This is a genomic window from Streptomyces sp. NBC_00057, from assembly GCF_045041165.1.
In the GTDB taxonomy this organism is placed as follows: Bacteria; Actinomycetota; Actinomycetes; order Streptomycetales; family Streptomycetaceae; genus Streptomyces.
The window spans coordinates 7,904,813-7,960,009 of sequence record NZ_CP108256.1 but is presented as its reverse complement, the minus strand read 5'-3'; the positions used below and the strand labels follow the sequence as shown (position 1 = coordinate 7,960,009).

Genomic DNA, 55,197 nt, shown 5'->3' with positions numbered 1-55,197 from the left:
GCTGAAGGTCATCGGCTGGGTGGTGAACACCCAGGACCATCTGCGGCTGGTACGCGCCCTGCGGCTCGACGGCGCGACCACCGACTACCCCGAAATCCGCCGCGCCGGCCGCTTCACCGCTTGACGACCGGCCCGGTCAGACCAGGTCCTTGATCAGCAACTCGAACGCGAGATCGTCGCGTTGCGGGACGCCGAAGCGATCGTCGCCGTACGGGAACGGGCTGAGCTTTCCCGTACGGCGGTAGCCGCGGCGCTGGTACCAGGCGATCAGCTCCTCGCGCACCGAGATCACGGTCATGTGCATCTCGGTCACCCCCCAGCTCTTCCGGACGGTGCGCTCGGCCTCGGCGATGATCACCTTGCCGAGACCGGCTCCCTGCAGCTCGGGACGGACCGCGAACATCCCGAAGTAGGCGGCCTCACCGCGGTGTTCCAGCTGGCAGCAGGCGATGAGCGCACCGTCGCGCTCCACCACGAGCAGTCGACTGCCGGGCGCCTCGACGACCTCGCGGACGCCGTCCGGGTCGGTCCGCTGCCCCTGCAGGATGTCCGCCTCGGTGGTCCATCCGGCCCGGCTGGAGTCCCCGCGGTACGCCGACTCGATCAGCGTCACGAGTGCGGGCACATCGGCGTCGGCCGCGTCTCGGAAGGTCAGCTGTCCCGAGTCCTCGGCAGGGGCTATGTCCATGGTGGTGCCTCTCCGTTTCTCTGCTGTGGCCGTGCCGAAGCAGCGTAACCCGCGTGTTCCGGACCTAGAGTCTGGCGCATGGTTCATGTGCTGAGCAGCCGGATCCTGTTGCGTCCGGCCGATCCCGAGCGGTCACGAATCTTCTACGGCCAGTCCCTCGGGCTGCCCGTCTACCGGGAGTTCGGCACCGGCCCCGAGCGAGGCACGGTCTATTTCCTCGGCGGCGGCTTCCTGGAGGTCTCCGGACGCGCCACCGCACCGCCGGTGCCCGGCCTCGAACTGTGGCTGCAGGTCGCGAACGTCCGGGCGGCGCACGAGGAGGTGTCGGCCCGTGGCGTCGAGGTGCTGCGGCCGCCGGTGCGCGAGCCGTGGGGGCTCGTCGAGATGTGGATCCGCGATCCGGACGGGCACAGGATCGTCGTGGTGGAAGTACCGGAGGACCATCCACTGCGCTACCGCCCGTAGAAGTGCCGGTGCGCCGTCAGTGCGCGGCGCGGCTTCTCTCCGCGCAGTCGACGAGCACGGGCAGGGCCTTCTCCAGGCTGCCGTCGTGGTCCGCGAACGGGAGGCGCAGGTGGTGGCGGAAGCCGTCCACGGCGGAGAACGCGGGGCCGGGAATGATCAGTACGCCCGCGCGGCGGGCCAGCTGGGCGGTGGCCTCGGTGTCGGCGCCGGGGATCTCCACCCAGAGAGCGGAGCCACCCGCGGGCCGGTCCCATCGCCAGCCGGTCTGCTCGCGCAGGAGCCGTTCGGTCTCCGTCAGGCGTGCACGCAGCCGGGAGCGGCGTCGGGCGCGGGCCTCGGGCAGTTGCTGAAGCAGCTCAACGGCCAGCAACTGCTCCACCACCGGGCATGACAGGTCGACGGACTTCTTGATGTCGGCCAGGCGGCGGATGACAGTGGTTGAGGCGCGTATCCAGCCCAGTCGGAGGCCGCCCCAGAAGAGCTTTGAGAAGGTGCCGATGGTTGCGGTGGCTGCGGGCGGCAGCTGGGCGGCGAGAGAGACCGGTGCGGCATCGTGGTGCAGGGACAGTTCCGCGTAGGCGTTGTCCTCCACGGCGTACAGGCCCTGTTCGGCCAGCACGGCGGCCCAGGCACGGCGGGTGCGCTCATCCATGCTGCGTCCGGTGGGATTGTGGACGGAAGGCTGCAGATAGACAAGACGTGGGCGGATGCGGCCCCCCAGCCGTGCCAGCGCGGCGGCACTGTCGCCATGGGCGGTGTCCGCGGGCAGCGGGACCAGACGGGCGCCGCGGGCCCGCAGTGCTTCGAGAGCGCCGCGGTAGGTCGGGTCCTCCACGACCACGGTGTCACCGGGCTCGACCAGCCCCTGGGCGATCAGCCAGACGGCCTGCTGGGATCCGGCGGTCACCAGGATCTGCTCCGGCGAGGTCGGCAGGCCCGCCGAGCGGTGGTAATGGGCGATCCCCTCACGCAGCTCGGGCAGCCCGTACGGCCGGTATCCGTCACCGGCCAGCGCGGAGCCGAGGTCCCGGGCGGACAACGAGCTGAGCGCCGCCGCGACCGCGGGCAGGCCGTCCAGCGCGCCGCTGGACAGGTCGATGCCCCCGCCCCGTGTTCCGAAACTGGCCAGCCTCCCCTCGGTCGCGGGCTCGCCCATCGCCCCGGAACCCCGCAGCCGGGAGCCGCTGCCCTGTCGGCTCTCCAGCCACCCTTCCGCTTCCAGCAGCCCGTACGCGGCCGTCACCGTACTGCGGCTGACACCGATCACCGCAGCGAGAGCACGCTGCGAGGGCAGCACCGTGCCGGGAGCGACATCTCCGCGCTGCGCCAGCTCGCGCAGCGCCTGAGCCAGCAGCTGCGGCATCGCGCCCGTGCCGTCCTTGGACCATCCGGTCAGCAGACGCGACAGGCGGGTGGGAGGAATCCGGTCCATGCACCCATCATCTCCCGCCGCAGGCCAATTGCCGTCAAGTGGTCTTTGCCGCCCTTGGACGCCTCGCACATGATCGGGAGAACGCCGTTGCAAAGGAGCAGGAACATGGCGACCGTGGTGCTCGTCGGGACACTGGACACCAAGGGGGCGGAGTACGCATGGCTCTCGGCGCGGCTGCGCGAATCGGGATGCGATGTCGTGCTCGTCGACGCCGGGGTGTTGCCGCCGCCTGCGGGCACCCCCACGGCTGACATCGACGCCACCGCCGTCGCACACCGCGCCGGGCACGATCTGGGGGCGCTGCGCGGCGCCGGGGACCGCGGCGCGGCAGTGGCCGCCATGGCCGAAGGCGTCGAACTGGTCGTCGGCGATCTGCACCGGGAGGGCCGGCTGCACGCGGTCCTGGCGGTGGCCGGCAGCGGAGGGTCGTTCATCGCCGCCCGTGCCATGCGGGCGCTGCCCGTCGGCGTTCCGAAGCTGCTGGTGTCCACCATGGCCAGCGGGGATGTGTCGCCTTATGTGGGCAGCAGCGACATCACCATGATGTACAGCGTGGTCGATGTCGCGGGAATCAACTCCGTGTCGTCCCGGATCCTGGGGAACGCGGTGGCCGCGGCCGCCGGCATGGCCGCTCACCACGAGCAGAGCGTGAACCATCCGCGGCCCCATGGGCGGCCGTTGATCGGTGCCAGCATGTTCGGCGTCACCACGCCCGCGGTCGACGCCGCCCGGCAGCGTCTGGACGAGCTGGGTTACGAGGTCCTGGTCTTCCACGCCACAGGGGCGGGCGGACGGGCCCTGGAGAAACTCGCCGTCGGCGGGTTCCTCGCCGGTGTGCTGGACCTGACCACCACCGAACTCGCGGACGAGCTGGTCGGCGGGGTGCTGAGCGCCGGGTCCGACCGGCTCACTGCGGCAGGCCGGGCAGGCCTCGCCCAGGTCGTGGCCCCGGGCGCGCTGGACATGGTCAACTTCGGCGCCGGGGAGACCGTTCCGGAACGGTTCGCCGAACGCCGTCTCCTCGTGCACAACCCCACCGTCACCCTGATGCGCACCACGGCCGACGAGATGGCGGAACTCGGCACCCTCATGGGACGGAAGCTGGCCTCGGCACACGGCCCGGCAGCGGTCTTCTGGCCGCTGGGCGGCCTCTCCGCCGTGGACGCCCCGAACGGTCCCTTCCACGACCCGGAAGCCGACGCGGCCGGACTGGCGTCCCTGCGCGCGGCGCTGAAGGGCAGCGCTGTCGAACTGCGCGAGATCGACGCGCATCTGAACGACCCGTCCTTCGCCGTGGCCGCCGCCGACCACCTCCACCAGCTGATCACCGCTCATGGCCGTATCCACGCGAACGTCTGAGTCACACACCGACCAAACAGGAGCTCATCCGTGAACCGCAACCAAGCCCTGGCACGCCTGACCGACCAGGTCAGGGCCGGCAAGGCCGTCATCGGTGCGGGCGCAGGCACCGGCCTGTCCGCCAAGTGCGCGGAGGCCGGCGGCGTCGACCTGCTGATCATCTACAACTCCGGTCGCTACCGGATGGCCGGCCGGGGCTCGCTGGCGGGCCTGCTGCCCTACGGCGACGCCAACGCCATCGTGCTGGACATGGCCGGTGAGGTCCTCCCCGTGGTCCGGGACGTCCCCGTACTCGCCGGAGTGTGCGGCACCGACCCGTTCCGGATCATGGGCAACTTCCTCGACCAGCTGAAGGCCATCGGCTTCACCGGCGTACAGAATTTCCCCACGGTCGGTCTGTACGACGGCAAGTTCCGCGAGAACCTGGAGGAGACCGGCATGGGCTTCGGTCTGGAGATCGACATGATCCGCCAGGCACACGAGCGCGATCTGCTCACCGCTCCCTACGTCTTCGACCCCGAGCAGGCCGCCGAGATGGCGCGGGCCGGCGCGGACGTTCTCGTACCGCATGTCGGGCTGACCACCAAGGGGTCCATCGGCGCCTCCACCGCGCTCACCCTCGATCAGGCCGCCACCGCCGTGCAGGACATGCACGACGCGGCCAAGCGCGTCAATCCCGACATCATCGTGCTCTGCCACGGCGGGCCGATCGCCGAACCCGAGGACGCCCGCTACGTCCTGGACCACACCTCCGGAATCGCCGGTTTCTTCGGTGCCTCGTCCATGGAACGGCTCCCCACCGAGCGCGCCATCACCGACCAGGCACGCGCCTTCAAGGCCCTCACGCTCGGCTGACCCAGCCGGCGGGAGCACACGGCGCGGCAGGGAACACCCCCTTCGCGCGCTCCCCGTGTACCTCAGTGCGCCGCGTACGACGGCCCGGGCCCGGGCATCGACTAAGAGGGACCGACGTCGTACGTCCAGGGGGAGGTGCGCTGTGCACGGACCGGCGATGTCCGGCTGGCTGCTGATGGCGTTGTGCGGGGTGACGGGCGCGTACTGCCTGCTGCGCACGCGCAGAGAGACCGGGGAGGGGCGCAGGACGGCACGTGCGGAGGCGTTGATGGGCTTCGGCATGGCCGCCATGGCCGTGCCGGCCGCCGTCGTGACACCACCTGTGTGGGGGTGGGCGGTGTACGCGGTGCTGTTCGGCGCGGCCTCGTTGCGCGCGCTGTGGTTCTCCCGGCGCAGCACGCACCATCTGCACCATCTGGTCGGGTCGTCGGCGATGGTCTACATGGCGCTGGCGATGGCACCGGGCGGTGGAGGGGCGCACGGCGAGCACGGCGGACAGACGGGCCATGATGTCGCGGTGACGGCCGGGGGCATACCTCTGCTGACCGGACTGCTGCTGGCTTACTACGCGGTGTATGTGCTGCGTTCGGGAGCCCGGTTGATACCGGTGGCCACCACGGCGGGGGGCGGCGGTGGGCCGGTCGGGGGTGGCTGGGGTGCATGGCCCGAGCTGGCTCTCGCCTGTCGGCTGACGATGGGGATAGCCATGTTCGCGATGCTGCTCACTCTGTGAGACAGGGGGCAGGCCAAACCGTGGTGTGCGTCACTTGCTGTGCACAGCCATACCCGTGGCTGCCCCAGCGCTCATAGGCTGACGCCATGTTGGTCTCCCTCGCGCTGCTGCTGCTCGGTGCACTGGCCGCCGTCGTGACCCCACGTCTGATGGCGCGGGCGGATTGGCCGGAGCGTGAGCCCGTCGTTGCGCTGTGGGTCTGGCAGTGCGTGGTGGCCGGGGTGCTGCTCTCCTTCGCGCTCTCCATGACGTTCAGTGCGGCCGCGGCCTGGCAGGCGGTGCGCAGCCATGTGTTCGCGCCGGCGCCGCGTGCCGTGGTGGAGGCGTATGCACTGGGCGGGCACGGGCGGTGGTCTGCGGCCATGGCCGTGCTGCTGGCGCTCGGAGGGGTGTGGACCGCGGCGATGCTGACCCGGGAGATCCACCGAGCCCAGACGCGTCGCAGGCGACGGCGCGCCGAATTGCTGGTGCGTTCCCCGCTGATGCCCGGCGAGGAGCCCGGCAGCGGTCGGCTCGTCGTGCTGGAGGGAGAGCGTCCGGATGCCTGGTGGCTGCCGGGCGCTGCGCCTCAACTGGTCATCACCACGGGAGCGCTTGGCCGCCTGAAGGGCCGTCAGCTTGATGCGGTGCTGGCCCATGAGCAGGGACACGCGAGGGCCCGGCACGACTGGCTGCTGCACTGTTCCGGCGCACTCGCGATCGGGTTCCCGCAGGTGCCGGTGTTCGCGGCCTTCCGCGACGAGATGCACCGGCTGGTCGAACTGGCCGCGGACGATGTGGCATCCAGGCGCTTCGGAAGGCTGACGATCGCCCTGGCCCTGGTGGAACTCAACGAGGACCGTGGCGTGTTCGGCCCGTGCCCGGCGCCGGACGCTCAGCTGCCGCTGCGGGTGAACCGGCTGCTGACCCCCGTGGAGCGGCTCACCGCGGGCCGTCGGCTCCGGCTGACCGCGGCGGCCGCCCTGGTGCCGGTGGTTCCGCTTCTGGTGGCATTCATTCCGGGACTCAGCGCACTGGGATAGCTGAGTGTGCGGATCATCCGCGAAGATCACCCCATGCCATCCCCGCCGCTCGCCCCACCGGCCCGCACCCGTTCCGGCGTCACACCTTTCGGCACAGCCGTGGTATGCGCGTCTGCCGCCCTGGTCCTGCTGATCCTGGTCGCCGTGCGCTGGTCGCCGCTCATGACGCTGGACCGTACGATCGCGGTCGCCCTGCACCGAAGGGCGGTCACCGAACCCGGGCTCGTCCACGTGAACCGGATCCTGACCGACTGGGTGTGGGATCCATGGACCATGCGCGCCCTGATCGCGGTGGCCGTGGTGGTGCTGTGGTGGCGCGGGGCACGGGCGCTCGCGGTGTGGGTGGCAGCGACGAGCGCGCTGTCGACTCTCCTGCAGCAGGGACTGAAGTCCGCGGTCGGCCGGGAGCGGCCACAGTGGCCGGACCCAGTGGATTCCGCCCACTACGCGGCGTTCCCCTCCGGTCACGCGATGACGGCGATGGTGACCTGCGGTCTGCTGCTCTGGCTGCTGCGACGGCACGGTACGGAACCCCGGATGTGGCGGGCGGCGCTGGTGGCGGCATGCGTCTCGGTGGTCGGGGTGGGCGTCACCCGGCTCTACCTGGGGGTGCACTGGATGAGCGATGTCCTGGGCGGCTGGCTGCTGGGGGCGGCCCTGGTCGGGTTCTCCGTCGCCGGGTTCGCCGGGTACGAGGGGCGCAGCGGACCGGCCTTGCCGCGGCGCTCCTGAACCGGGAAGGATCGCGTCCATGCAGATCAAGGGTGTGCTCTTCGACTTCTCCGGGACCCTCTTCCGTATCGAATCGGTCCGGTCCTGGTTGCGTGCGGTCCTCGCCGAGCGGGAGGTGACGGTGAGAGCGGCCGATTTCGAGCGGTACGCGCGGGGGCTCGAGGCCGCCGGGGCGTTGCCCGGCGGCCCGCCTCCCCAGCACGTTCCTGCCCGCCTCGCCTCCGTGTGGGCCACCCGCGACGAGAGTGCGGAACTCCACCGGGAGGCGTACACGGGACTGGCCCGGCAGGTGGCCCTGCCGGATGCGGGGCTGTACGACGCGCTGTACGAGCGGCACAGATCACCTGCCGCTTGGCAGCCCTACCCGGACGCGGCGGAGGTGCTCGGTGCGCTGCGCGACAGCGGCATCCGTATCGGTGTGGTCAGCAACATCGGCTGGGACCTGCGGCCGGTCTTCCGGGCCCACGGCCTGGACGCCCTGATCGACGCCTACGTTCTGTCGTACGAGCACGGCGTCCAGAAGCCGGACACACGGCTCTTCCACACGGCCTGCACACTTATAGGGCAGGATCCGACCGATGTGGTGATGGTCGGCGACGAACGGCGCGCGGACGGCGGGGCGGCGGCGTTGGGCTGTGACGTGCGCTTTGTGCAGCATCTTCCGGTGGAGGAGCGACCCGATGGGCTGCGGATGCTGGGACTGACGCCGGACGTTGCCTGAGAGACATGTGAGAGATGTCCCTGACGCCCAATGGGTCGGATTGTCACATCGGGGCCTTAGCCTGTACGCATGTCCCGTTCTCCGTGCTCCTCCGATTCCGTGCGTACTGCCGCCGTGGTGAACAAAGAGATTCGTGACCTGTGGCAGCGCTCCGGCGGCTGCCTGTCCCCGGAGGACGAGGAGCAGTACCAGCTGCTGCTCGTGGAATGGGCCGCGGCGACCGGCGGGAGCGCCAGGACGGCCGCCTGACGCAGGCGTCGATCGCGGCGTCCCGCCGGGCGGGGGATCCGCCCGGCGGGACGCGCTCGGTGCACGATGGAGCAGGGTGGTGTCGGCTGATCGGATGAACCGGCCGGATCAGCGGTCGAAGTAGTCCGGCTGCGTCTGAACATTGAGCTCGTCCAGCCGCACCCGATTCGCCGGGTCGGTTCGCCGGTCGTCGAGCTTCAGGACGTCGAAGCCCTTGGCGATGTCGTTGGAGTAGATGTAGCCGTTGTAGTAGTACGCCGACCAGGGGCCGGCCGTGGTGACCGCGTCCGCGCTGACGGGGCCGCGCTCGAAGTAGCCGATCTCCTTCGGCTTCGAGGAGTCGGTGAAGTCCCACACCGAGACTCCGCCCTGGTACCAGGCCTGGACCATCAGGTCGCGGCCCTTGACCGGGATGATCGAGCCGTTGTGGGCGACACAGACCTCCGTGTCGGCCTGCGGACGGTCGATCTTGAAGTAGCTGCGGAAGACCAGCTTGCGGTGGTCTCCCCTGCCGACGATGTCGTAGATGCCGTCGGCGCCGCGCTTCGGGCCGATCTCCTCGTTGCAGGTGGCTGCGCCACCGCCACCGAGTTCATCGGTGAAGACGACCTTGTCGGCCTTCTGGTTGAACGTCGCGGAGTGCCAGAACGCGAAGTTCACGTTGTCCTGCACCCGGTCGATGATCCTCGGGTTCTCCGGGTCCTTGATGGAGAACAGCAGACCGTCGCCCATGCAGGCACCGGCTGCCAGGCCCTTCGAGGGCAGCACGGTGATGTCGTGGCAGCCGGTCGTCCTGGAGACGCCCGGGTTGGTCGGGGCGCCCGGGTTGCCACCGTCCGGGAAGAGCACCGGGAAGTTCACGACCGCGGCCTTCTCGGGTGCGTTGCGCGGCACCTTGATGACGGAGATCCCGTCGTGGGGCGGCCGGCAGTCCGGGAACGTGTCGCTCGGCGAGTACGAGGAGACGTACACGTATACGTTCTTGCGATCGGGGACCAGCGTGTGGGTGTGCGATCCACAGGCGGTCTCGACAGCGGCGACATACTTCGGGTTGCGCTTGTCGCTGATGTCGAAGACCTTCATGCCCTCCCAGGAGGACTTCTCCGTGGCGGGCTGGGTCGTGCTGGTGCAGGAGTTGTCGCTGCGCGAGGAGTCGGTGGACAGGAAGAGCAGGTTTCCCGAGACCGAGACGTCGTTCTGCGATCCGGGGCAGAGGACCTGGGCGACCGTCTTCGGGGACTTCGGATTGCTGATGTCGTAGATCCGGAAGCCGTCGTAGTTTCCTGCGAAGGCGTACTTCCCCTGGAAGGCCAGGTCCGTGTTCAGCCCCTTGAGTGCGTCCTTCGGGACGTTGGCCAGATGGGTGATGTTGCTGCTGTGGACGATCTCGTCCACGCCGGGTATCTCGCCGCTGCTGATGGCGGCCGCGGCTTCGGCCTCCTGGGCGGCGGAGACATCGGTACGGGCGGTGGCCGTATCACCGGGGTCGGGCGTCGCGGCCGCAGGGCCGGCCGTCAGCAGCGTGGCCAGCAGCCCGGCCGCTGCCACGGCCACACCCAGACGTCTGCGCCGCGCCGGGCTCGTGTGCAACGAAATCACTGCGTCCTCCCATGCATCCGTACGTAGTTGAACGGTTCACGGACACCGGCAGTATCGTCCTCCCCACGGGTATCCCAACAGATGGCAACAGAGACGTGATGAAAGTTTCTGATCGCTGTCGTGCGGAAGCGTGTTAGGACGGTTCGCAACCACCCCATATGGCAATGGAGGTCCACTTGTTGATCCGCCGTCGGACCATGTGTGTACGCAGATCTGTTCTCGCCGTGGCCGTCATGTCCGCCGTTCTCACCCTGGGTGCATGCGATGAGGGAGGCGGTGACAACCGTAAGAAGGCGCAGACGGGCGGGGGGCCTTCGGTTGTGGCGCCCGGGAAACCGGGAGAGCCCGCGCGGACCCTGTCCGCCGAGGAGGCCGCGAAGGCCGCCGGGGACGACACCCCCAACTCGGCCGACTTCCGATATGTGCAGATGATGATCCAACACCACGCCCAGGCACTGGAGTTGACCGGTCTCGTCCCCACCCGCTCCGACTCCGCCGCGGTCAAGCGGCTCGCCGAGCGAATCACCGCAGGCCAGAAGCCAGAGATCGGTGCCATGGAGGGATGGCTCACACACAATGGCGGAGAGAAGCGCAAGAGCGGCCACGATCACTCGGCGATGCCCGGAATGGCGACCCCGGCGCAGCTGGATCAGCTGCGGACGGCGGACGGCGCGGCCTTCGACAAGCTCTTCCTGAAGTTGATGATCACCCACCATCAGGGAGCGATCACGATGGCGACGGAGGTGCTCTCGCAGGGGAACAATGTGCAGGTCGAGGAGATGGCCGGGGACGTCGTCGCCCAGCAGACGGTGGAGATCGACAGAATGCGCGCGATGTCGTCCTGACCCCACCGGGCGCGCCTCTCCCCTGCCCCGGCCACCGGTGCCATGCTGGAGGCATCCTGCGGGAAGAGGTGCGCCGTGCTCCATGTCGCCGTCGTCGGCTCCGGGCCCAGCGGGGTCTACACCGCCCAGGCCCTGGTCGAGCAGGACCGAGTGCCCGATGTCCGGGTCCATGTGCTGGACCGGCTCCCCTGCCCGTACGGCCTGGTGCGCTACGGCGTCGCCCCCGACCACGAGAAGATCAAATCGCTGCAGAACAGTCTGCGGACCGTCCTGGAGCACGAGCGGATCACCTTCCTCGGCAATGTCGAGGTGGGCGGCGACGGGATCCCGTCCGAACGGATCGGCGAGCTCTACCAGGCGGTCGTGTACTGCGTCGGGGCGGCGACCGACCGTGGCCTCGCCGTCCCCGGCGAGGACCTGCCCGGCAGTTGCTCCGCGACCGAGTTCGTCTCCTGGTACAGCGCACACCCCGACGCCGCCGCCAACAGCTTTGCGCTGCAGGCCCGTTCGGTCGTGGTGATCGGGGTCGGCAATGTGGCGGTGGACGTGGCGCGGATTCTCGCCCGGAGTGCGGAGGAGCTGCGCCCCACCGACGTACCGCACGGGGCGCTCGGCGCGCTGACCGGAAGCCGGGTGCGCGAGGTCCACATGGCGGGCAGGCGCGGCCCCTCCCAGGCCCGGTTCACCACCAAGGAGCTGCGGGAGCTGGGCGCGCTGCCGCAGGCGCGGGTGGTGGTGGACGAGGCGGAGCTGGCCCTCGACCCGGCGTACGCCGATCCGTCCCCCCGGTCGGCGGCGGCCCTGTCCTCACCACCGAACGCACCGCCCCTGACGGCGGCGGCGCGGCGCAATGTCGAGGTGCTGCGCGGATGGGCCGCAGCCGGCGCCACAGGTGCGGGCGCGGAGGGAGACCCGCTGCGCACGATCCACCTGCGGTTCTTTCTGCGCCCCGTCGAACTGCTGGAGCGGGACGGGCGGGTGGCCGGGGTGCGGTTCGCCCGTACCGTGCCGGACGGCAGCGGGGGCGTGCGCGACGCCGGTACGTACGAGGACATCGACGCCCAACTCGTGCTGCGGGCCGTCGGCTACCGCGGGCTGCCGCTGCCCGGCCTGCCGTTCGACCCGACGCGTGGGACGGTGCCGCATCTGGCGGGGCGGGTGCTGCGGGACGGGGTGCCGTCGCCCGGGGACTATGTCGCCGGGTGGATCAAGCGGGGGCCGACCGGGGTGATCGGTTCGAACCGGTCGTGCGCGAAGGAGACGGTGACATCGTTGCTCGATGACGCCACGCTGCTCGCCGGGCGCCCGTCGGCACCCGATCCTGTGGCCGCGCTGCGGGCGTGGGGGCTGCGCCCGGTGCAGTGGGACGGCTGGCTGTCCATCGAGCGGGCGGAGGCGGCACTGGGCCGGTCACTGGGCCGGGGGCCGGTGAAGATCCCGGACTGGGCAGGGCTGCTGAGCGCCGCGGAGGGTGGCGACCGGGGCGGACCGTGAGGCTATCGGTCCTCGCCGATGCGCTGCACCTGCCGGTTCGCGGCGTCGAGGATGCTGTCCAGAAGCCCGGGGAACAGCGCCTCCAGATCGTCGCGGCGCAGCCCGTTCATCTTGGCTGTGCCGCGGTAGATCTGCTGGACGATCCCGCTCTCGCGCAACACCCGGAAGTGGTGCGTGGTCGTCGACTTGGACACCGGCAGGTCGAAGCGGGAGCAGGTGAGCTCGGCATCGGCGGCGGCCAGCTCGCGGACCACGCGCAGCCTCATCGGGTCGGAGAGTGCATGGAGCACTGCCTCGATGCGGATCTCGTTCCGCGTGGGGTGGTCGAGCGAACGGCCGCCGACCGCAGCGGCGCCGGCTGGGGTCACGATGGCTCCACTTCCTGGCTTGGTCCGGTCTCGATAATACGAGACTCATCGTAGTTTGAGATCCACCCTACGACGGGGCCGGCCCGCGCATCACCCGGCGCGATCGGCGCGCGATGCCGCTTCACGGGCGTCGATGACCTCTTCCATGTGGAGCTCCGCCCAGGCGCGCACCGTGTCCAGCAGCTCAAGGAGACTCCGGCCGAGCAAGGTCAGTTCGTACTGGACGTACCGTGCCGGTCCGGCCCGGGCAGTGCGGACGACGAAACCGTCACGCTCCAGCGACCGGAGTGACTGAGTGAGGACCTTCGGCGTGATCGTACGCAGCGGGATCCGTAGCTCGGAGAAACGTCGCGGGCCGCCCTCAAGGCACTGGACGATCATCCCGGCCCATTTGTCCCCCACGCGGATCGGCATCAGCCCGGACGGACAGACCGGGTCGAACATCTCCGGATCCAGCGGCTTGGTCACAGAGCCACATTAGCGAGGTACCCGGGAGGTAACCACGGGTCCGGCTACCTTGCCCGAGCACGTCGGCACAGAAATTCCAGGACGCGAGGCGAGGTAGGCACATGAGCAGGATCATCATCTTCGGCGCAGGTGGCAGCGCGGGACGGGCAGCCGTCGGCGAAGCCCTTCGCCGCGGGCATCATGTCACCGCGGTCGTACGGGAACCGGCCAAGTACCGAGAGCTCGAAGGTCCCGGCATCCGGCTCGTGGCCGGCGACGTCACCGAAGTCGGGGCTGTTGCCGACCTCGCGACCGGGCACGATGCCGCGATCTCGGCCGTCCACGACAGGGGCGCCCTGCCCGATGTCTTCTTCACGGCTGCCGCCCGCGCTCTCACCGACGGGCTGACGCGGGCCGGTGTGCCCCGGCTGATCTCCGTCGGCCTGTCGGCAACCATGGAGACCGCCGACGGAACCCCGCTGATGGACACCCCCGGTTTCCCTCAGGAGCACCGTCCCTTCAGCCACGGCCACGCAGCCGGAACGGCGGTGCTGCGTATCGCGGCCACCGCGCTGGACTGGCTGGTCGTCAGTCCGGCCGGGAACTTCGACCACGAGGGGACGCGCTCCGGCCGTTACACCAAGGCCACCGTCGACGCTGCCGCCCGTATTTCCTACAGCGACTTCGCCATCGCCCTGCTCGACGAGATCGACGCCCCTGGTCACCACCGCACGCACATCGGTGTCAAGGAGGCATGACCGAACCGGCCGGCCGCAGCAGGCCGGTCGGCCGAGGCCGTCAGCCCGCCAGCCGGGCGACGGCCAGTGCGCGGGCGCGGTCGAGGGCATCGGCGGCGGGGCAAAGGACATCCGGCTGCACGCCGGTGCCCTCCCAGTTGGTGCCGGAGACGGGGTTGACCGGGCGGCCGACCGGGATGGTGGCCTCCAGGTGCGGATGCACCGTCCACCCCTCCCGCGGGTGCGCCCCACCGCCGGTCGGCTCGCCGACAACAACGGCGCGGCCGAGCTGCTGCAGGTCGTACGTCAGCTCCTCGGCGCCCGAAAACGTACGGGCACCGGTCAGCACGTACAACGGTTTGTCGCCGCCGAAGCGCGCGCCGGGAACGTGCGGCAGGCTCCAGGACTGCTCGCGGCGCTCGCCGTCGCGCCAATGCATGGTGTTGAGATGGGTGCGTTGGTCCAGCAGGTAACTGCAGACGAAGGCAACCGTGTCCGGGTCGCCGCCCCCGTTGCCGCGAAGGTCCACGATCAGCGACCGGGCACCGGCGGCCAGGGTGAGCGCGGCACTCAGCGGTTCGGCGGCCCACTCCAGCGGAAACAGTGCCGGTGCCAACTCCACCACGGCCACCCCTCCTTCGAGCAGCTCCACCCTGGGTGCACCGCCCAGCGAGGTGTCGTAGTCCCGGCGCATGGCCGCCAGGGTCGCCGCCCCCTTCTCCGCGGGCACGGGTTCGGCGTGGTACTTCAGCCGCAGGTGCCGGTCGCCATTGACGGACTGCAGATCCTCGGTGACCAGCCGGCCGAGCTCCTCGGCACTGTCGACGGCGTAGGCGCCCTCGTCGAGGCGCCGTTGCAGCAGGCCGGCAAGCTGCTCGGCCGTCTCCGGGAAGACGTAGTGCTCATTCAGGAGCCGGGCTGTCTCATCGATGACAAGGGCGGGCCGAATGTGCGTGGGAGCGGTCATGGCACGGAGTAGAGCACCGCCCTTGCGAAAGCGTCAAGAGAGTTGGACACTTCAGGTATGCGTGATCAGCCGCCCTTTCCGCCACCCCCTGACGACATCCAGGAGATCGGCGCGCCCGAGCAGTTCGCGGCGCTCGCCCACCCGCTGCGCCAGCAGCTTCTCTTCGCCCTGAGTCACCGGCCCGCCACGATCAGCGGGCTCGCCGTGCAACTCGACACGAAGAAGGGCAACGTGGCCCACCACCTCAAGGTGCTGCGCGACGCCGGACTGGTCCACATCGCCGAGACGCGCCAGGTCCGCGGCGGCACCGAGCAGTACTACCGGCGCACGGCCCGCCGCATCGTCGTCGCCGAACCCCAAGAGGCAAGCACCGCTGCGACGTTCGCCGCGGTCACCCAGGAGCTGGACCGCTCCCCCGCCGAGACCCACCTGACGCTGCGCCACCTGCGACTCAACCCCGCGAAGGCACAACAACTCGGCGAGACCCTCGCCAGGCTGGTCGACGAGGCCGAGGAGGGCGCCGAAGATCAGCCCGTGCACGGCGTGCTGGTGACGCTGTATCAGCAGGCCGGCCCGACCAACGGCACCGCATAGCCACGGGGCGGCCGGTCAGCCGCTGAGCAGGTCCGGGTTCTCGGCCAGTGAGGCGAGATGTCCGGCCGGATCGGCAATCAGCTTGCGGGCCGTCAGGTCGAGCATCCCCGCCACGCCCGTGACCTGCGCCGCGACAGTGCCGTCCTCCTTGAGAATCTCCTGCGCGACCTCGAACGTCTTCCCCTCGCCGTATACGAACCGGCAGGTCACCCGCACCCGGTCGCCGCCGCGGAGCTCCCGCAGGAACTTCACCGTCGTCTCAAGGGCCACCGGCCCGACGCCGCTGGCCAGCAGCTTCTCCTGCGACAGGCCGGCAGCGCGCAGCAGTTCCCAGCGTGCGTGCTCGGCGTACTGGAGATAGACGGCCTGGTTCAGGTGGCCCTGTGTGTCGAGTTCGTAGCCCCGGACGGTCACGTTCACAGAGAAGGTCATGGACGTCCCAACATCACGGCGCATTCCGCCATTCCCCCACACCCGCACAACTGCCCACGCCGCAGCTTTTTACGCTCCTGTCGTGCCCATTTCGACGGCCGCCCGGAGTCCGCCGGTGCCTCCCTGGTTTCGGGCCGTCGCGGTGTCCGCAGGCGGAACAGCGGCCGGGCCTCCGCTGCCGGGTCTGTCGCCACGACGAAGCCGGCCCAGTGGTCGGCCGCCGATGCCCTGCGAACAGGCGCGCCTCTGCCGTTGCGCGGATGCTCAGGCCGGGTGCGGCTCGAGGTGGGGGAACCTGAACCCGGTCCGACTGCGGGCGACTTCGCCGGGGCGCAGATCGGTGCTGGGGTAGTCGGGACGGTTGGGCGAGTCGGGCAGGTGCTGGGTCTCCAGGCAGTTCGCGCTGTGGCGTGCGTGGCGCAGGCCCGCGGGGTCCGCGAAGGTGCCGTCGAGTCGGTTGGCGGTGTAGACCTGGAAGTCGGCGAGCGCTGTGAATGCCGACTCGGGCACGATCCGCTTCTTGAGCTTCGCGCTGGACCAGCACAGGAACGCACGACAACGGTCGTGCACACAGAGTTTTCAGCGATGGAAAGATACTTCCGGCAGACAGACTCGCTCGGCATGCTTGCCTGCTCGCCTGTCTGCCGGTCTGTTTACCGAGGACCGGAGTGTCCTCCGTCGCGCACTCCTACTGCGGCAGCCCCGAAGGCGCGGTGGCCCACCCGGTGTTGGGCTCCTCGGACAGCCGGTAGGCCATCGAGCCTCCTCGGGCGACCAGGTCCGCGTCCGTCCAGGACCTTTCGCTGGTACGGCCGTTGACCTTGACGGCATCGATGTACGGATGCGTGGCGTCGGCGCCCGGGGCGCTGATCGTGATGTCCTTGCCGTGCGGCCGGCCGATCACCGCGTTCGGGAAGAGCGGGGCGCCCACCAGCATCGTGGCGGTGCCCGGCGTCTGCGGATACAGGCCCAGCGCCGAGAAGACGTACCACGCGGACATGGTGCCCAGGTCGTCATTGCCGGGCAGGCCGCCGGGGCCCGTACCGTACACGGTGTCGAGGATCTCGCGGACCGTCGCCTGCGTCTTCCACGGCTGGCCCAGCGCGTTGTAGAGCCACGGGGCGTGGATGCCGGGCTCGTTGGTCGGGTCGTAGCGCAGGGCGTCGCCGCCCTTCACCGACCAGGATCCGTCGGGCTTGTGGAAGAAGCCGTCGAGCCGCTTCGCCGCGGTGTCCCGGCCGCCCATGGCCTCGGCCAGCCCCTGGACGTCCTGGGGGACCATCCAGGTGTACGTGGCACTGGTGCCCTGCGCGAAGCCGCGTTCACTGCCCGGGTCGAACGGGGTCACCCATGAGCCGTCGAGGTTGCGCGCCTGGATGTAGCCGGTGGTTCCCGCGCCGTCGGTGGCCGCGGAGTTGAACACATTGCGCCACCAGCCTCCGCGCTCCTTGAAGGACTTGGCCTCCTCGTCGCGCCCGAGCAGTTCGGCCCAGCGGCCGAGCGCGGCGTCGGCCACTGCGTCCTCCAGCGTCTCTGCCGCGCCGCCCCAGCAGTGACACACGTCCTGGGGTGCGTAGTGCGACTTCAGATACTGCGCCAGATTGGGCCGCTGGCCGGTGCACTGGCCGGGACACCCCGCGTCCGACAGTCCGTCTTCGACGGGGACGGTCGCCTGGCGGGCCAACGATTCGTAGGCCCCTTCGTAGTCGAAGTTCCTTACACCCATGGCGTAGAAGGTGGCCAGAGTCGCCGCCGTGGGGTCTCCAGTCATGACGTGCGTGGCACCGTTGATGTGCACCCAGCGATCCCACACCCCGCCGTTCTGCTGCGCGAAGTTGTACAGCGACTGGGCGAAGTCACCGGCGATCTCCGGCTTGAGCAGTGCGAGCAGCTGGATCTGGGCCCGGTACTGGTCCCACCCGGAGAAGTTGCTGTACTGCGCCCCCTGCCCACGCTTCACCCGGTGCGACGCACCGTCCATGCCGGGGTAGCGGCCGTCGGTGTCGCTGATCAGGTTGGGCTGCATGAGGGAGTGGTAGAGCGCGGTGTAGAAGGTGGTGCGCTGTGCGGTACTGCCGCCGCCGATGCGTACGGAACGCAGCTCGCGGTCCCAGGTGCGGCCGGCCGCGGCCGCGACCTCGTCGACACCGGCATGCGGGGCCACTTCCTCCTTGAGGTTGGCCTCCGCCCCGGCCTGGCTGACGTACGAGATGCCGATGCGCATGTGGACATCGGTGCCGGCACTGGTGTCGAATCCGACCCAGCCGCCTGATCCCCGGCCGGCCCGGTCGGCGCCGGTGGCGTAGCCCTCGCCGCCGCTTCCCGTGGTCGCGCCCGGGGCGAGCGTGCCGTCCTTCCACGTACCGGTCGAGGAGAAGTCACGGTCGAAGGAGGCGCTGAAGTACAGCCGGTAGTAGCTCTTGCGGTTGTTGGTGCCGCCATTGGCGCGGCGCCCGCAGAAGGCTCCGGTGAGGACCGAGCCGGTGACTTTGCGGTGCGCGGTGTCGATGTCGACCTGGGCGTCCTCGCTGCCGTTGAGCGAGTTGGAGACGCGGAAGAGCAGGTTGGCGGGCTTACCGGCCGGGAAGCCGAAATCGGCCACGCCCGCGCGTCGGCTGACCGCCAGGTCTGCGGTGGCGCCGTTGTCCAGCCCGACGGTGTAACGGCCCGGTACGGCACGTTCGTTGTCGTGCGAGAAGTTGGCGGCGTAGACGGCGTCCTTGGTGTCGGCGGACGGCGACGAGGTGACATCCCCGACGAACGGCATGATCGGTACGTCACCGGCGGCGCCCGGATTGCATCCGGCACCGTTGACATGGGTGAGGCTCAGTCCACGCAGCCGGGTGGTGCCGTAGTCGTAACCGTTGGCGGCGCCGGTGCTGGTCTGGTCCCCTCTGGTGCTCGTCGGCGACCAGCCGATCATGCCGTACGGGAGCGTGGCGCCCGGGTAGGTGTTGCCGCCGTTCGAGGAGCCGATCAGCGGGTCGACGTAGGCGGTGGGATGTGTGACGGGGCCGGCGGTCGCCTCGGCGGCCGGGGGCATGACCGCGGCGGCGAGCGCGCCGGTGACGATCACGGCGGCCGTTCGCGCACCGAAGCGCCTCGCCGCGGGCAACGGTCTGGGGGGCATGTCGCAGTACCTTCCAGGAGTTTGGACAACGTTGTCGAAGCTGAGGACCGGCCGGAACAACGTTGATCGATTCGTGGCCGAGAGTAGATGCCGACGGCGTGGGAGGGAATGCCGCGAACGGCATACCTGGTGAATGAGCGGTGAACACAGACAGTGGGCGGCCGCATTGCCGGCCGACATATCCATATGAGCTGTGATCCGGTGGAGTTGTACGGTCCGCACGGTGAGTACCCAGAACCACGGCGGCATCGAGTACCGGCACCGCTGCGTCGATGAGGACTTCCATGACGTCGAGCCGTGGGTCCACGTGCTGGATCTGTGGCCGCTGAACGACGGGACGACTACGAGGCGTTCGGTTGCCTCTTCGGGGTGCGCAACTACACGGACTTCGAGCCGCTCGCGCCCGATCGCGGGCCGCCGACCGATCTGTCGGGTACGTTGCACGCGGACTCGGAGCCCGGGCCGACCACGGGTGCGATGCACAATGCGAGTTGGGTGACCTGGGCGGATGTCGCCGCGATGGCCCTCACGTCCCGACCCGGCCGGGGCGTAGGCCGTCCGACCGGGAGCAAGGGGTCGGCGTCGGAGTGCGCCGCGGCGAAAAGAGGCGTAACCCCGCAAAGAAGTGCGGCGCGACATCGTACCCCCTGTGACGCCGCCGCTCACCACCCTCGCGTGGCGGTTGAGTCACCTCAGTGAACTGCTGGTCCTGCGCGCCGACCACACGAACGGCAGCCACTCGCTGACCCGGGACGACTACCGCGTCATCGCGGACGCCGCCGGGGCGGTCGCAGACTTCAATTCCACTGCCACGGCCTGGCGGGATGCGCTGATCGGCGTCGACGACTCGACGCTGGACACAGTGGGGCACAGCACGTACCCGCATGGCAGCGATCCGGAGGACCCGTTCATCGAAACGGTCTGGTGGGTCAATCGGGAACTGCCGCACCACGGAGCCGAAATCGCTCTGCTGCGCGACCTCTTCCGCGCCGGGCAGCGCTGACGGCGATGACGGCGCTCGGCCGGGGACCGGCACCGCGGGCGGACGCACCTGGCCCCCACCGGATGTGTGGCGGAGGCCCAGGTGCAGTGCCCGGCTGCGGCCGCCCAGCTGTCAGACCGCGCGGAGGTACTGCTCGGGCGTGCGGAGTTCGCCGCCCAGTTCGCGGGCTGCGTGCTGGGCCCACGACGGGCTCCGCAGCAGCTCGCGCCCGAGGAGAACCGCGTCCGCCCGACCCCCTGTGATGATCTTCTCGGCCTGCTGCGGCTCGGTGATCAGGCCCACGGCCGCCACGGGGAGCGAGGTCTCCGCCTTGACCCGCTCGGCGAAGGGAACCTGGTAGCCCGGCCCGGTCTCGACGCGGGCGCGCGGGGCGTTCCCGCCGCTGGAGACGTCCAGCAGGTCGACGCCGTGGGCCTGGAGCTCCTTGGCCAGTCGTACGGTCTCGTCGACGGTCCAGCCCTCGCGCTCGTCCTCATCGTTCTCCGTGAGCCAGTCCGTCGCGGAGATCCGGAAGAGGACGGGAAGTTCCTCCGGCCAGACCTCCCGCACCGCGTCGACGACCTGCAGTGCGAAGCGGACGCGGTTCTCGAAGCTGCCGCCGTACTCGTCGTCACGCCGGTTGCTGTGCGGGGAGAGGAACTGTCCGACGAGGTACCCGTGGGCTCCGTGCACCTCGGCAACCTGGAAGCCCGCGTCGAGCGCGCGGCGGGCGGCCTCGCGAAACCGGCCGACGACGCCCTGGATCTCGTCCACGGTCAGCTCGTGCGGCACGGGGTGACCGTCGTCGAACGGCAGCGGGCTGGGGGCGACGGGCGTCCAGCCGTGCGCATCCGGCCCGACGGGACCGCCGCCCAGCCAGGGGGCAGCCGTCGACGCCTTGCGACCGGCATGGGCGAGCTGGATGCCGGGAACCGATCCCTGCCCCTTGATGAAGTCCGTGATCCGGCGGAAGGCGGCCACCTGGGTGTCGTTCCAGATGCCGAGGTCCGCCGGGCTGATCCGGCCCTCGGGGCTGACGGCAGTCGCCTCGGTGAGGATGAGTCCGGTGCCGCCGACGGCGCGCGCCGCGAGGTGGGCGAAGTGCCAGTCGGTCGCGACACCCGCGTTCGGCCCCACAGGTTCGGCACTGTACTGGCACATGGGCGCCATCCACACCCGGTTGGGAATGACGAGCGACCGCAGGGTGTAGGGCTCGAAGAGGGCACTCACGTCGGACTCCGTTTCGACGGTACGGAAGAATCGCTAGTACGATACATCCCGTACTACGACACCCGTCAAATTACGACGTCCCTCGTACAAGGGCGTGGACATGCGTGAGGCCCACTCCCGGTCCGTTTCCGGCCGGGAATGGGCCATACGGTCGCTGAGCGGCCGTATGCGGGCTATGCGCGACGCCTCAGTGTGATGTCGGCGTCCCCGTCGTAACCCTGGGTCCAGCTGCGTCCGGCGCCCGACTTCCAGGTGACATGGGCGGTGGTGCCGTCGATCCTGACGCCCTCCACCGTCATGGCCCGGTCGCCGTCCCGTACATCCCCTCGACGCAGTTCGCGCGCCTTGACGGTGACGGGCTCCGCCGACTGCGCGCTCTCGGCCTCGTCCGCCGCGAGGGCGAGAGCCGCCGCCAGTTCCCGGGCGCGGGCGGGGGTGCAGATCACAGTGAGCTCTCCCGACGGTGCCACGCCCCGGACCTGGACACCCGCCCCAACGGGGGTCACCTCCAGGGTCGCAACGTGTCCGTCGCGGTCCTCGATCCCACTCGTCATCGCTCTGTTCTCCCCTTGCCCGTTGCGCCCTTCGGCTCAGTGCAGCCGGAGGCTCTCCGGCGGGCCCGGACAGCTGGGCTTGAGGCCGCCGGTGTCGACCACCAGGTTCTGCCGCACCGCCGTCGGGTCGACCATCCAGAATTTCAGCACATGAACTCCTGGCCGACCGATCCGGTGCACCGTTGTCCGAGGTGTTGCGGGCCCACTGGACGTTCATCGTGCCGTCGTCGGAACCCGTCACCGCCGTGACGTTCACCTTCTGCGGTGCATCGTCGTCGAAGGAGACTGCGTACGTGAGCCCGTCGGAGGCCAGGGCGTTGTTACGGGGTGACAGATAGGTGTGGACGGCGACCGGGCCGGTCGTGAACAGGGAGACCCGGTACTCCAGCCGCGGGCTGATGCCGGGGATGCGCTGCCAGCTGATCCCGCCACCGCCGACGGAGCGGGAGTAGTGGTCGGCCTCGATGGAGACGTACCCGTTGGCCTCCACGAAGCCGGCTACATGGCGAGCCTCGAACTCCTGCAACTGCCCGACCCGCCCACCGCCTTGTTCGTGGGCAATGATCTCCAGGCCCTCGGCATCCACGAGGCCGCCCGCGAACTGGGGCTGCGCATCCCGGAGGACCTGAGCGTCGTCGGGTTCGACGATCTGTCCCTCACCCGGTGGATCGGACGACGGCTCACGACGGTGCGCCGGCCCCTCATCCAGATGGCCGAGACCGCAGCCCGCCTGGTCCTCGACCTCGGCCGGGGCGGCCGGCCCGCGACCACCCGGGTCGTTCTGGCCACCAAGCCGGTGGTACGGATCGGCTTCCGGCACGTCCGGGACACGGTGGAGGACGATGGCAGCACGACCCGGGTCCTGACCCGCTCCGCCGGCGCCGGCATCGCCGGGGCAGATCAGCCGCAGTAGACGTCCAGACGGCCGCACATGCCGAACTTTCCGTACGCGGAGGGCTGTTCGGCGTGCACACAGGCGTCGGCCAGGTATCCGCTGTCACCGCGCGCCAGAGCGTCGAGCTGTCCGCCGGTCACCTCGGACGCGGCAGCGGCCCCCTTCTGCCAGCGCCCCCGCCAGTCCTCGGTCCTCGGGCGCACGAGTGCGGCGGCGGCCCGGTGGAAGTCGACGAGCGGTTCGGGGTCACCCGCCTCGGTGGACCGGCGCAGCGCGAGAAAACCCTCGACGGCGAGATCACGGCGGGTGCGGGCGGCCCGCTCCCGTTCCGCTTCGGAGCCGTCGACGGGAAGGACGACCGCCGCCCGGTAGGTGTCGGGGTCCGCGAGGTGGCGGGGCGGCAGAGTGAGTACGGCGTCGCCGGCCTCGGGCAGCCCGCTGTTCTCCATGAGGACGACTATGCGCAGCCCGTCCTCGTTGACCAGGCGGTGGATCGTGCCCGGCGTGAACCAGACCAGGGCACCCGGGGCCAGTGGCGTCTGCCGGAACCCCGACGCAGTGAGGGTCTGCACCGAGCCCGTGCCCCCGACCACGACATATCCCTCGGAGCAGGTGAGGTGGAGATGGGGTGTCCCGCCGCGCAGGCCGTCCGCGGTGGGCCAGTCGTAGACCCGCAGGTGGGAGACGGCGACGGCACCGGGCAGCCCTTCGAAGGTCGGCACAGCCACTCCTCGGTCTCTCTGCGTCGGGGCCCGGGCAAGCGCTTTCCATGCCTGCTGCACCGTACCTTCGCCGACCGTGGAAGCAACAGGGTCCGGGTGACCGGAGCTGCCCTGCGGGCCACTGTCAGTGGTGGGGTACAGACTGGCCCGTATCCGACACAACGGCGTTTCGGGAGGTTCGGCCATGACCGACGTACTACTCACCGTGGGTACCCGCAAGGGACTCTTCATCGGCCGCAGACGCGGTGGCGCGTGGGAATTCGACGGCCCGCATTTCAATGCCCAGGCTATCTATTCGATCGCCATCGACACTCGCAGGCAGGTCCCCCGACTGCTGGTCGGCGGGGACAGCGCGCACTGGGGCCCTTCGGTCTTCCGCTCCGACGACCTGGGCAGCACCTGGGTCGAGCCACAGCAACCGGGCGTGAAGTTCCCTCAGTTCACCGAGGCATCGCTGGAGCGGGTCTGGCAGCTGCACCCGGCGGGCCCCGAGGCGCCCGATGTCGTGTACGCGGGGACCGAGCCGGCGGCGCTGTTCCGTTCTCAGGACGGCGGGGTGTCCTTCGAGCTGGTCCGCCCGCTGTGGGAGCATCCGACGCGTTCGAAGTGGGTGCCGGGCGGGGGCGGCGAGGGTCTGCACACGATCCTCACGGACCCCAGGGATGCTCGGGCCGTGACGGTCGCGGTCTCCACGGCCGGGGTATTCCGTACCAAGGACGGCGGCGCGAGCTGGGCTCCGTCGAACAAGGGAGTGTCGGCGGTCTTCCTCCCCGACCCGGATCCTGAGTTCGGTCAGTGCGTCCACAAGGTGGCCCGGGACGCGGTCGATCCCGACCGGCTCTACCTCCAGAACCACTGGGGAGTGTTCCGGAGCGACGACTCCGGGGACAACTGGACGGACATCGGCCGGGGCCTGCCCTCCGATTTCGGATTCGCCGCAGCAGCACACCCGCACCGCGCGGACACGGCCTACCTCTTCCCGATCAACGCCGATGCCGACCGCGTGCCGGCCGAGCACCGCTGCCGGGTCTTCCGCACCGGCGACGCGGGCAGCACCTGGGAGCCGCTGTCGACGGGCCTGCCCGAGGAGACGCATTACGGCACGGTGCTGCGCGATGCGCTGTGTACGGACGACGCCGACCCTGCGGGCGTCTACTTCGGCAATCGCAACGGCGAGGTGTACGCGAGCGCGGACGACGGGGACAGCTGGCGGCAGCTCGCCTCGCACCTGCCGGACGTCCTCTGCGTCCGGGCGGCGGTCATCGGCACGTGACCGGTGCGGTCGTCAGCAGTGGGGCAGGGCCCGCGGCAGCAACTGCCCCGTTGATGCAGTCGGTCAGGATGCAGAACTGCACGACGTGGCGACCGGCGCGTACGCCGGTGCCGACCGGATTCACCCCACAGTCCTGAATCCGCTGTTGCCGCCGCCGGTCCCGGACCGGCGGCGGCTTCCGCTCATGGCAGCTGCCAGTCCACCGGCTGGGCCCCCTGGCGGAGCAGGAGTTCATTGGTGCGGCTGAACGGGCGCGAGCCGAAGAAGCCGCGGTCCGCCGACATGGGCGAGGGGTGCGCGGACTCGATCGCCGGGAAGTCGTCGAGGAACGGCCGCAGATTACGGGCGTCGCGCCCCCACAGCACCGACACCAGGGGCTTGCCGCGCGCGGCCAGGGCCCGGATGGCCTGCTCGGTCACTTCTTCCCAGCCCTTGCCGCGGTGCGCACCCGGTTTACGGGGCGCCGTGGTGAGCGCCCTGTTCAGCAGCAGCACGCCCTGGCGCGTCCAGGGCGTCAGATCGCCGTTGGACGGACGCGGAAGCCCCAGGTCCGTGTGCAGCTCCCGGAAGATGTTCTCCAGACTGCCGGGCAGCTGACGCACCTCGGGGGCCACGGAGAAGCTCAGCCCCATGGCCATCCCGGGTGTCGGGTAGGGGTCCTGACCGACGATCAGGACCCGAACCTCGTCAAAGGGTTGCTGGAATGCGCGCAGAACGTTCGCGCCGGCCGGCAGATAGGTGCGGCCGGCTGCGACCTCCGCACGGAGGAAATCGCCCATCGCGGCGATGCGTCCGGCCACAGGGGCCAGCGCCTCGGCCCAGCCGGGCTCGACTACTTCATTCAACGGTCGTGGTGCCACGAAGCATCACTCTACCGGCGTACTGGACCCGCTCCCCGCCGCTGCGGCGGCTTCCGCAGCCGGTCTCCTGCGCCCCGAAGTCCCGCATCCGGGACTCGGGATAGGCTGCCGCCGTCATTCCTCTTCTCACCTCTTCTCTGTCTGGAGCCGGTCCATGAGGTCACGCAGGCATTCGCCGGAAAGCGGCAGTGCTCGTTGCGCCCGGCGGAGGCTGTCGTGACGGCGCAGACGGAGACGGACGCATCGGCCGGTGCGACGGGTACGTCGGGGCCGTTCGTGCTCGGCGTGGACTCGGGCGGTTCCGGGTTGCGGGTGGCGCTGGGCAACGTCGGCATGTCCGCCCCGGTGGGCACGACTGTCTGCGCCGAGCCGGTACGCACCGGACCTGCGGGGATCGATGCGGGCCATCTGCTGGAGCAACTGCTGCCTGCCGTCCGCCGGCTGCTGGAGCGGCACGGCAGCGGTGACGGCACCGGGATCGCCGCCGTGGCGATCGGCGCCGCCGGTATGGCGACGCTCGGCGGACAGTTGCGCGCCGAGTTGCCTTCGGCCCTGGAGAGCGCGCTCGGGATGCGTCGGCTGGCTCTCGCCGCCGACGCGGTGACCGCTTACGCGGGTGCGGTCGGTCAGCACCCGGGGGCGGTCGTCGCGGGCGGCACGGGCATGATCGCGCTGGGTACGGATCTGACGAGCTGGCGCCGGGCCGACGGCTGGGGTCATCTGCTGGGTGACAGCGGCGGCGGCGCCTGGATCGGGCGGGCCGGGCTCGATGCGGCCATGCGAGCCCATGACGGGCGGCGCGGTGGGTCCGCCGCACTGCTGGCCCGGCTGGAGGCGGTGTTCGGGCCGGCACCGGAGCTGCCGGGACTGCTGTATCCGCGCACCGACCGGCCTGCCGTGCTGGCCTCGTTCGCGCCCGAGGTCGCCGCGTGCGCCGGGCATGATCCGGTCGCCGCGGGCATTCTGCGCGAGGCCGCCGGACATATCGCGGAGGCGGCCGCGGCGGTGTGCCCGAAGGCCGGGGCCGACGACGAACCGTGCGAAGTGGCCCTGACAGGCGGCTTGTTCCGGATGGGCGATCCACTGCTCGTACCGTTGCGAGAGGAACTGTCCCGGCAGCTCCCGCAGGCACGGACGGTCCCCGGTTCGGGTGATCCGCTGTCCGGTGCGCTGTCCATCGCTCAGGCGTTGGCCACCGGGGATCTGCGACTGCCCCGCCATCCGACGCTGCTCTGCGTACCCGGTCACGTGCCTGAGCAGGAGCCCGGATAGGTGCAGACAGAGCAGGACAGTCGACCAGTAAGCCTCTCATCGGATAAAAGCGGACAGATGACGCCCGGCCGGGCCCTCCCCGAACAGAGGGGCACCCAAAACCAGTAGCATGCGGCGCCATGAGCACCCCCACTGGGCCCGCTTCCGGCCTGCCTGTACGAATGCCGCGACCTCGCCAGTCCGGACGGCACCGCCGCCCGGAGCCCGTGGTCGCACCTGAGGGCGCTGCCGCGCTCGTTCTCGCCGTTCCCGGTACCCCCTCTTCGGCCACGCGCAGCCTGGCCGAAGAGGTGATCAGCATCGCCCGTTCCGAGCTGCCCGGCCTCAATGCCCGGATCGGCTACCTCGACGGCGACGATGCCGAGTACCCGAAGCTCTCGTCCGTACTCACCCACAGCGCAGCCGAGCGCATCGCGCGCTTCGAGCAGGCGCAGGCCGCGGGCCGCGAGGTCGCCGAGCCCGAGGGTCCGTCCGCCGTCGTGGTGCCGCTGCTCGCGGGGCCGGACAGCGCCCTGATCCGGCGGATACGGCAGGCTGTGATGGACAGCGGTACGCAGGTCGAGCTGACCGATGTGCTCGGCCCGCACCCGCTGCTCGCCGAGGCGCTGCACGTACGCCTCTCCGAGGCCGGTCTGGCCCGCGCCGACCGTGCCAGGCTCTTCACGGTGGCCACGGCCGCCGACGGCATCGTGCTGGCCACGGTGGGTGGCGAGGAGGCCGTGCAGGCCGCCGGGATCACCGGCATGCTGCTGGCTGCCCGGCTCGCGGTACCGGTGATGGCCGCCGCACTCGATGTGGAGGGTTCCGTCGCGTCGATCGCAGAGCAGCTCACGGGCTCCGGCTCGGCGCAGCTCGCGCTGGCTCCGTACCTCGTCGGCCCCGAAGTGGCCGAAGGACTGCTGGACGCCGCCGCGAAGGAGGCGGGCTGCGCGACGGCCGAGCCGCTCGGCGCGTATCCGGCGATCGGCAAGCTCGTGCTGTCGCTGTACACGACGGCGCTCGGTATCGCGCCGGCGACGCCGCAGGGTGCTCAGGCGCACTGACCCGGTGCCGGGTACGCCCGGCAGCGGTCTTTCACCGATCGCCGGGCGGGCTTGATCCTTCTGGCCCGCCCGGCGATTCGGCTGTGCGTGGCGTGATGTCAGGCGAAGATCACGCAGGACGCGGCAGGGGCCTCCAGCGAGCCCGTTCGGCGCGGGATGCCGGTCGCCGGGTCGACGGCGAACCAGCTGACGTTCCCGGACCGCTCATTGGCCGCGTACAGCCATCGGCCGGTGGGGTCGAGCGCGAGATCGCGCGGCCAGTGCCCGCCGCAGCCCACGGTCGTGATCAGCGTCGCCTTCTCGCCCGTTCCGTCGAGCGCGAGAGCGGAGATGCTGTCGTGCCCCCGGTTGGCCGTCCAGAGGAACCGTCCGTCGTGCGAGACGACCACCTCGGACGGGTAGGTCGCCGTGTCCGCGCCACGCGCCGATTCCTCGGGCAGCACGGACGTCTCAGCGACCGGCTCCAGGACTCCCGCGGCGGCGTCCCACCTGCATATGGTGACGGTCGGTTCGAGTTCGTTCAGGACATAGGCGTGGCTGCCCACGGGGTGGAAAGCCAGATGGCGCGGGCCCGCGCCCGGCCGCAGGGCCGTCTCGCCGTGCAGCCGCAACGCCCCGGTGGTCGTGTCGAGCGCGCAGATCCGTATGGAGTCGGTCCCGAGGTCCACACTGAGCACCCAGTTCCCCGACGGGTCCGGCAATACCTGGTGCGCGTGCGGGCCCCGCTGACGTTCGGCGTCCGGACCGCTGCCCTCGTGCCTGAGCACGGCGGTGACGGCGCCGAGGGAACCGTCCTCCCGCACCGACAGAGCGGTGACGCTGCCGGAGCCGTAATTGGCGGTGAGCAGATGACCGCCCGCGAGCGCGAGATGGGTCGGACCATCGCCTTCCACCGGTCGGATCTCGCCGACCGGCTGCGGCACATCGCCGGTGATGTCGAGTGCGGCGGCCGCACCGTGCTCGGTCTCACTGACCGTGTAGAGCGCCCTGCCACCCGGACCCGGCCCGTGGCCCAGGACGAGATACGAGGGATCGGGAACGGTGTCCGTCGAGCCGAGGACGGTCAGGGCCCCGGTCTCCTGATCCACGGCGGCGGCGGTGATTCCCCGTCCGCCCGCCGAGGTGAACGACCCGATGAATGCCCGTCCCCCGCCGTTGTCGCTGCCCACCGTACTGCTCGTCACCGCACTGCCCCTCTCCGCCGACTGAGCACGACCGTTCGTGCCGTCGTGATCTTCCCGGGCGACGGTAGCAGGCGGACCATCGAGGTCTAGACCAAGGTCTCAGGTTGCAGGCCGGCTCTGCGGGGGCGCTTCACACACCGATCAACGGGGCGCGCGGATCGCTGTGCAGCGGGGCGGCGAGCTCGGCGAGTGCCCGCTCCAGACCGTGCAGGTGGGCGAGCGCGGGTTCTGCGACGGCCTGGTGCGGCGGGATGCTCGGCACGCCCGCCCTCTGCGGCAGATCCGGGGCCGTCAGCGCCGCCACGGAGGCTTCGACGCGCCAGCAGGCAGCAGCGAGGCGGGCGTCGTGGGATGCTTCCGGGTCCGCAGCGACGGAGGCCAGTCCGCGCACCTCGCGTGCGCATGTGTCCAGCAGAGCGAGTACCTGTCCTGCGCGGGCCTTTCGGGCGCGCAGTGGGCTCAGCGGATGCACCAGCGGGGCCAGGGACAGCCGCACCCGCCCGAGGAGCGCCTCCAACTCCGCGATTCGGGGCGCCGGGTCGGCGGTCGTCGAGCCGGAAAGTCGCGCCGCGGCTTCCGCGGTGCAGGCGTGCACGCAGCGCAGGGCCCGCTGGATCCATGCGTCGGTCGTGGCGTGTGTGGTGACCGGCAGCACGAGGAGCACCGCGAGCATCGCACCGAGCGCTCCGGCACCGGTCTCGGTGAGCCGCAGCATGAGCAGGGCCGGGTCCAGTACGCCGAGGAGTCCATAGAGCGTCCCCGCCATCACCGTCACGGAGAACACCATCCAGGTGTACGAGACCGCAGCGGTGTAGAAGATCCCGAAGACGCTGATCGCGACGACGACCGCGCTGGGCACGGCAGCACCGTGCAGCGGGACGACGACGGCCAGGCCGATGGGGATGCCGATCAGTGTTCCCAGGACCCTGCGGAAGCCACGTACCAGCGTCTCGCCGCGCGAGGCGGTGTTCACGAAGACCCACCATGTGGCGCCCACGGCCCAGTACCAGCGCGGCTCGGAGAGGAGCAGCCCCGCCGAGAGCGCGAGGGCTCCGCCGACGGTCGCCTGAATCGCCTGGCGCGTGGTCGCGCGGGCCAGCCCCTTGCCGGTCGCCGGGGTGGGTACGGCGACGGGCAGCCGACGCTCGTAGCACCACAGCCCGAAGCGGACGGTCGACGAGGCGAGCAGGGAGAGGGCGACCGCGGAGTACAGCTCGGGCAGCTGCCCGGGCAGCGTGTGGAGGAACTGCGTGGTGAAGAAGGCCATGAAGGCGAACAGGCCCAGTGAGTGGCCACGCGGCCCCCATCGTCGGGCGTACACGCCCAGGCCCATGACCGCGAGAAACGCCGCGTCCCGTGCCAACGGATGATCGTGAAGCCCTGCGGCAAGGGCGAGCACGGGGAAACCGACGGCAGGCAGCAGGGCGGTGGTGATCGCCTGATCGCGCACCGTGGCGTCCAGCACCGTGAACAGGGCCAGCAGCGCGGCAAGCCCGCCGGTGATGGCCGCGACGAGCGAATGACCGGCCAGACCGCACACCGCGACGGCCGGCCCGATGCCGAGGACGGCCCGGAGACCGCTGCGCAGCCGCAGTCGGCCCGGGTCCGGGGAAACGAACATCCTCTTCAGCACGGCATGCTCCCGCTTCTGCACACCGGCCCTGCACACCGGCATGAAAAAGGCGCCGCGGGGATCCGCAGCGCCATCGACGGGTACATCACAACATCTCTGCGGTCCGTGGCTCAAACGAGAAGGAAACCATTGGGCCATTGGCCCAGCCATTGGCCGCTGATGTGCACCATGGGTAGGCCAACGGACCGAAATGGGGCCGAACGCCACCCGCGGCACCCCGGCACCTGTGTGGCCGTCGCGTGGACGAATGTCTCATGCCGCCCCGACGGGGCGGGAAGTCATCGGTGATGGGCAGGGGGCTGTGTGGGCAGTGTCGCAGTCACTTCGTAGCCGCCGTCAGGGGTGGCTCCGGTGGCGAGTTCACCTCCCAGCATCGCGGTGCGCTCGCGCATCCCGAGCAGACCGTGGCCCGCGCCGACCGAGGGCGGGGCGGGCCGTGTCCGGCGGGGCGTTGGTGACCCGGACCGTGACGGCCGACGGGTGGTGGCCGATCTCCACCCGCACCTTTGCGCCCGGTGCGTGACGCATCGCGTTGCTGAGCGCCTCCTGCACGATGCGGAACGCCGACAGCTCGACGCCCGGCGACAGCGGATACGGCTCCCCGGTGATCTCGGCGGTGACCGAGAGCCCGGCGCCGCGCGCGTTGTCGATCAGATCGTCCAGCCGGTCGAGGGTGGGCTGCGGGGCGTGCCTCGCCGCCTGCGGCAGGGGGTCCTCGGAGCGCAGTACGCCGAGCACCCTGCGCAGTTCGATGAGCGCGTCGACCGCATTCTCGCGGATGCCCGCGAGGTTCTCCTTGAGCTCGTCGGACGGATTCTCGACCAGGTGCGGGGCGACCTGCGCCTGGATGGAGATGACCGACATGTGGTGGGCGACCACGTCGTGCAGCTCGCGGGCGATCCGGTTGCGCTCCTCCAGGAGAGTGCGCCGGGAGCGCTCCTCGGCGGTGAGTTCCTCCTGTGCGACCAGCTGGGTACGCGCCACCCCGATGCCACGCAGCGCGGCGCCGACCACCACGGCGACGACGAGAACCGCGACGGCGAGGTGGACGTCGTTGCTCCGGCGCCAGGGGGCGGCCACGCCGCAGGCAAGTCCCGCCACGACACTGATCGTCAGCGTCTCGGCGGCGATCCGGGGCCGGACCCGCAGTGCGAGCAGGAACAGCACCCCGGCCTGCAGCGCGATCCCGGCGCCGCTCCAGGGGAACATCATGCCCCTGGGACCGGAGGCTTCGGCGAACGGGGTGATCACGACCGTGACGAGCATCGACACCCACCAGGCCGGGATGGGGCGGAACAGTGCGGCGACGATCGCGGCGGACTGGATACCGGCGAACAGAATGCCGAGCTGTATGCCCATCCCGTACTCGAAGGCGTACTGGTTCGTGTTGAAGATGAGAATGCCCAGCGCGAGCATCGCCAACGGCACCACGAGAGCCGGCCGCCACTCCAACCAGCGCGACTGCCGCGCATACGGGGTCGGGTCGGCCGCCGACGTCGCCAGATCTTCGCGCAGGGTACGGGGCAACGCCCGCAGGACCTCCGCCGACCGCCTCACCATGTCCCCCCGCTTCACAGAACTCACCCTAAGCGCGCCGCGCCTCCGTCGACCGGGCGGGACGCCCCTGGCGGACGACCATGCTCTTCTTTCGCGGCCGCCCCTGCTCGTAACCGCGGAACGCCACCCAGCAGATCAGCAGCGCCACGGCGAACACAGGCAGCCAGGACAGCCGGGCGAGAACCCAGCCGGGGGCGTCGGGGACGGTGTGCAGGCCCGGCAGGGTCCCGCCCACCAACAGGCCGGTCGCGGTGACCGCGATCATCGCGGTCTGGTGCCACAGGAAAATCGTCATCGCGGAGAGGTTCACCGCCGCCACCACCGCCCAGACGGCCGGGCGTTGCAGCACCCGGCGCAGCGGACCGAGCAGCAGCAGTGCCGCTCCGCACTGCGCGAGGCCGAAGGTGGCGACGGCGAGGGTCGGCGGGTCGAGGTTGGAGATCTCCAGGCCGGGCACCCCGACCATGGCTGCCGGGTAGCCGGCCCAGAGGACGAGTGCGGCGGTGGCGGCGGCTCCGCCGAGCAGCAGCGTCCAGCCGGTCCTGCGACTGTGCAGGTCACCCCGGGCCCAGGCCGTGCCCAGGCAGTACGGAACCAGCCAGCCGGCAACCACGTTGACCGAGGTGAACTCGCCGGGCGTGTCCAGGCCGAACCGGTAGAGGTCGGTGATCAGCACGACGACGAACGGCCACAGCGGATGCAGCTTCGCCACCAGTGGGGTCGCCGCCGTCAGCGCTGCGAAGACCACCAGGAACCAGAGCGGGGACCACACGAGCTTGCACAGCGCGCGCACGGTGTCCTGGTCCGCCCCGGAGGCGAGCATCGTGCACGCCGCCACGGTCCATATGAGCAGCACTACGACCACCGGCCGCAGCAGCCGGGTCATCCGCGTACGGAGCCACCGGCCGTAGTTCTCGCCACGGGAGCGGGCGGAAGCGTAACTCTTCGCGCCGACCTGTCCGCCGACCAGGAAGAAGACGGCAAGGGTCTGGAACACCCAGGAGACCGGGGTGAATTGGGGCATGTACTGGAGCGGGCTGGAGCCGTGCATGGTGCCGCTGTCGACGACCAGTGCGGTCACCAGCCAGTGGCCGAGAACCACGCCGAGGATGGCGATGGCGCGCAGGGCGTCGATCGCGCGGTCACGGTCGGCAGGAGTGGCGGATTCCATCCGCCGGACGAAGTCACGCATGGCGCTCTCCCGAGGGCTCTGCGGACATGGCCGTTCCGGCCACGATCCGGGCGATGTTCTTCAGCGGTAGGGAACCGGGCTTCAGGTAGTCGCTGTGGCCGCCGTCGCCCGCTGCGAAGATCTTGGCGCCGAACTCGGGCGAGACCGGGTCCATTGCGAACCCGATGTTCATAAAGGGCAGTTGGAGCTTCATGTGCGGCACATCGGCGATCCAGTCGTCGCTGCCGCGGCCCGCCCAGACAGTGGCCGGGGTGTGCAGGTCGGCGGCGTTTCCGTAGCCGGTTCCGGGGCTCCCGCACAGGACGATGTCCGCGACCTGCAGTCCGTGCGCGGCGCGGGCGCAGACGACTGAGCCGTAGGAGTGGCAGACGAGGGAGGTCCGGACCGCAGGTTTCAGCCTTCTCAACTCCCCCATGAAGTACCGCAGTTCGCCGGCCGCCTCGTCGGCCCGCCCCGAGGTTACCGCCGTCGGGCTGACCGTCGTCGGGGTTTCGTATCCGAGCCAGGCGACGACGGCCGACCGCTCGCCCAACTCGCTGTGGAGTGCCGACGCGCCGTTGCGCAGCCGCCAGTAGTGGTCGACGCCGATGCCCGCGCCGGGGACCAGCACCGCGATCCGTTCGGCGTGGGACAGGTCGCCGGAGATCTCGACGCTGCGGCCCCCGTCACGGCCGTCGAAGGAGAGGAAGCGGCGTACGGGATCGGCCATGACGTGCAGCGCGGCGGCCCGCTTCCGGTCGCCGTGGTCGGCGGCTGCCCGCTCGGCCGCCCCGATGTCGGCACGGGTCGCGGCGTACCGCGCGGCGAGGGCCTCGGGTGCAGCGGTACGCAACGGGCCCCGGACGGTCGGAGCCGGTGCCGGTACGGCCGCGGGGCCGGCCACTCCCGCTATCGGCACGGCCACCGAGGCGGCCACCAGCGCGGCGAGCAGGCCGCGACGCAGGCGGCTTCTGCGCGGATGGGACGACATGGCAGGTTGTTCCTTCCGTACCGGATGGCTGCACTGGTTCGGGTACAGAAGCTATGGAGAGGGCCTTGTAATCCGCGTCCCACCAAGGTGTGAACCTTTTTTGTAGCTCTACAGGACTACGGGTATGAGATGCGGGTGAGGGTGCGTCGGATCGCTCCGACGGGGCCGCTGCCGGGCCATTGGTACAGTCGCAGCCCGGATCGGCCTACCAGGAAGAGACCAACGGACCATGGCGGTGGACGCCCTCGACACCCGCATCCTGCGATTGCTCATCGAGCAGCCGCGCACCAGCGTCCGCGAGTACGCACGCATCCTCTCCGTAGCCCGTGGCACCCTCCAGGCCCGTATCGACCGGCTGGAGCGGGACGGTGTGATCACCGGTACGGGTCCGGTCCTGTCCCCCGCCGCGCTGGGTCACCCGGTGCTGGCCTTCGTTCATCTGGAGGTCACCCAGGGGCATCTGGACGAGGTCGGTGAGGCGCTGGCCCCGGTGCCGGAGATCGTCGAGGCCTTCTCGACCACGGGCGGCGGCGATCTGCTGGCCCGGGTGGTGGCCCGCGACAACGGGCATCTGGAGGATGTGATCCAGCGGCTGATCCAACTGCCCGGTGTGGTCAGGACGCGTACCGAGGTGGCGCTGCGCGAGCGGGTGCCGCACCGGCTGCTGCCGCTGGTCGAATCGGTGGGCCGCGCGGCCGCCGGCAGCCCGAAGTGATCACCGTCTTGGCATGCTGGATGGTATGAGCTCCCGGCGCGTCCCGCCTCCACCGTCGTCTTCGATCTCGACGCCACGCTGGTGGACAGCGAGCCGAACCATTACGAGGCGGCGCGCCGCCTTCTGGAACGGTACGGCGCGCCCGGCTTCACCTGGGAGCACCACACCCGCTTCATCGGGATCGGTGTCCGCGAGACGCCGGCAGCCCTGCGTGCCGAGTGCCGGATCGAGGCGCCCGTCGACGAACTGGTGGCGGGTCAGGACGCCCTGTAGCTGGAGCTGGCGCGATCGTCGACCGAGGTCTTTCCCGAGATGCGGAAGTTCGTGGAGCGGCTGTACCAGGAAGGTGTCGGGATGGCGGTGGCGTCGGATTCGTCCCGGGCGGCCTCGGCGGGCACCGTCCCGGCTGCTCGGCGTGCCGCCGAGGTCCGGCGGCCCGATATCCTGATCATGCCGCGCGCCCCACCCCGCCCCGATCCCGGTCGGGTCGCCGCCGCGGCAGTCGAAGCGGCCCACAATTCGAGATTGGTGCACAGGTGCTGGTAGCTGGTCGGTACCGCTTGTTGACTCCCATAGGCCGCGGCGGCATGGGTGAGGTGTGGCGCGCCGCCGACGAAGTGCTCGGCAGGGCGGTGGCCGTGAAGCTGCTGCTCGGCGACCACGCGGACGAGTCGGCCACCGCCCGGTTCCGTCTGGAGGCGCAGACCGCGGCCCGCCTGAGCCACCCTCATCTGGTGGCCGTGTTCGACTTCGGGGCCTGGGAGGACCGCTTCTACCTCGTGATGGAGCTCGTCGAGGGAAGAAGCCTGGGCGATCTGCTCGCGGCGGAGGAGCGGCTCGCCGCCGAGCAGGTCGCCCGGATCGCGGGCCAGGCGGCCGCGGGGCTCGCCGCCGCCCATCGGCAGGGCATCGTGCATCGTGACATCAAGCCCGGAAACCTGATGCTGGACGCGGAAGGGACCGTCAAGATCGGCGACTTCGGCATCGCCCAGTTCGTCGACGACCCTTCCGCCGCGCTGACCACCACGGGGCAGATCGTCGGCACCAGTCTCTATCTCGCCCCTGAGCGCGCCCTGGGCCGTACGGCCGGTGCGGCGTCCGACATGTACTCCCTCGGCTGTGTGATCTACCAACTCCTGCTGGGTGACCCACCGTTCCGCTCCGACACTGCGACCGCCACGCTCTATCAGCATGTCGACACGGCCCCCGTGCCGCTCAGACAGCGGGGAGTCGACCTGTCTCCCGCCTTCGACTCCTATCTGCTGGGGCTGCTCGCGAAGCAGCCCGAGGACCGGCCCAGCGCCCAGCAGGTCGCCGACTGGTTCCAGAGCGATGCGTGGCGGGGACAGCCGGAGCCCATGCCCATGTACGCCCCCACGCCCCCTCCGGCAGCGCCGAGTGCTCCTTATGCCCCGGCGCCTGCCGCCGCGTTCGGCACAGCCCCGGCATCCGCCTCCGCTCAGCAGGCCGAGGGCGTGACGACATATCGCCTGCCCCAGGCCGGCGGCCACAGACGGCGTCCGGCGGACCGGTCCGCGCCGGTCCGGCGGCGCACCGGCGCCCGCGAGGCGATCAGGCGTCGGCCCAGAGTGGCCAGCGCAATTGCCGGTACGGTCGCCTTCCTCGCGGCCGTGTACCTGGGGATGAGCCTGTTCTCCCCGGATACCGGCTCGGCCGACACCCCGGGCACCGGCCCCACCGCATCCACCGGACCCGATTCACCGGCCCCCGACCAGCCGGCACAGGACAGCGAGGGCGACGGGGACGACGAGTAGGACTGAGCCGCTCTCCCCTGCCCGATGACCGTACCGCCCCGGCCGCGGCACCACCCGTCAAGCAGCCGTCAGGACCGGCGGCTACGGCGTCAGCGGTTCATCAACGGACGCCGACGGGCCGGCCGGCTTCCATAACGTCGCTGCCATGCGACGACGTGACATCCGAGCCGTGCCCGGCCCGCACACCGGCCGAGCACACCCTCCGCCCGATACGACCGCCCACGACCACGGCTGGGCCGGGGACCTGCGGTTCGCGGTCCGCTGCGCCGTGACGCTCCTCGGGCTGCTCCTGGCCATCGATGCGACGGCCGGTCACCTCACCTGGCTGCGCGCACTGCTGTGGACGGGCCTGGCCGCCCTGCTGCTCGTGGTCCTGGTGCCGCCACGGGTCCGTGCGGGTGCCGGGTGGCTGTCCTGCCGCGGCCTGGTGCGCGAACGGATCGTGCGCACCGACCGGCTGGTGTCGGTGCGCTGGTCGGACGGAGTCTCCCAGCGTCTGGTGCTCCGTGACGCGGACGGCGGCCGGGTCGAGGTCGACCCCCAGGTGTTCCTCGCCAATCCGGCGCTGTGGCACCGGCTGGACGACGACGCCCGCGGCTGTGTGAAGCGCGGGACGCTGCGGTGCGGGGTGACGGCGCTGCGTCAGCTGGCCGACCGTATCGACCGCCGGACCGCGCGTACGGTGTTCACGATCTCCGGCCTGGAGTAACTGCCCCGCACGCCCGGGCTGTTGTGCGATCCCACCATCGCGGCTTGACCAGACTTGCCAAGTCCCCCGAGAGCCCCCGCCATTCATTGACGAGGCATGACAACATGCAACCCGGGCGGCGGCAAGCCGTCCAGCCCGACGTGCAACAGCTCCTCGGTCACCGGCGTCGGCATCCAGAGCGCCGGCAAGGTCTTCTACGGCGGCATGCTGCTCAAGACGAGCGGAATGACCTACAAGCGCTACCGCACGACCACCCTCACCGCCGCCAAGAACCTCGACGCCAGTTGTGTGCTCTTCGACCGTCTGCGCACTCCCGGAGCTGACCGATGTCCGCGCCGTGGACGTCACCCGTCGCGACCGTGCACCGGACACACCAGCCCGTAGGTGGGCAGGCTCATGGGCAGGACGGTGTCCGGCGGCAGCATCGAGAGCAGGGCGCCACCTGCGGGCTCGCCGGGCAGGGGGCCCGTCCGTGCGGTGGCCGCGGCCGGACGTACGCCCCCGCCACCCTCGCCCGTACCATCCGGCCCTTCGGCCTCCGCCGCCTCGCAGGCGTCGAGGAGGTCGCCGCCGGCCGTCAGCAGATCGTCCAGCCTGCGGGCGAGCGGCAGCGGCGTCTTCCGGGTGCCGTGCTCCAACTTGCTGATGGCGGTGTGGTCGTAGCCGACGCGGGCGCCCACCTGGGCCTGGGTGAGCCCGGCGCGCCTGCGCCACTGACGCAACCGGGTCCCGAAGGCTCGCCACGTCTCTGCGGTACGGACATCCGGTAAAGGGCCCACGCCCTCGGTCACCCGGAACCCCGCGGAGCCCCGCCGGATCTCCCACGCGTGCCACGCTCATGGCTCATGGCTCATGGCTCATGGCTCATGGCTCATGGCTCATGGCTCATGGCTCATGGCTCATGGCTCATGGCCGGGAGGATAGCGAGCGCGTGTGCGCGGTGTCCCCGGTGCCGCGGGAAGATGGCGCCTTCCCGCGCCTTTCTCTCATCGCCCTGGCCGATTACGTAACACTCCGGCCCAGTCGACCAGTTGAGCCGGCCGGAGCCGCATGAAGGAGCAACCCGCCGGGCATATGACCGGTGACTGACAGGAGGTGGTGGCAATGGGCCGCATCAAGATCGTCCGACGTCCGCAGCTGCCGTCGCGGCCGCCGCCACTCGATCTGCGAACCCCGTCCGGCCGCCCGCTGCCGTACTGAGCACATCTCCGTACACCGAGACCGTCGGCTCCGGCTCCGCCCTCGTTCTGCGCAACGGCAAGGAGTACGACCTCGGATGGTTTCGGCGCACGGCCGGGTCCGGGACCTCCTTCACCACCCGGGACGGCGAGCAGATGACCTTCGCTCCGGGCCAGGTCTGGATCGTCTTCGCGCCGAAGTGGCGAGAGCGGCATCGGCGTGATCGCCGCGGGGCTGCGGGAGGTGAGGAAAACCGCAGGGTGGCGGATGCGGAGAACATCACCCGGTTCGACGGCAAACCCTGTACCGGCGCCGGCCGGCGCTTCCTAGCGTTGCCGGTGAGGCGCGACGGACTTCTCGCGCCTCTCCACCACCGGCCAGGAGTCACTTCATGTATCTCGTCACTCTGGGACTCCCCCAGGAACCCGCGGGCGGTGTCGCAGGCTGGGCGGCCGATCTCGTCGATACCATGGGGGGTCCGGGAGCCGGCCTCGCCATCGCCCTGGAGAATCTCTTTCCGCCGCTGCCCAGCGAGGTCATTCTCCCGCTGACCGGGTTCGCGGCCGGGCAGGGCGTCATCGGCCTGGCCTCCGCGCTCTTCTGGACCACGCTCGGTTCGGTGGTGGGCGCGGTGGTTCTGTACTGGATCGGAATGCTCTTCGGCCGCGACCGGATGCATGCGATCTGGGCGAGGCTTCCGCTGGTCAGGAATTCCGATCTGGATCGTACGGAGCGGTGGTTCGCCGAGCACGGCAACAAGGCCGTCCTCCTCGGGCGCATGGTGCCGATCTTCCGGAGTCTCATCTCCGTACCGGCCGGCGTGGAGCGCATGCCGCTGCCGCTCTTCGTGACCCTGACCGCTGTGGGCAGCCTGCTGTGGAACTCGGTGCTGGTGATGGCCGGGTACTGGCTCGGCGACCGGTGGGACCTGGTGGAGACCTATGTCGGGGTCCTCTCCAAGGCCGTTCTCGTCCTGGTCCTGGCGGCCGTCATCGCGTACGTGAGTCTGCGGTTGCGCTCTCGTCCCCGTTCCCGTGAGCAGGCTCAGCACCGTCGTTCGTCATGAGCTACGAGCCGCTGTCCCGCGCTCTCCCGGTCACCGCCGCCCACCAAGGACGATCTTGCCGTGACGGTGCCGCGCGACTAGCCTCGGCATCCGTGCAGGGGGACTCCGCAGACAGTGCAACCAGTCATCATCCGGGGCCACTCGGCCCGAGGCCCGATGAAGGGGGCACCTCGGTGGCGCGCACCTCCCCCTGGCCCCGCAGAGTCACGGGCACCCTGCTCGGCTGCTGCACCGCCGTGCTGGGCCTGCTGTATTTCGCCGTGCCGGGCGCTCTGTCGGGCCCGTTCATTCTGTGGCCCCGTACGCGTCGGCGCGCCTTGGCCGTGCTGAGTGCCGGGGCCCGTCGGCTCACAGATCTGGAGCGGATCCGTCGCAGCGTCTTCTTCGGCGACGTGTTCCCCACGCACCGCGCGTCCGACCGGAAAGTCCTTCGCTACCTCACCACCCGCTCCTGCACGGGGATGCTGTCCGGATTCGTGGTTGCACTGCTGGGGTGCGGGGTCGTACTGGCCGGACTGCTGGCGGCCGGGGTGGCACGCGCCACCACGAGCTGGCGGGAACTGCTGACCCAAGGGGTCCTCGGCGGTGTCCTCCTCTTCCTCGACCTCCAGGGGCTCTCCTCACTGGCCGCCCTCGACGCACGGTTGGCACGAGAACACTTCGGCCCGTCCGAACGGGAGTTGCTGGAGCGGCGCATCGCGGAACTGGCCGCCAGCCGTGCCGGGGTGCTCCGGGCGGTCGACGTGGAGCGCAAGCGCATCGAACGCGATCTGCACGACGGTGTGCAGCAGCGGCTCGTCGCACTCGCCATGCTGCTGGGCCGGGCCCGCCGCAACCGGACGCCCGAGCAGGCCGATCTGCTGCTCCAGCAGGCACACAAGGAGTCCCAGGAGGTCCTCACCGAGCTGCGGGAGGTGGCCTGGCGTGTCTATCCGTCGGCACTCGACAACCTCGGGCTGGAGGAGGCACTCGGCGGGGTGGCCCAGCGCTGCAGCATTCCCCTGCACATGGAGTTCGACCTGGCGCTGCCGTTGCCCCGGCCCGTGGAGACGGCCGCCTACTTCGTGGTGTCGGAGGCCGTGACCAACGCGGCCAAGCACTCCCGCGCGACCCACATCTCCGTCAGTGTCAAGGGCGACGGGAGCCGAGTGTCCGTATACGTCCGGGACAACGGCACCGGCGGAGCCGATCCCGCGGGCAGCGGGCTGGCCGGGCTGCGCAGCCGGGTGGACGCACTCGACGGCCGGTTGTACATCGACAGCCCTTCCGGGGGCCCCACCACCATCATCGCGGAGCTGCTGTGCGCGTAATGCTTGCCGAGGACTCGACCCTGCTGAGAGAGGGCCTGGTCCGCCTGCTCGCCGAGGAGGGACATGAAGTCCTCGCCGCGGTGGGTGACGGGACGGCCCTCGTCCGGGCAGTCGAGGCGGACCCGCCGGACCTCGTCGTCGTCGACATCCGGATGCCTCCCACCCACACCGATGAGGGGCTGCGGGCCGCGATCGAGATCCGTGAGCGCCGGCCCCTGGTCGGCGTGCTGGTGCTCTCCCAGCACGTGGAGCGCAATTACGCGGTGCGGCTGCTGTCCGCGAACGCCGAGCGGGTCGGCTATCTGCTCAAGGACCGGGTCGCGCAGGTCGACGAGTTCCTGGACTCGCTGGAGCGGATTCACGCGGGCGGCGCGTCCATCGACGCGGAAGTCGTACGGCAGTTGGTGGTCCGGACCACGCACAGTGACCCCCTGGCCAGGCTGACGCCCCGGGAGCGCAGCGTCCTGCAGGAGCTGGCGCAGGGCCGCACCAACGCGGCCATCGCGCAGCATCTGCACATCTCGCTCAGTTCGGTCGAGAAGAACCTCAACTCCGTCTTCGACAAGCTCGATCTGGCGCGGACCACGGGATACAGCAGACGAGTGCTGGCGGTCCTGCGGTACTTGGAGTCGTAGGCGCCGGTGCGCCGGTCCCTTCGGGCTCGGGTGGCACCATGCGGCCGTCGCCCGCCCGGACGAGGACAGCTTCCGTGATCGAAGTTCCTCACGCAGTGGTCTGTGCCGCATCGGGCGGGTGCCGGACATCCGGGCCGGGTTCCGCACCGGCCCTCCTTGATCGATGATGATGCACAGGGCCGCCGTCCTCGGTACGGCACCGCCTGTCCCAGGAACAGGAAGGGGTTCCCCATGCGGGAAACGACGCCGGACCAGTCCCCGTCGGACGATCGGTCCGTCCACGGCTCGGACGAGGAAGCCCAGGTGATCGTGGTGGGGGCGGGGCCGGCGGGCTCGGCCGCGGCCTTCCATCTCGCCAGGGCGGGCGTCGATGTCCTGCTCCTGGAGAAGTCCCACTTTCCCCGGGAGAAGGTGTGCGGGGACGGTTTGACGCCACGAGCGGTGCACCAGCTCATCAGGATGGGCGTCGACATCAAGGCTCCGGGGTGGACGCGTTCACGCGGGATGCGATGGGTGGCCGGGGACCATCAGGTGCACATCGACTGGCCCGCGCTCGGGCGTTACCCGGATTTCGGGCTCTCGCGCAGCCGGCACGACTTCGACGACATCCTGGCCCGGCACGCCGTCGCCGCCGGAGCCCGGCTGCGCAGCGGCGTGAAGGTGACCCAGCCCCTGACCGACCGCGCCGGCCGTATCACCGGTGTCACCGCCACGACCTCGGCGAAGGAGCCATTGGCCTTCCACGCACCGATCGTCGTCGCCGCCGACGGCGCCTCCGCCCGCCTCGCTCTCGCCATGGGCCTGCAGCGGGACAGGAGCAGGCAGATCGCGACGGCCGCCCGCCGTTACTACCGAAGTCCGGAGCGTTCCCAGGAGGAGTACCTGGAGCTGTGGGCCGACCTCCGCTTCCCGGGGAGCGATCACTACCTGCCCGGATACGGCTGGATCTTCCCCATGGGCGACGGCCGCGTCAATGTCGGTCTCGGTGCGCTGCCCCACCGGCGGCACGGAAAGGCGGACCTGCGCGCCACGTTGGACGAGTGGCTGGCGCGCACCCCGCACGCCTGGGGACTGCGCGAGGAGAACGCGGAGGGCCCTGTCCGGAGCGCAGCCCTTCCGCTGGGCTTCAACCGTCACCCCCTCTACACCCGCGGGCTCCTCCTCGTCGGCGACTCCGGAGGCATGATCAGCCCCTGGAACGGCGAAGGCATCGGCCAGGCCATGGAAGCCGGCGAAGTCGCGGCCGAGACCGCCGCGCTCGCCCTCGCACTCCCCCGGGGGCCCCGGCGGGAGCAGGTGCTGCGCGGCTACCCCGTCGAGATGAACCGCCGTTGGGGGCGCTACTACCGTCTCGGGAACACGGCCGCCGACCTCGTCTTCAGCCGTTCGGGTTTCCAGCCGGTCCTCAACCGTTACGTCATGGGGTCGCCATTTCTGCTCAACACCCTGGCCCGACTGCTGACCAACCTCACGGACAAGCCCTCGCACGACCTGATCGACCATGTGCTCAACGGCGTCGTGCGTCTCGTCCCGGAACCGAAGGTGCGACGCAGGCGCTGAACCGCGAGTCCCGGCCGGGGCACGAACAGCGCTCCGGGGAAAGGTCCGCGACGGAGAGGTCCGTGCCCCAGCCGTCACCGCGCTCGCCCGTCCCCGGGACACCGGGTGTGTTCTGGGTCCACCACTGCGGCGGGCTGTCCGCACCGTCGACGCCGAGCGGCCCGTCGGGGCTGCCGTAGTAGACGCCGACCGCCGCCAGGGCCAGAACCCAAGATCTTCATGAGTCTAGGACCGGCGGCGAGGCTTTCCTCGTTTGCCGCCCTTGGCGCCGCCGGAACCGCTCCGCGCGCTCTTCCCGGCCGCCTTGCCGGCTGCGGGCTTGCGGCGTGCACCGCCTGTTTCGGGGCGCTTGCCCTTCGGCTGCGCCGGGGTCTTGGGGCGACCCCGTGAACTGTTGACGGTCCGCCCTCGGACGATCCCGATGAAGTCCTCCACCAGGTCCGTCGTCTCGTCCTCCAGCCACGACAGTGCGACGCGCGACTCGGGGGCGTCCGACACCGGCCGGTACGTGAGGTCCTTGCGGTGGTGCAGGCGGGCGAGCGACTGCGGGACGACGAGAAGGCCCACTCCTGCCGCCACTAGCTCGATCGCGTCCGCCGTCGTGGCGGGCCGCTCGATCGCGGGCCGTCCCGGCCGGTGCTCCCATTCGAGGGTGTCGTCGAGCGGATGCAGCACGATGTCGTCGGCGAGATCCTCGGCGGAGACTTCGTCGACCGCTGCCACGACGTGGTCCTTCGGGATCACGACCACCGTGGTCTCGGCGTAGAGAGGGATCGCGCTGAGGCCCGTCCGGTCGATGGGCAGCCGCACGAGACCCGCGTCGGCGCCGCCGCCCCGCAGCACGTCGGATGCCTCGGCGGCCGACACCCCCATGAGGGTCAGCGGGACGTCGGGCAGCCGCTCGTTCCAGATCCGCACCCACTTGGTGGGCGTCACCCCCGGGACGTACGCGAGCCGGAACGAAGGGGTTTCTTCCGAGCTTGTCACTCAGCCAGGTTACCGGCCCTGGTCAGAGCTAGCGCACATGCTCGATACCCTTGGCACCATGACGTCGCACAAGACCACCCAGACAATGAAGCCCGCAACCGCGGCAAAGAAGCTGGGTGTGTACCTCGAGGCCACCCCCGCCGAGTTCCAGGAGGGTGTCGTCTCGCGCACCGAGCTGAACGCACTGCAGTCCGATCCTCCCGAGTGGCTGCAGGAGCTGCGACGCAACGGCCCGCACCCCCGGCCGGTGGTCGCGGCAAAGCTGGGCATCTCCATCTCGGGTCTCGCCCGTGGCGGAATCACGGACGCCCTCACCACGGAGCAGATCGAGGCGCTGAAGAAGGACAGCCCCGACTGGCTCCAGCAGGAACGCGCCACCCAGGCCGAGGTCCGGAAGGAAGCGGTTCGCATCAAGGAGAAGAACGCAGCGCGCGCCGATCAGTCCCACGGTCCGCGTTCCTGACCTTTGTCCCTCGACCATCCATCGGCGTGACGGCCCGGCGTCGGCTCGCGCCTCGTTCGACGGTGCTGCGCGACCCGGCGGTAGCGGCAGCGTCTCCGGGAGCCGCCGTGGCCCGGATGCTGCATGCGATGTTGCCGGGGACGGCGGAGTTCATGCGTTCGTCCTGGACACGGTCGTGACCCGGCAGCGCCGAGCCACCGGAATCGGAATGGCGCTGGTCGCGACGGCCGTACGCGAGGCTCGCGCCGCAAGGTGCGAATGGCTTCATGTTGACTTCGAAGACGATCTGAAACGCTTCCGCTTCGACACCTGCGGCTGCAGGCCGACGGACGCGGGATCGATCCCGCTCCGAACGGAGCGTGATCGCTTCCCTCGTTCGGAAGCGAGTTTGGGAAAATGATCGGTATGACAGGGTCTGAAGCTTTCGAGCCGGAGTCGGAGCGCGTCACCCGGCAGCTGCGGGACGACATTCTTGATGGCGTTCGGCAGCCGGGCAGCAAGCTCGTCGAACGCGAACTCGCCGCAGAGCTCGGGGTGAGCAGACTGCCCATCCGCGATGCGCTCAAGGTACTGGTGACCGAGGGTCTGGTCACTCCCCGGCCGCGGACGTGGGCGGTCGTCCGGGAGTTCACCTCCACGGACATCGCGGATCTCAACGAGATTCGTACGCCCCTTGAGCTGCTCACCTTCCGGCTCGCTGCTCAGCGGCGTACGCGGCCGGGCCTCGAAAAGCTTCGTTCGGACCTCGACGCCGAGCTGGAGGCCGCTCATACGGGAGATGCCGTGCGGGCTCGACGGGCCGCCGCCGACTTCCACCGGACAGTGACCTCGTTGGCCGGCAATGAGCTGCTCAGTGAGCTGGAGCGGACGCTTCGAAGCAGGATGCGATGGCTGCTGGCGCAGCATGACGATCTCATGGCAGTCGCGAACGAGCACGAGGCCCTGTACGCCGCGATCGCGGAGCGGGACATTCACCGAGTCGAAGAACTGGTCGTGAAGCACCTGGCGAGCAGCCGTGGCGCGGCCGCTGCACGTCGGAGGCGGCCTCAAAGTTCCTGACTACTGATTGCGCACAACCGTTTCGTCGTGCTGTAGCTCAACCCAGTCCTGGGCGACCTCGAACCGGTCTACCGGCGTGCTCTCGCACCACTTGTCGAGCACGGCGTGCTGCGCATCGTCTCGGGCGGTGGCGACGTCGGCGGTTACCTCGCCCACCATCCGGGCGTCGCGCAAGTCCACATCACCGGCAGCCTCACCACCCAATCCGGGAGCCGCGTGGCAGGGCGCCGGGGGCTCACGTCTGTTGGTCGAGCTCGGCGACGGCCAGGCTGCGGCGGAACTGGGAACGACCGAGTACTTCGCACCCGTGCTCGGCGTCCTCGCCCTGCCCGGCAGCGGCGCCGAGTTCCTGGACCGGGCCGTCGAGACCGCCAACCGCGACCTCTTCGGCACCCTCGGGGCGAACATCGTCATCGACCCCGCCACCATGAAGCACCTCGGCCGGGCGTTAGACAATGCAGTGGCCGCGCTGCGGTACGGCACGATCGCCGTCAACGCCTGGACTGCGGTCGGCTTTCTCACCGCGACGGCTCCGTGGGGCGCCTTTCCCGGCCACACCGTCACGGACGCCCGGAGCGGGATCGGCGTCGTGCACAGCGCCCTGCTGATCGACGCGCCGGAGCGGACCGTCGTCCGGGGGTCCGCTCCGGCCCTTCCCGAGGTCGGTCATGGGAGGCGAGCTCGCACTCTTCCCGAAGTCGCCGTGGTTCGTCACCACGCGCAGTGCCGCCGTGATGGGCCGTCGGCGCACTCGGCCGGCGAAGCAGCTGTCCTGGGCACGGGTGCCCGCAGTGTTCGCCTCGGCCTTCCGTGCCTGAGTACTGCCCGCAGCCCGCTGACGGACGAGGGGAGTTACGAGGCGCCGGGCGCCGTGATGATGCGTTCGGCGGCGGCGCGGGCCGCGCGCACCGACACGGTGACGGTGCGGATCAGGGCAGCACGGTGGTCGTGCAGATAGAAGTGGCCGCCGGGGTAGAGGTGGACGCCCTGGAGGTGCGGGGAGTGGTCTGCCCAGGCCTTGAGCCTCCTGGGCTCCACGACAAGGTCCTGTTCACCGCCGAAGACGGTGAAAGGCAGCGGCGGTGAGCCGGTGGCGGGGTCGCGCGCCCAGGTGTCGACAAGTTTGAAATCGCTGCGGAACACGGGCTCGAACAACTGCCACAGATCGTCGTTGTCGAGCAACTCGGCGGGGGTACCGCCGATCGACCGCAGCCAGTCACGCAGTTCGGCGTCGGAGCTCTCGTGCCGTCCTGGGCGGCGCCGGTACTCCGCGCCTCTGGGCGGGCCGAAGGCGGAGAGCCCGAGCCAGACCGGCATCGGTCCGCCCTGCGCGGCGAGCCTCAGGGTCAGTTCGTACGCGGTCAGGCCGCCCATGCTGTGACCGAAGAAGGCGAACGGCCGATCGAACAGCGGCAGCAACTCCTGATGGAAGTGGTCGACCAGATCTTCGACGCGGTCCACGGCGGGCTGATCGCGCCGGTGCGCACGCCCGGGGGCGTTGAGCAGACACAGCTCCCAGTCCGGCGGGAACTCCGGTACCCAGTCCCGGTAGAGCAGATGCGAACCACCGGCGTGGTGGAAGAGGAAGAGACGCAGGGACGGGTCGGCGACAGGGCTCGGGCAGACGGCGGATCCACGGAACATGGCGGTATGTGTCATGCTCCGGCCCTTCCCGTGGCGGCACGGGGACCGGGGCCGGTCAGGACCTGCTGTGCCCGGCATGGCTCGACCGACTCCAGCAAGTGCACTCCCACCGTGGCAATCCTTGTCGCACAGCGCGCCAAATGATGTCGCAGGGCGATTGTCGCATTCTCCTCGGACATCGGAGCCGACTTCCGTGGCGACATCGGCTGGGGTCTTTCGTTCGGGTCAGGCCGGATCAGGGGGCGAGGTCCGGTGCTGTGGGTCACAAGGCAGAGGAGGCAGGCAGATGGGGTCTCCCCCGCTCGAGCGCAACCGAGAGCTTGGGGAAGGAGCTCTGCCGGCCGACGACAGCACGCCGTCGTGGTACACGACAGCCGGTGCGCAATGCGCGCGGCGCGGGGATCAGTCGGGGCCCCGCCGCTCATCATCGTCGGATGACCGCGCTGCACCCGGCCTCCAGATCCTCGTCATCGAAGCCGGCCGGATCCACGAACAAGGCACCCACGACGAACTCCTCACCGCAAACGGCCTCTACGCCGATCTCCCCCACACCCAATTCGCCCATCAGGCCATGGCGAACCCGGACGCCCTCGACCTCGACTTCGAACCCCACCGACACGCATCGGCCTGCGCCGTGCGCACGAGGAGCAGCTCAAGTGGCGCAGGGCCCGGACTTCCCGGCTGGGGTGGGAAGTCCGGGCCCTGCGCGTCGTATGTCGCGGCTCCTCTACTCCTGCCCCGGCACGACCGCCGGAATGCCCTCGGGGTTCAGCAGCTGCGTCAGATGGCGGGCCGATGCGTCCCAGGACCAGGACTCCTGGGCCCACTTTCGGCCGGCGGCGCCCATTTCGGCGGCCTGGTCCGCGTCGAGCAGTATCCGGGTCAGCGCGCCCGCTATCGCCGCTGTGTCGGTGCCGTCCACGACCCGGCCGGTCCTGCCGTCGAGCACCGTGTCCGGGGCGCCGCCCGAGTCGCCGACGACCACCGGCAGTCCGCTCGCCGCCGCCTCCAGGAACACGATCCCGAGCCCTTCCGCCTCCAGACCGGCCTTCCTGGTACGGCACGGCATGGCAAAGACATCCGCCGCCGCGTAGTACTGCGGAGTCTCGGTGTGCGACTTTCCGCCCACGAAAAGGACCGAGCCCTCGGCGTGCCGGTGCGCCAGCTTGCGCAGCCGTGCCTCGCCCGGCCCCCGGCCGACCACGACGAGCACCGCGTCGGGCACCTCCCGCCGGATCAGCGGCAGGGCCCGGATCAGCATGTCCTGGCCCTTGCGCGGGACCAGTCGAGCCACACACAGGATCACGCGCTTGCCGTGCAGGCCGAGCTCCGTACGCAGGTCGGATCCGGCGCCGGCGTCGGGCCGGTATACCTCCGCGTCGACCCCCGGCACCAACCGGCTCATGCGCGCACGCGGGCCCAGGGACGGCCCGATCCGGGCACGCGTGTACTGACCGAGATACGTGACGACATCCACGCCGTCGCCGATACGGCGCATCATCTGACGCGGACCCGGGGTCCTGGCCCACCAGATCTCATGGCCATGGGTGGTCGCCACCATGCGCTGGATCCCACTGCGGCGCAGGGCCGGCGCCATGAGGGCCAGGGGCGCAGCAGCCCCGAACCAGACCCGGTCGCAGCCGTGGGCCCTGGCTATCTCGACGGCCCTCCGGGTGACCCGCCCGGTCGGCAGCAGCATGCCGCTGGAGTCCCGTACGACAGGGAACGGAAGGGCCGCGTCGTACGCGGTGTCGCCCGGCTCGCGCGAGGTGTACACGACCACGTCGTCGTCCGGTATGCGCGTGGCCATGGCGTGCACGAAGGTCTCTATGCCTCCCTGGCGCGGCGGGAAGTCATTGGTGATGACAAGGGTGGAGCCCATGAGTGTGTTGGATCCTTCAGCTGGATGCGGTCGAGCGAGCCGAGAAGAGGTAATTGCGGCAGTCGTCGGTCACGTAGGCAACACTTCGTGTCGTACTTCTCGAGGTGACGGTCCTCGATCTCGAGCAGGAGCGCGGGCCGGTGGCGCAGCAGCGTGCGCCGGGCCCCCGACAGCACGGCCGCCTCCGCCCCCTCGACATCGGCCTTGATGAAGTCGACGCGACCGAGGCCCATGTGGTTGCACAGACCGTCCACCGTCCGCACCGGTGTGGTCACGGGGCGGTTGCCGGCCTGGCGGCCAGAGGCCGGGACCGCAACTCCGAGACGGACCGCCCCATTTCCGGGCTCGATGTTGCGGTGTCTCCTCAGTACCCGCCCGGTCGCACCAGGCCCGTCTCGTACGCGTGGATCGCCGCCTGGGTCCGGTCGCGCAGGCTGAGCTTGACCAGGATCCGGCTCACATGCGTCTTGACGGTCTGTTCGGCCACCACCAGACGCTGGGCGATCTCCGCGTTCGACAGGCCCTGCGCGATCAGGGACAGAACCTCCGTCTCGCGCTCCGTGAGGTTGCCGCTGCGGCCCTTGACCGGACCGCGGGGGACGTCGGACATCCGGGAGAACTCGGCGATGAGACGCTTGGTGATGTTCGGCGCGAGCAGGGCCTCGCCGGCCGCCACCACCCGTACTGCATGGGCGAGTTCCGTGGCCGACGCGTCCTTCAGCAGAAACCCGGACGCGCCGGCGCGCAGCGCCTCGTACACATACTCGTCGAGGTCGAAAGTGGTCAGGACGAGGACCTTGGTGGTGATGTCAGCGGGCGATGCCGTGATGCGGCGCGTCGCCTCGATGCCGCCGACCCCGGGCATCCTTATGTCCATCAGTACGACGTCGGGAGTCAGTTCGGCGACCCTGGCGACGGCGTCGACGCCGTCCACGGCCTGGCCGACGACCTCGATGCCGGGTTCGGCATTGAGCAGGACGGCAAATCCCTGACGGACCATCACCTGATCGTCGGCGATCAGCACGCGGGTGGTCGTCACGGGTTGTCCTCCGCAAGGTCGGCAGGTGGGGCGGGGAGCTGCACGGGCAGCATCGCGATCACTTCGTATCCTCCGTCGGAGGTGGCACCGAAAGCCAGCATGCCACGCAGCGCGCTCCCGCATACCGAGCAGACCGTGGTCAACGCCCCTCGAGGGCTGGGCCGGCCGGATCGGCGCAGTGTTGGCGACCCGGATGGTGGCGGCGGACGGGCAGTGGTCGATCTCCACCCGTTTACCTCCGCTCCGGGCGCGTGCCGCATCGCGTTGCTGAGCGCCTCCTGGGTGATACGGAACGCCGACAACTCGATGCCCGGTGTCAAATGGGTCCGTCATCACGCCGATCACCGGCGCTGCACAAGGGCCGGTCGGGCCGTGCCCGGGTCTCCCACAAGCACGGTACCCAGCCCGATCGCTTCGAGGTGGTGACCGTCGCGATCGGTGACCAACCGAGTGAGCTGGCAATGCTGTTCGCGGATGTCGAACGCGCGGGCATCAACATCGAGGACGTCCGCATCGAGCACGCCACCAGCCAGTTGACCGGGCCGGCGGCTGCGCTGAGTACAAGAAGCACCCGACCCGCGAACAAATCGCCGCGCACCAAGGGCGGTTGCGCGTCGGTTGCGGTTCGCCGGTCCGACAAGCGAGCGGATATGGCACAGTCGTGCCGGTGGAAGAGCTGCGACCTCAGGACCCCGCGCAAATAGGCGCGTACCGGATTCTCGCCCGGCTCGGCGCGGGCGGCATGGGGCAGGTATATCTCGGCCGGTCGCCCGGCGGACGGCTGGTGGCCGTGAAGGTTATCCGCGACGAGATCAACGATCACCCCGAGGCACTGGCCCGGTTCCGGCGGGAGGCCGCGACCGTGGAGGCCGTACGCAGCGCCTACACCGCCCAGTTGATCGAGGCGTCGCTCGACTCGTCCCCGTACTGGCTGGCCACCGAGTACGTGCCGGGGCCCACGCTGCGCGGCGCCGTGAGCACGGGCGGCCCGTTCCCGCCGGACAGTGCCCTGCGACTTTTCGCCGCGCTCGCAGAGGGGCTGGCCGCGGTCCATGTCCACGAGGTCACGCACCGGGACCTGAAGCCGCACAACGTCATCCTCGCGCCGCAGGGACCGCAACTGATCGACTTCGGCATCGCCCGGGGACTTGAGCAGACGATCCTCACCCTGGACGGAATGGCATCGGGAACGCCCGGGTACGCGGCGCCCGAGGTCGTCCTTCGCAACGAGGCCGGCCCGGCGCTTCGCGCTGGGGGCGACGATCGCCTACACGGCGACCGGCCGACCCCCGTACGGCACGGGCGACGCGGCTGCGGTGAGCTACCGGACCGTGCACGAGGACATCGACCTGGCGGGGGTGCAGCCCGCGCTGGCCGCACTGATCCGGCAGTGTGTCGCCAAGGACCCGGCGGAGCGGCCCGACCTGGCCGCCGTGATCGCCCACTGTGCTGTGGACTCGGCACTGGCGACGGACGCCCACTACCGCTCGGTGGCCCGCGACGCCGAACCCGGGCCCGTGCCCGCGCATTTGAGCACGCCACCTTCGGAGGCGGAACCGGAGACCTGGGCCCTGACGCGGTCGGCGGATCGCGAGCCGGAGGATCAGGTACGTGAGCGGGCAGCCGAGACCGTACCTCCGGGAACCCCCGACACCACGCCGTACGACGCGCCGGATCATCAACGGCATCCCGCCCGGACCACACGTCGCAGGGGCTGGCTCGCCGCATGTGCGGTGGCGCTCGTCATACCGGCGGCGGTCTGGCTGCTCCCCGAACAGGACAGCCAAACCCCCGGAGCCGCATCCACGACCGACGTCACCGCGTCCCGGTCGGCCACCAAGGGTCCGGCGGGCCGGCCACCGGACCACATCGTGAACAACCGTGTCTCGCAGGACCGCTGGACCCTGTCGGACGATCCGAAGCAGGCCGCCCAGGGCATGGGCTCCTGCGACCTGGCCAGTTTCGCCGGGTCCTCACCGCCGATGGACCTGCTGTCCTCCGTCTCGCACGCCACCGGCTCGGACACCGCCTCGGTGGAGCTGCGTCCCAAGACTGCCGGCCAGGGAAAGCGGCCCGCACCGTACTACATCTCCGTGGGGGTGCGGCCCCCGCACGAGACCGACAGCGCCACCGGCCGGCCCCTTCGGTCCGTCGGCAAGGGCATCGGCTTCACCAGCAAGCCCGTCGACATCTACTCCCGGTGGTCCTCGGGCGGAACCGTCGAACTCAAGTATCCCGACGACTTCCGGGCCCACTTCGGCAATCGGACCGTCGACGCGATCCCGGTCGGCGACGACAGGGGCGACTGGACCGTGGTGCTGTACCACGTCGAGGGCGGGCCCACGAAGTACACATCCGTCGTGTGCAACGGCTTCCATGCCTAGGACACCGTTCACGGCGGTGCCGATGTATTCCTCCCCACCCCCGCAGAACGGGACGGCCGAGGCGGAACGCCTTGATGTTGGCTTCGGCCTTCACGCCGTTGAGGGTGATCGCCTCCTCGATGGCGTGGGCCGGCAGCGCCAGCCCGCCGGTGACAGCCGCCCCCGAGGACGGGAGCACGGGCGCATGACCGGCAGAACGCACCGTACGAGCCGCTCCTCCCCGACGGCGGCGTCACCGGGCTGATACCGCTCAATGCGGGCAGCACTGAGCCGGGCGGTGCGCGGAGGTGAACCGCGTACGGCCCGGCCCCGGAAATGGCGCCCGTGGATCAGGAGTAGAAGTTGCGCTGCCACCGGTGCTTGGCCAGCAGGGCGAGCTGGTCGGCGGTGAGCGCACGCCCGTCGCTCAGGGCCGTGTTGCGCTCGACGTTGCGTACGGTGCGCATGCCGGGGATGACGGTGGAAACCGCCGGCGAACTCAGTACGAACCGCAACGCGTTCTCAGCGATCTCATCGGGTGCGATGCCGAGGTCGGCAACGATCGCGGCCACCCGCTGTTCGACCTGCGCCGGGCGGTCTTCGCGGAAGTAGCGGTTGCGCCAGTCGCCCTCGGGGAACGTCGTACCGGCGGTGATCCGGCCGGTGAGGCCGCCCTCGTCCAGCGCCACCCGCACGATGACACCGACGCCGTGCTCCTCACAGGCCGGCAGCAGCGCGTCGGCGGGCGCCTGGTCGAAGAGGTTGTAGATGACCTGCACGCTGTCCACGGCACCGCTGCGTACGAGTGCGAGTGCGTTGTCGGGCTGATGGTCGTTGATGGAGACGCCGAACAGGCGGATCTTTCCCTCCTGCTTCAGTTCGGCGATCGTCTCCAGCCAGTCGCCACGTCCGACCCAGTCATCGCTCCAGACATGGAACTGCAGTACGTCGAAGTGGTCCAGGCCGCTGATGCGCAGACTGGTCTCCAGGCTTGCGCGGATGTGCTCGCCCGGAAACGTCCCGGCCGGGTCCAGACCGTCGGGCGTCGGCCAAATTCCGTTCCTCGGCGGCACCTTGGTGGCGACGAGCACCTCGTCGCCGGCCCGCTCGCGGACGACCCGGCCGACGATTCGCTCGCTCTCACCGTAGCCGCGGGCGGTGTCGATGAAGTTCACGCCGAGGTCGATGGCCCGGTGCAGGGCGCGTACGGATTCGTCCTCCGTGGCACCCACCCAGGCGGACGCGCCGATGCCCCAGGCACCGTAACCGATCTCCGACACGGACACTCCGCTGCGTCCCAGCTCGCGGTAGCGCACAATCGTCCTCCACGTCATGGTCCTCGCCCTGGACGGTCCGAGGCCTCCGCCAGGAATCACGTCGACGATAGGCGACCGGGGCGGCGGAGTCAGGCGGGTTTCCGCGTCGCCGCGGTCCGCGAGGGCCACCGCGTCGACACGGAAGGCGCAGGGGCCCACGATGCCCGCGCGCTACGCACCGGATCGTGTTACGTCTGGAACCTCGGAGCACCGCTTTCATAGGCCTGCGAGCAAGCGCTACGCCATGGCGGCGGCGCGGAGATCCATGCCGCCCGCCTGGAGGTACGACTTGCCTGACCTCTTCATCGGTGGCCGCCCGACCGGCACGTTCCAGCTGTTCCACTTCGGTGTCAGCTTCGGCGGGCCCGCCTACTGGTGGTCCTGGCCGATGGTCTTCACCGGCCAGCTGATGGTCGCGCTGTGCTTCTGCGAGCTCGCCGGCCGCTACCCCGTCGCGGGCTCGGTCCACAACTGGTCCAAACGAATGGGCGGCCCGCACATCGGCCGGCTGGCGGGCCGGATGATGACGACCGCAACGATGGTCTCGCCGGCAGCGGTGGCCCGCGCCCACCAGCTGACACTCCCCCAGATCTCCAGCCCCCCACCCGACCCACGTCTGCGGGTCCGGGGGCATCCGCAGCCTGCGGGTGGCGGGCGGGTCCGCGATGCCGGACCTCATCACCGTCGCCCCGTGCATCACCACCATGGTGATCGGCGAGAAGTACACCGACATGATGAAGGAGGACGCAAAGGGGTAGACCTTCGCCCACGAAGTGCCCGGCGGCCCCGCATGCCGCGAACAATCCCTTCACAGGACCTCCCCCCTACGTGTCCTGAACAGACCTTGCCTTGTCAACTCCGCGCGTTCCAGAGTGGTTTGAGCACCTACGCATCAGGGGTCACAAGCGGACTGCTTGCCCCGGACGGCCAACCGCCCGGGGGCTGACGGGGGAAACTGATGAAGCGCGTGCGATCGAGGCGCCCCGGGGCCACGGGGCCCGAGCGGTTGCGCATGTCGTAGCGGGCCGTCACGCCGACGAGCCTGTCTCCCCCTGCCGTCTCTTGGTGCCTTCACCCGGTGCCTGAGAAGGGATAGGAGGGGGAATGCCGACGAATGCAGTGAGCGCTGCCAAGCCGACGTATCCCGGTGTCTACGTCGAAGAGCTTCCCAGCAGTGTCCGCACCATCTCGGCCGTGACCACCTCGGCGACCGCCTTCGTGGGTCACACACGGCGCGGCCCGCTCAACGAGCCGGTGCG

General features: G+C 70.2%; 56 protein-coding genes and 11 pseudogenes (2 of these 67 only partly in view). 37 read left to right on the top strand and 30 right to left on the bottom strand.

Going from position 1 to position 55,197, the window contains the following annotated elements:
* Positions 1-124: the end of a glycerophosphodiester phosphodiesterase gene (locus tag OG953_RS37660; RefSeq protein WP_405692282.1), read on the top strand. The gene continues 527 nt to the left of window position 1, outside the view; the window shows 124 of its 651 coding nt (coding positions 528-651); the start codon falls outside the window, past its left edge; its stop codon occupies positions 122-124.
* Between the two features lie 12 nt (positions 125-136).
* Here the strand turns inward: OG953_RS37660 and OG953_RS37655 are convergent, their stop codons facing one another.
* Complete coding sequence (locus OG953_RS37655; protein ID WP_405690010.1) at positions 137-688, bottom strand: GNAT family N-acetyltransferase; 552 nt, start codon at positions 686-688, stop codon at positions 137-139.
* A 78-nt stretch (positions 689-766) separates the two neighbouring features.
* On the opposite strand from OG953_RS37655, the gene OG953_RS37650 reads away from it, so the two are divergent.
* Positions 767-1,153 carry a VOC family protein gene (locus OG953_RS37650; RefSeq protein WP_405690008.1) on the top strand — a complete coding sequence of 129 codons (387 nt, stop codon included), beginning with the start codon at positions 767-769 and terminating at the stop codon, positions 1,151-1,153.
* A 16-nt stretch (positions 1,154-1,169) separates the two neighbouring features.
* Here the strand turns inward: OG953_RS37650 and OG953_RS37645 are convergent, their stop codons facing one another.
* Entirely contained in the window at positions 1,170-2,585 is a 1,416-nt protein-coding gene (locus OG953_RS37645; protein ID WP_405690006.1) for a PLP-dependent aminotransferase family protein, read from the bottom strand.
* Between the two features lie 105 nt (positions 2,586-2,690).
* Between OG953_RS37645 and OG953_RS37640 the strand changes: the two genes are divergently transcribed.
* From OG953_RS37640 to OG953_RS37610, 7 genes are all read left to right on the top strand, one after another.
* Entirely contained in the window at positions 2,691-3,944 is a 1,254-nt protein-coding gene (locus OG953_RS37640; RefSeq protein WP_405690004.1) for a Tm-1-like ATP-binding domain-containing protein, read from the top strand.
* A gap of 30 nt (positions 3,945-3,974) precedes the next feature.
* Entirely contained in the window at positions 3,975-4,799 is an 825-nt protein-coding gene (locus tag OG953_RS37635) for a phosphoenolpyruvate hydrolase family protein (protein WP_405690001.1), read from the top strand.
* A 142-nt stretch (positions 4,800-4,941) separates the two neighbouring features.
* Positions 4,942-5,532, top strand: a complete 591-nt coding sequence (locus OG953_RS37630; RefSeq protein ID WP_405689999.1) for a DUF5134 domain-containing protein — start codon at positions 4,942-4,944, stop codon at positions 5,530-5,532.
* An 86-nt stretch (positions 5,533-5,618) separates the two neighbouring features.
* Positions 5,619-6,554, top strand: a complete 936-nt coding sequence (locus tag OG953_RS37625) for a M56 family metallopeptidase (RefSeq protein ID WP_405689997.1) — start codon at positions 5,619-5,621, stop codon at positions 6,552-6,554.
* Between the two features lie 33 nt (positions 6,555-6,587).
* Complete coding sequence (locus tag OG953_RS37620) at positions 6,588-7,286, top strand: phosphatase PAP2 family protein (RefSeq protein WP_405689994.1); 699 nt, start codon at positions 6,588-6,590, stop codon at positions 7,284-7,286.
* A gap of 19 nt (positions 7,287-7,305) precedes the next feature.
* A complete protein-coding gene (locus OG953_RS37615; RefSeq protein ID WP_405689992.1) occupies positions 7,306-8,007 on the top strand; it encodes an HAD family hydrolase in 702 nt (233 codons plus the stop codon).
* A 69-nt stretch (positions 8,008-8,076) separates the two neighbouring features.
* A complete protein-coding gene (locus OG953_RS37610; protein WP_405689989.1) occupies positions 8,077-8,256 on the top strand; it encodes a hypothetical protein in 180 nt (59 codons plus the stop codon).
* A 108-nt stretch (positions 8,257-8,364) separates the two neighbouring features.
* Here the strand turns inward: OG953_RS37610 and OG953_RS37605 are convergent, their stop codons facing one another.
* Positions 8,365-9,855 carry an LVIVD repeat-containing protein gene (locus OG953_RS37605; protein ID WP_405689987.1) on the bottom strand — a complete coding sequence of 497 codons (1,491 nt, stop codon included), beginning with the start codon at positions 9,853-9,855 and terminating at the stop codon, positions 8,365-8,367.
* A gap of 158 nt (positions 9,856-10,013) precedes the next feature.
* Between OG953_RS37605 and OG953_RS37600 the strand changes: the two genes are divergently transcribed.
* Together OG953_RS37600 and OG953_RS37595 are read left to right on the top strand one after the other, a co-directional pair.
* On the top strand, positions 10,014-10,700 hold the full coding sequence (locus OG953_RS37600) for a DUF305 domain-containing protein (RefSeq protein ID WP_405689985.1): 687 nt from the start codon (positions 10,014-10,016) through the stop codon (positions 10,698-10,700).
* Positions 10,701-10,775: 75 nt separating this feature from the next.
* The gene (locus tag OG953_RS37595; protein ID WP_405689983.1) at positions 10,776-12,194 is read left to right on the top strand and encodes an FAD-dependent oxidoreductase; all 1,419 of its coding nucleotides are present in this window, start codon (positions 10,776-10,778) and stop codon (positions 12,192-12,194) included.
* 2 nt (positions 12,195-12,196) lie between these two features.
* Here the strand turns inward: OG953_RS37595 and OG953_RS37590 are convergent, their stop codons facing one another.
* Both OG953_RS37590 and OG953_RS37585 read right to left on the bottom strand, forming a co-directional pair.
* Complete coding sequence (locus tag OG953_RS37590; RefSeq protein ID WP_405689981.1) at positions 12,197-12,562, bottom strand: ArsR/SmtB family transcription factor; 366 nt, start codon at positions 12,560-12,562, stop codon at positions 12,197-12,199.
* A 90-nt stretch (positions 12,563-12,652) separates the two neighbouring features.
* A complete protein-coding gene (locus OG953_RS37585) occupies positions 12,653-13,030 on the bottom strand; it encodes a winged helix-turn-helix transcriptional regulator (RefSeq protein ID WP_405689979.1) in 378 nt (125 codons plus the stop codon).
* 101 nt (positions 13,031-13,131) lie between these two features.
* Between OG953_RS37585 and OG953_RS37580 the strand changes: the two genes are divergently transcribed.
* Positions 13,132-13,767 (top strand): NAD(P)-dependent oxidoreductase, encoded by a 636-nt coding sequence (locus OG953_RS37580; protein ID WP_405689977.1) that lies wholly within the window; start codon positions 13,132-13,134, stop codon positions 13,765-13,767.
* A 40-nt stretch (positions 13,768-13,807) separates the two neighbouring features.
* Here the strand turns inward: OG953_RS37580 and OG953_RS37575 are convergent, their stop codons facing one another.
* Complete coding sequence (locus tag OG953_RS37575) at positions 13,808-14,713, bottom strand: S41 family peptidase (protein WP_405689975.1); 906 nt, start codon at positions 14,711-14,713, stop codon at positions 13,808-13,810.
* Between the two features lie 57 nt (positions 14,714-14,770).
* Between OG953_RS37575 and OG953_RS37570 the strand changes: the two genes are divergently transcribed.
* A complete protein-coding gene (locus OG953_RS37570) occupies positions 14,771-15,307 on the top strand; it encodes an ArsR/SmtB family transcription factor (protein WP_405689973.1) in 537 nt (178 codons plus the stop codon).
* Positions 15,308-15,322: 15 nt separating this feature from the next.
* Here the strand turns inward: OG953_RS37570 and OG953_RS37565 are convergent, their stop codons facing one another.
* From OG953_RS37565 to OG953_RS37555, 3 genes are all read right to left on the bottom strand, one after another.
* On the bottom strand, positions 15,323-15,739 hold the full coding sequence (locus OG953_RS37565) for an acyl-CoA thioesterase (protein WP_405689971.1): 417 nt from the start codon (positions 15,737-15,739) through the stop codon (positions 15,323-15,325).
* 264 nt (positions 15,740-16,003) lie between these two features.
* Positions 16,004-16,309 carry a hypothetical protein gene (locus OG953_RS37560; protein WP_405689969.1) on the bottom strand — a complete coding sequence of 102 codons (306 nt, stop codon included), beginning with the start codon at positions 16,307-16,309 and terminating at the stop codon, positions 16,004-16,006.
* Between the two features lie 118 nt (positions 16,310-16,427).
* Positions 16,428-18,869 (bottom strand): GH92 family glycosyl hydrolase, encoded by a 2,442-nt coding sequence (locus OG953_RS37555; RefSeq protein WP_405689967.1) that lies wholly within the window; start codon positions 18,867-18,869, stop codon positions 16,428-16,430.
* A gap of 646 nt (positions 18,870-19,515) precedes the next feature.
* Between OG953_RS37555 and OG953_RS37550 the strand changes: the two are divergent.
* Positions 19,516-19,872, top strand: a pseudogene (locus OG953_RS37550) (DinB family protein); the annotation flags it as partial.
* Positions 19,873-19,983: 111 nt separating this feature from the next.
* Here OG953_RS37550 and OG953_RS37545 read toward each other — a convergent pair.
* The 3 genes and pseudogenes from OG953_RS37545 to OG953_RS37535 all read right to left on the bottom strand — a co-directional run.
* Complete coding sequence (locus OG953_RS37545; protein WP_405689965.1) at positions 19,984-21,081, bottom strand: NADH:flavin oxidoreductase/NADH oxidase; 1,098 nt, start codon at positions 21,079-21,081, stop codon at positions 19,984-19,986.
* A gap of 173 nt (positions 21,082-21,254) precedes the next feature.
* Positions 21,255-21,635 (bottom strand): hypothetical protein, encoded by a 381-nt coding sequence (locus OG953_RS37540; RefSeq protein WP_405689963.1) that lies wholly within the window; start codon positions 21,633-21,635, stop codon positions 21,255-21,257.
* Between the two features lie 36 nt (positions 21,636-21,671).
* Positions 21,672-22,137, bottom strand: a pseudogene (locus OG953_RS37535) (glycosyl hydrolase); the annotation flags it as partial.
* Here OG953_RS37535 and OG953_RS37530 point away from each other — a divergent pair.
* Positions 22,123-22,440: pseudogene (locus OG953_RS37530) on the top strand (substrate-binding domain-containing protein); the annotation flags it as partial. The pseudogenes OG953_RS37535 and OG953_RS37530 sit on opposite strands and share 15 nt — an antisense overlap.
* Positions 22,441-22,535: 95 nt before the next feature.
* On the opposite strand, the gene OG953_RS37525 reads toward OG953_RS37530, so the two are convergent.
* Positions 22,536-23,252, bottom strand: a complete 717-nt coding sequence (locus OG953_RS37525) for a cupin domain-containing protein (RefSeq protein WP_405689961.1) — start codon at positions 23,250-23,252, stop codon at positions 22,536-22,538.
* Between the two features lie 184 nt (positions 23,253-23,436).
* Between OG953_RS37525 and OG953_RS37520 the strand changes: the two genes are divergently transcribed.
* A complete protein-coding gene (locus OG953_RS37520; RefSeq protein ID WP_405689959.1) occupies positions 23,437-24,525 on the top strand; it encodes a WD40/YVTN/BNR-like repeat-containing protein in 1,089 nt (362 codons plus the stop codon).
* A gap of 182 nt (positions 24,526-24,707) precedes the next feature.
* Here OG953_RS37520 and OG953_RS37515 read toward each other — a convergent pair whose 3' ends face one another.
* The gene (locus OG953_RS37515) at positions 24,708-25,385 is read right to left on the bottom strand and encodes a uracil-DNA glycosylase (protein ID WP_405689958.1); all 678 of its coding nucleotides are present in this window, start codon (positions 25,383-25,385) and stop codon (positions 24,708-24,710) included.
* Positions 25,363-25,503: a hypothetical protein gene (locus OG953_RS37510; protein WP_405689956.1), complete on the bottom strand. Its 141-nt coding sequence runs from the start codon at positions 25,501-25,503 to the stop codon at positions 25,363-25,365. The genes OG953_RS37515 and OG953_RS37510 overlap by 23 nt, the downstream gene beginning before the upstream one ends.
* A gap of 98 nt (positions 25,504-25,601) precedes the next feature.
* Between OG953_RS37510 and OG953_RS37505 the strand changes: the two genes are divergently transcribed.
* Entirely contained in the window at positions 25,602-26,657 is a 1,056-nt protein-coding gene (locus OG953_RS37505; protein ID WP_405689953.1) for an N-acetylglucosamine kinase, read from the top strand.
* A 119-nt stretch (positions 26,658-26,776) separates the two neighbouring features.
* The gene (locus tag OG953_RS37500; RefSeq protein WP_405689951.1) at positions 26,777-27,700 is read left to right on the top strand and encodes a sirohydrochlorin chelatase; all 924 of its coding nucleotides are present in this window, start codon (positions 26,777-26,779) and stop codon (positions 27,698-27,700) included.
* A gap of 98 nt (positions 27,701-27,798) precedes the next feature.
* On the opposite strand, the gene OG953_RS37495 is transcribed toward OG953_RS37500, so the two are convergent.
* The 5 genes and pseudogenes from OG953_RS37495 to OG953_RS37475 form a co-directional block, all read right to left on the bottom strand.
* Positions 27,799-28,869, bottom strand: a complete 1,071-nt coding sequence (locus OG953_RS37495; RefSeq protein WP_405692280.1) for a lactonase family protein — start codon at positions 28,867-28,869, stop codon at positions 27,799-27,801.
* A gap of 145 nt (positions 28,870-29,014) precedes the next feature.
* Complete coding sequence (locus OG953_RS37490; protein ID WP_405689949.1) at positions 29,015-30,517, bottom strand: FUSC family protein; 1,503 nt, start codon at positions 30,515-30,517, stop codon at positions 29,015-29,017.
* Between the two features lie 278 nt (positions 30,518-30,795).
* Positions 30,796-32,077: pseudogene (locus tag OG953_RS37485) on the bottom strand (sensor histidine kinase).
* Between the two features lie 25 nt (positions 32,078-32,102).
* Positions 32,103-33,266, bottom strand: a complete 1,164-nt coding sequence (locus OG953_RS37480) for an acyltransferase (RefSeq protein ID WP_405689946.1) — start codon at positions 33,264-33,266, stop codon at positions 32,103-32,105.
* Positions 33,259-34,236 (bottom strand): alpha/beta hydrolase, encoded by a 978-nt coding sequence (locus tag OG953_RS37475; RefSeq protein ID WP_405689944.1) that lies wholly within the window; start codon positions 34,234-34,236, stop codon positions 33,259-33,261. Before OG953_RS37475 ends, OG953_RS37480 begins: the two co-directional genes overlap by 8 nt.
* Before the next feature lie 229 nt (positions 34,237-34,465).
* Between OG953_RS37475 and OG953_RS37470 the strand changes: the two genes are divergently transcribed.
* From OG953_RS37470 to OG953_RS37450, 5 genes and pseudogenes are all read left to right on the top strand, one after another.
* On the top strand, positions 34,466-34,951 hold the full coding sequence (locus OG953_RS37470; RefSeq protein ID WP_405689942.1) for an Lrp/AsnC family transcriptional regulator: 486 nt from the start codon (positions 34,466-34,468) through the stop codon (positions 34,949-34,951).
* Between the two features lie 42 nt (positions 34,952-34,993).
* Positions 34,994-35,338, top strand: a pseudogene (locus tag OG953_RS37465) (HAD hydrolase-like protein); the annotation flags it as partial.
* Between the two features lie 200 nt (positions 35,339-35,538).
* Positions 35,539-36,726 (top strand): serine/threonine-protein kinase, encoded by a 1,188-nt coding sequence (locus OG953_RS37460; RefSeq protein ID WP_405689940.1) that lies wholly within the window; start codon positions 35,539-35,541, stop codon positions 36,724-36,726.
* Between the two features lie 145 nt (positions 36,727-36,871).
* A complete protein-coding gene (locus tag OG953_RS37455; protein WP_405689938.1) occupies positions 36,872-37,435 on the top strand; it encodes a hypothetical protein in 564 nt (187 codons plus the stop codon).
* Positions 37,436-37,543: 108 nt separating this feature from the next.
* Positions 37,544-37,819, top strand: a pseudogene (locus tag OG953_RS37450) (M4 family peptidase); the annotation flags it as partial.
* Here the strand turns inward: OG953_RS37450 and OG953_RS37445 are convergent.
* On the bottom strand, positions 37,780-38,214 hold the full coding sequence (locus tag OG953_RS37445) for a helix-turn-helix domain-containing protein (protein WP_405689936.1): 435 nt from the start codon (positions 38,212-38,214) through the stop codon (positions 37,780-37,782). The pseudogene OG953_RS37450 and the gene OG953_RS37445 sit on opposite strands and share 40 nt — an antisense overlap.
* Positions 38,215-38,520: 306 nt before the next feature.
* Here OG953_RS37445 and OG953_RS37440 point away from each other — a divergent pair.
* The 5 genes and pseudogenes from OG953_RS37440 to OG953_RS37420 all read left to right on the top strand — a co-directional run.
* Positions 38,521-38,787, top strand: a pseudogene (locus tag OG953_RS37440) (DUF3048 C-terminal domain-containing protein); the annotation flags it as partial.
* Positions 38,788-39,005: 218 nt separating this feature from the next.
* Complete coding sequence (locus OG953_RS37435; protein WP_405689934.1) at positions 39,006-39,680, top strand: DedA family protein; 675 nt, start codon at positions 39,006-39,008, stop codon at positions 39,678-39,680.
* A gap of 173 nt (positions 39,681-39,853) precedes the next feature.
* Positions 39,854-40,990 (top strand): sensor histidine kinase, encoded by a 1,137-nt coding sequence (locus tag OG953_RS37430; RefSeq protein WP_405689932.1) that lies wholly within the window; start codon positions 39,854-39,856, stop codon positions 40,988-40,990.
* Complete coding sequence (locus OG953_RS37425; protein ID WP_405692278.1) at positions 40,990-41,625, top strand: response regulator; 636 nt, start codon at positions 40,990-40,992, stop codon at positions 41,623-41,625. The genes OG953_RS37430 and OG953_RS37425 overlap by 1 nt, the downstream gene beginning before the upstream one ends.
* Before the next feature lie 231 nt (positions 41,626-41,856).
* On the top strand, positions 41,857-43,185 hold the full coding sequence (locus OG953_RS37420) for a geranylgeranyl reductase family protein (RefSeq protein WP_405689930.1): 1,329 nt from the start codon (positions 41,857-41,859) through the stop codon (positions 43,183-43,185).
* 225 nt (positions 43,186-43,410) lie between these two features.
* On the opposite strand, the gene OG953_RS37415 is transcribed toward OG953_RS37420, so the two are convergent.
* Entirely contained in the window at positions 43,411-44,172 is a 762-nt protein-coding gene (locus OG953_RS37415) for a LysR family substrate-binding domain-containing protein (protein ID WP_405689928.1), read from the bottom strand.
* Between the two features lie 58 nt (positions 44,173-44,230).
* Here OG953_RS37415 and OG953_RS37410 point away from each other — a divergent pair, with 58 nt between their 5' ends.
* From OG953_RS37410 to OG953_RS37400, 3 genes and pseudogenes are all read left to right on the top strand, one after another.
* Positions 44,231-44,635 (top strand): DUF5997 family protein, encoded by a 405-nt coding sequence (locus OG953_RS37410; RefSeq protein WP_383068768.1) that lies wholly within the window; start codon positions 44,231-44,233, stop codon positions 44,633-44,635.
* Positions 44,636-44,762: 127 nt separating this feature from the next.
* Positions 44,763-45,035: pseudogene (locus OG953_RS37405) on the top strand (hypothetical protein); the annotation flags it as partial.
* Between the two features lie 5 nt (positions 45,036-45,040).
* The gene (locus tag OG953_RS37400) at positions 45,041-45,694 is read left to right on the top strand and encodes a GntR family transcriptional regulator (RefSeq protein ID WP_405689926.1); all 654 of its coding nucleotides are present in this window, start codon (positions 45,041-45,043) and stop codon (positions 45,692-45,694) included.
* On the opposite strand, the gene OG953_RS37395 is transcribed toward OG953_RS37400, so the two are convergent.
* The gene (locus tag OG953_RS37395) at positions 45,695-45,874 is read right to left on the bottom strand and encodes a hypothetical protein (protein WP_405689924.1); all 180 of its coding nucleotides are present in this window, start codon (positions 45,872-45,874) and stop codon (positions 45,695-45,697) included.
* 64 nt (positions 45,875-45,938) lie between these two features.
* Here OG953_RS37395 and OG953_RS37390 point away from each other — a divergent pair, with 64 nt between their 5' ends.
* Positions 45,939-46,652 (top strand): hypothetical protein, encoded by a 714-nt coding sequence (locus OG953_RS37390; RefSeq protein ID WP_405689922.1) that lies wholly within the window; start codon positions 45,939-45,941, stop codon positions 46,650-46,652.
* On the opposite strand, the gene OG953_RS37385 is transcribed toward OG953_RS37390, so the two are convergent.
* The 6 genes and pseudogenes from OG953_RS37385 to OG953_RS37360 form a co-directional block, all read right to left on the bottom strand.
* Positions 46,547-47,353, bottom strand: coding sequence for a thioesterase II family protein (locus tag OG953_RS37385; RefSeq protein ID WP_405689921.1), 807 nt, complete (start codon positions 47,351-47,353; stop codon positions 46,547-46,549). The two genes, OG953_RS37390 and OG953_RS37385, sit on opposite strands and share 106 nt — an antisense overlap.
* A 409-nt stretch (positions 47,354-47,762) precedes the next feature.
* Positions 47,763-47,951, bottom strand: coding sequence for a hypothetical protein (locus tag OG953_RS37380; RefSeq protein WP_405689919.1), 189 nt, complete (start codon positions 47,949-47,951; stop codon positions 47,763-47,765).
* 114 nt (positions 47,952-48,065) lie between these two features.
* Entirely contained in the window at positions 48,066-49,220 is a 1,155-nt protein-coding gene (locus OG953_RS37375) for a glycosyltransferase family 4 protein (RefSeq protein ID WP_405689917.1), read from the bottom strand.
* Positions 49,166-49,570 carry an FkbM family methyltransferase gene (locus tag OG953_RS37370; protein WP_405692276.1) on the bottom strand — a complete coding sequence of 135 codons (405 nt, stop codon included), beginning with the start codon at positions 49,568-49,570 and terminating at the stop codon, positions 49,166-49,168. The genes OG953_RS37375 and OG953_RS37370 overlap by 55 nt, the downstream gene beginning before the upstream one ends.
* A 14-nt stretch (positions 49,571-49,584) precedes the next feature.
* Complete coding sequence (locus OG953_RS37365) at positions 49,585-50,259, bottom strand: response regulator (RefSeq protein WP_405689915.1); 675 nt, start codon at positions 50,257-50,259, stop codon at positions 49,585-49,587.
* Positions 50,256-50,579, bottom strand: a pseudogene (locus tag OG953_RS37360) (sensor histidine kinase); the annotation flags it as partial. The gene OG953_RS37365 and the pseudogene OG953_RS37360, both read right to left, overlap by 4 nt.
* Before the next feature lie 102 nt (positions 50,580-50,681).
* Here OG953_RS37360 and OG953_RS37355 point away from each other — a divergent pair.
* The 3 genes and pseudogenes from OG953_RS37355 (at position 50,682) to OG953_RS37345 (ending at position 52,643) form a co-directional block, all read left to right on the top strand.
* Positions 50,682-50,963, top strand: a complete 282-nt coding sequence (locus OG953_RS37355; RefSeq protein ID WP_405689913.1) for a hypothetical protein — start codon at positions 50,682-50,684, stop codon at positions 50,961-50,963.
* Between the two features lie 38 nt (positions 50,964-51,001).
* Positions 51,002-51,436, top strand: a pseudogene (locus OG953_RS37350) (protein kinase domain-containing protein); the annotation flags it as partial.
* A 139-nt stretch (positions 51,437-51,575) separates the two neighbouring features.
* Positions 51,576-52,643 carry a hypothetical protein gene (locus tag OG953_RS37345; protein WP_405692488.1) on the top strand — a complete coding sequence of 356 codons (1,068 nt, stop codon included), beginning with the start codon at positions 51,576-51,578 and terminating at the stop codon, positions 52,641-52,643.
* Between the two features lie 329 nt (positions 52,644-52,972).
* Here OG953_RS37345 and OG953_RS37340 read toward each other — a convergent pair whose 3' ends face one another.
* Complete coding sequence (locus tag OG953_RS37340; protein ID WP_405692274.1) at positions 52,973-53,938, bottom strand: aldo/keto reductase; 966 nt, start codon at positions 53,936-53,938, stop codon at positions 52,973-52,975.
* Between the two features lie 319 nt (positions 53,939-54,257).
* On the opposite strand from OG953_RS37340, the pseudogene OG953_RS37335 reads away from it, so the two are divergent.
* Both OG953_RS37335 and OG953_RS37330 read left to right on the top strand, forming a co-directional pair.
* A pseudogene (locus tag OG953_RS37335) lies at positions 54,258-54,530 on the top strand (amino acid permease); the annotation flags it as partial.
* Between the two features lie 512 nt (positions 54,531-55,042).
* A protein-coding gene (locus OG953_RS37330; protein ID WP_405689911.1) for a phage tail sheath family protein crosses the window boundary here: on the top strand, positions 55,043-55,197 show its start. The gene runs 1,711 nt beyond the window's last position; only the first 155 of its 1,866 coding nucleotides appear in the window; it begins with the start codon at positions 55,043-55,045; its stop codon lies beyond the right edge, outside the window.

Excerpts from the sequence above, each read along its gene's own strand:
- OG953_RS37655 (WP_405690010.1), bottom strand. The coding sequence starts at position 688 with ATGGACATAGCCCCTGCCGAGGACTCGGGACAGCTGACCTTCCGAGAC.
- OG953_RS37650 (WP_405690008.1), top strand. The coding sequence starts at position 767 with ATGGTTCATGTGCTGAGCAGCCGGATCCTGTTGCGTCCGGCCGATCCC.
- OG953_RS37645 (WP_405690006.1), bottom strand. The coding sequence starts at position 2,585 with ATGGACCGGATTCCTCCCACCCGCCTGTCGCGTCTGCTGACCGGATGG.
- OG953_RS37640 (WP_405690004.1), top strand. The coding sequence starts at position 2,691 with ATGGCGACCGTGGTGCTCGTCGGGACACTGGACACCAAGGGGGCGGAG.
- OG953_RS37625 (WP_405689997.1), top strand. The coding sequence starts at position 5,619 with ATGTTGGTCTCCCTCGCGCTGCTGCTGCTCGGTGCACTGGCCGCCGTC.
- OG953_RS37620 (WP_405689994.1), top strand. The coding sequence starts at position 6,588 with ATGCCATCCCCGCCGCTCGCCCCACCGGCCCGCACCCGTTCCGGCGTC.
- OG953_RS37615 (WP_405689992.1), top strand. The coding sequence starts at position 7,306 with ATGCAGATCAAGGGTGTGCTCTTCGACTTCTCCGGGACCCTCTTCCGT.
- OG953_RS37610 (WP_405689989.1), top strand. The coding sequence starts at position 8,077 with ATGTCCCGTTCTCCGTGCTCCTCCGATTCCGTGCGTACTGCCGCCGTG.
- OG953_RS37600 (WP_405689985.1), top strand. The coding sequence starts at position 10,014 with ATGGCAATGGAGGTCCACTTGTTGATCCGCCGTCGGACCATGTGTGTA.
- OG953_RS37580 (WP_405689977.1), top strand. The coding sequence starts at position 13,132 with ATGAGCAGGATCATCATCTTCGGCGCAGGTGGCAGCGCGGGACGGGCA.
- OG953_RS37575 (WP_405689975.1), bottom strand. The coding sequence starts at position 14,713 with ATGACCGCTCCCACGCACATTCGGCCCGCCCTTGTCATCGATGAGACA.
- OG953_RS37570 (WP_405689973.1), top strand. The coding sequence starts at position 14,771 with ATGCGTGATCAGCCGCCCTTTCCGCCACCCCCTGACGACATCCAGGAG.
- OG953_RS37565 (WP_405689971.1), bottom strand. The coding sequence starts at position 15,739 with ATGACCTTCTCTGTGAACGTGACCGTCCGGGGCTACGAACTCGACACA.
- OG953_RS37555 (WP_405689967.1), bottom strand. The coding sequence starts at position 18,869 with ATGCCCCCCAGACCGTTGCCCGCGGCGAGGCGCTTCGGTGCGCGAACG.
- OG953_RS37540 (WP_405689963.1), bottom strand. The coding sequence starts at position 21,635 with ATGACGAGTGGGATCGAGGACCGCGACGGACACGTTGCGACCCTGGAG.
- OG953_RS37520 (WP_405689959.1), top strand. The coding sequence starts at position 23,437 with ATGACCGACGTACTACTCACCGTGGGTACCCGCAAGGGACTCTTCATC.
- OG953_RS37510 (WP_405689956.1), bottom strand. The coding sequence starts at position 25,503 with ATGACGGCGGCAGCCTATCCCGAGTCCCGGATGCGGGACTTCGGGGCG.
- OG953_RS37500 (WP_405689951.1), top strand. The coding sequence starts at position 26,777 with ATGAGCACCCCCACTGGGCCCGCTTCCGGCCTGCCTGTACGAATGCCG.
- OG953_RS37480 (WP_405689946.1), bottom strand. The coding sequence starts at position 33,266 with ATGCGTGACTTCGTCCGGCGGATGGAATCCGCCACTCCTGCCGACCGT.
- OG953_RS37475 (WP_405689944.1), bottom strand. The coding sequence starts at position 34,236 with ATGTCGTCCCATCCGCGCAGAAGCCGCCTGCGTCGCGGCCTGCTCGCC.
- OG953_RS37470 (WP_405689942.1), top strand. The coding sequence starts at position 34,466 with ATGGCGGTGGACGCCCTCGACACCCGCATCCTGCGATTGCTCATCGAG.
- OG953_RS37460 (WP_405689940.1), top strand. The coding sequence starts at position 35,539 with ATGGGTGAGGTGTGGCGCGCCGCCGACGAAGTGCTCGGCAGGGCGGTG.
- OG953_RS37455 (WP_405689938.1), top strand. The coding sequence starts at position 36,872 with ATGCGACGACGTGACATCCGAGCCGTGCCCGGCCCGCACACCGGCCGA.
- OG953_RS37435 (WP_405689934.1), top strand. The coding sequence starts at position 39,006 with ATGTATCTCGTCACTCTGGGACTCCCCCAGGAACCCGCGGGCGGTGTC.
- OG953_RS37425 (WP_405692278.1), top strand. The coding sequence starts at position 40,990 with ATGCTTGCCGAGGACTCGACCCTGCTGAGAGAGGGCCTGGTCCGCCTG.
- OG953_RS37420 (WP_405689930.1), top strand. The coding sequence starts at position 41,857 with ATGCGGGAAACGACGCCGGACCAGTCCCCGTCGGACGATCGGTCCGTC.
- OG953_RS37410 (WP_383068768.1), top strand. The coding sequence starts at position 44,231 with ATGACGTCGCACAAGACCACCCAGACAATGAAGCCCGCAACCGCGGCA.
- OG953_RS37400 (WP_405689926.1), top strand. The coding sequence starts at position 45,041 with ATGACAGGGTCTGAAGCTTTCGAGCCGGAGTCGGAGCGCGTCACCCGG.
- OG953_RS37385 (WP_405689921.1), bottom strand. The coding sequence starts at position 47,353 with ATGACACATACCGCCATGTTCCGTGGATCCGCCGTCTGCCCGAGCCCT.
- OG953_RS37375 (WP_405689917.1), bottom strand. The coding sequence starts at position 49,220 with ATGGGCTCCACCCTTGTCATCACCAATGACTTCCCGCCGCGCCAGGGA.